This window comes from Xanthomonas sp. 60 (assembly GCF_011761925.1).
This window is the reverse complement of the sequence record NZ_JAASQW010000002.1, coordinates 571,551-627,003: the sequence shown is the minus strand read 5'-3', so window position 1 is coordinate 627,003 and position 55,453 is coordinate 571,551. Positions and strand designations below refer to the sequence as shown.

56 protein-coding genes and 1 other RNA gene (2 of these 57 only partly in view) are annotated in these 55,453 nt (G+C 68.6%); 30 read left to right on the top strand and 27 right to left on the bottom strand.

The window, feature by feature from the left end; genetic code table 11:
- Positions 1 to 13, top strand: the 3' end of a protein-coding gene (locus FHY09_RS06730) for a TonB-dependent receptor (RefSeq protein WP_166925412.1). The gene continues 2,828 nt to the left of window position 1, outside the view; the window shows 13 of its 2,841 coding nt (coding positions 2,829-2,841); its start codon lies off the left edge, out of view; its stop codon occupies positions 11 to 13.
- A 113-nt stretch (positions 14 to 126) separates the two neighbouring features.
- Here the strand turns inward: FHY09_RS06730 and FHY09_RS06725 are convergent, their stop codons facing one another.
- Entirely contained in the window at positions 127 to 1,248 is a 1,122-nt protein-coding gene (locus FHY09_RS06725) for an HDOD domain-containing protein (RefSeq protein ID WP_166925410.1), read from the bottom strand.
- Positions 1,249 to 1,432: 184 nt separating this feature from the next.
- Positions 1,433 to 1,969, bottom strand: coding sequence for an inorganic diphosphatase (gene ppa, locus FHY09_RS06720; RefSeq protein WP_166925408.1), 537 nt, complete (start codon positions 1,967 to 1,969; stop codon positions 1,433 to 1,435).
- Positions 1,970 to 2,120: 151 nt separating this feature from the next.
- Here ppa and FHY09_RS06715 point away from each other — a divergent pair, with 151 nt between their 5' ends.
- Entirely contained in the window at positions 2,121 to 2,702 is a 582-nt protein-coding gene (locus FHY09_RS06715) for a hypothetical protein (protein WP_208407585.1), read from the top strand.
- Positions 2,699 to 3,154 (top strand): hypothetical protein, encoded by a 456-nt coding sequence (locus tag FHY09_RS06710; RefSeq protein WP_166925406.1) that lies wholly within the window; start codon positions 2,699 to 2,701, stop codon positions 3,152 to 3,154. Before FHY09_RS06715 ends, FHY09_RS06710 begins: the two co-directional genes overlap by 4 nt.
- A gap of 10 nt (positions 3,155 to 3,164) precedes the next feature.
- On the opposite strand, the gene FHY09_RS06705 is transcribed toward FHY09_RS06710, so the two are convergent.
- Positions 3,165 to 3,422, bottom strand: a complete 258-nt coding sequence (locus FHY09_RS06705) for a DUF2789 domain-containing protein (RefSeq protein ID WP_166925404.1) — start codon at positions 3,420 to 3,422, stop codon at positions 3,165 to 3,167.
- Positions 3,423 to 3,517: 95 nt separating this feature from the next.
- Positions 3,518 to 5,545: a sodium-translocating pyrophosphatase gene (locus FHY09_RS06700; RefSeq protein WP_166925402.1), complete on the bottom strand. Its 2,028-nt coding sequence runs from the start codon at positions 5,543 to 5,545 to the stop codon at positions 3,518 to 3,520.
- Between the two features lie 292 nt (positions 5,546 to 5,837).
- On the opposite strand from FHY09_RS06700, the gene FHY09_RS06695 reads away from it, so the two are divergent.
- Entirely contained in the window at positions 5,838 to 6,350 is a 513-nt protein-coding gene (locus tag FHY09_RS06695; protein ID WP_166925400.1) for a hypothetical protein, read from the top strand.
- 66 nt (positions 6,351 to 6,416) lie between these two features.
- Here FHY09_RS06695 and FHY09_RS06690 read toward each other — a convergent pair whose 3' ends face one another.
- Complete coding sequence (locus FHY09_RS06690) at positions 6,417 to 7,673, bottom strand: 6-phosphofructokinase (protein ID WP_166925398.1); 1,257 nt, start codon at positions 7,671 to 7,673, stop codon at positions 6,417 to 6,419.
- 133 nt (positions 7,674 to 7,806) lie between these two features.
- Between FHY09_RS06690 and FHY09_RS06685 the strand changes: the two genes are divergently transcribed.
- The 3 genes from FHY09_RS06685 (at position 7,807) to FHY09_RS06675 (ending at position 10,653) form a co-directional block, all read left to right on the top strand.
- Complete coding sequence (locus FHY09_RS06685; RefSeq protein ID WP_166925396.1) at positions 7,807 to 8,376, top strand: adenylate kinase; 570 nt, start codon at positions 7,807 to 7,809, stop codon at positions 8,374 to 8,376.
- Positions 8,377 to 8,707: 331 nt separating this feature from the next.
- Positions 8,708 to 10,072, top strand: coding sequence for a UDP-N-acetylmuramate:L-alanyl-gamma-D-glutamyl-meso-diaminopimelate ligase (gene mpl / locus FHY09_RS06680; protein ID WP_166925393.1), 1,365 nt, complete (start codon positions 8,708 to 8,710; stop codon positions 10,070 to 10,072).
- Positions 10,069 to 10,653, top strand: coding sequence for an LON peptidase substrate-binding domain-containing protein (locus FHY09_RS06675; RefSeq protein WP_166925391.1), 585 nt, complete (start codon positions 10,069 to 10,071; stop codon positions 10,651 to 10,653). The genes mpl and FHY09_RS06675 overlap by 4 nt, the downstream gene beginning before the upstream one ends.
- Before the next feature lie 37 nt (positions 10,654 to 10,690).
- Here FHY09_RS06675 and FHY09_RS06670 read toward each other — a convergent pair whose 3' ends face one another.
- A complete protein-coding gene (locus FHY09_RS06670) occupies positions 10,691 to 12,682 on the bottom strand; it encodes a bifunctional DedA family/phosphatase PAP2 family protein (RefSeq protein ID WP_166925389.1) in 1,992 nt (663 codons plus the stop codon).
- A 73-nt stretch (positions 12,683 to 12,755) separates the two neighbouring features.
- On the opposite strand from FHY09_RS06670, the gene FHY09_RS06665 reads away from it, so the two are divergent.
- The 3 genes from FHY09_RS06665 (at position 12,756) to FHY09_RS06655 (ending at position 15,363) form a co-directional block, all read left to right on the top strand.
- On the top strand, positions 12,756 to 13,418 hold the full coding sequence (locus FHY09_RS06665) for a protein kinase family protein (RefSeq protein WP_166925387.1): 663 nt from the start codon (positions 12,756 to 12,758) through the stop codon (positions 13,416 to 13,418).
- A 74-nt stretch (positions 13,419 to 13,492) separates the two neighbouring features.
- Positions 13,493 to 14,311 (top strand): SDR family oxidoreductase, encoded by an 819-nt coding sequence (locus tag FHY09_RS06660; RefSeq protein WP_166925385.1) that lies wholly within the window; start codon positions 13,493 to 13,495, stop codon positions 14,309 to 14,311.
- A 95-nt stretch (positions 14,312 to 14,406) separates the two neighbouring features.
- The gene (locus FHY09_RS06655; RefSeq protein ID WP_166925383.1) at positions 14,407 to 15,363 is read left to right on the top strand and encodes a YiiG family protein; all 957 of its coding nucleotides are present in this window, start codon (positions 14,407 to 14,409) and stop codon (positions 15,361 to 15,363) included.
- Positions 15,364 to 15,414: 51 nt separating this feature from the next.
- On the opposite strand, the gene FHY09_RS06650 is transcribed toward FHY09_RS06655, so the two are convergent.
- Positions 15,415 to 16,284 (bottom strand): ion transporter, encoded by an 870-nt coding sequence (locus FHY09_RS06650; RefSeq protein ID WP_166925381.1) that lies wholly within the window; start codon positions 16,282 to 16,284, stop codon positions 15,415 to 15,417.
- A 76-nt stretch (positions 16,285 to 16,360) separates the two neighbouring features.
- Between FHY09_RS06650 and FHY09_RS06645 the strand changes: the two genes are divergently transcribed.
- A complete protein-coding gene (locus FHY09_RS06645; RefSeq protein ID WP_166925379.1) occupies positions 16,361 to 17,587 on the top strand; it encodes an acetylornithine transaminase in 1,227 nt (408 codons plus the stop codon).
- Between the two features lie 33 nt (positions 17,588 to 17,620).
- Here FHY09_RS06645 and FHY09_RS06640 read toward each other — a convergent pair whose 3' ends face one another.
- Positions 17,621 to 18,235 carry an HAD-IA family hydrolase gene (locus FHY09_RS06640; RefSeq protein ID WP_166925377.1) on the bottom strand — a complete coding sequence of 205 codons (615 nt, stop codon included), beginning with the start codon at positions 18,233 to 18,235 and terminating at the stop codon, positions 17,621 to 17,623.
- A gap of 115 nt (positions 18,236 to 18,350) precedes the next feature.
- Between FHY09_RS06640 and azu the strand changes: the two genes are divergently transcribed.
- Positions 18,351 to 18,806: an azurin gene (gene azu / locus FHY09_RS06635; protein WP_166925375.1), complete on the top strand. Its 456-nt coding sequence runs from the start codon at positions 18,351 to 18,353 to the stop codon at positions 18,804 to 18,806.
- Here azu and hemL read toward each other — a convergent pair.
- The 10 genes from hemL to FHY09_RS06585 all read right to left on the bottom strand — a co-directional run bounded on the left by hemL (position 18,796) and on the right by FHY09_RS06585 (position 24,972).
- Complete coding sequence (hemL, locus tag FHY09_RS06630; RefSeq protein WP_166925373.1) at positions 18,796 to 20,076, bottom strand: glutamate-1-semialdehyde 2,1-aminomutase; 1,281 nt, start codon at positions 20,074 to 20,076, stop codon at positions 18,796 to 18,798. The two genes, azu and hemL, sit on opposite strands and share 11 nt — an antisense overlap.
- Positions 20,073 to 20,735, bottom strand: a complete 663-nt coding sequence (gene thiE, locus FHY09_RS06625; protein WP_208407581.1) for a thiamine phosphate synthase — start codon at positions 20,733 to 20,735, stop codon at positions 20,073 to 20,075. The genes hemL and thiE overlap by 4 nt, the downstream gene beginning before the upstream one ends.
- Positions 20,736 to 20,845: 110 nt before the next feature.
- On the bottom strand, positions 20,846 to 21,691 hold the full coding sequence (locus FHY09_RS06620) for a SirB1 family protein (protein WP_166925370.1): 846 nt from the start codon (positions 21,689 to 21,691) through the stop codon (positions 20,846 to 20,848).
- 117 nt (positions 21,692 to 21,808) lie between these two features.
- Complete coding sequence (locus FHY09_RS06615; RefSeq protein ID WP_166925368.1) at positions 21,809 to 22,255, bottom strand: DUF192 domain-containing protein; 447 nt, start codon at positions 22,253 to 22,255, stop codon at positions 21,809 to 21,811.
- Positions 22,256 to 22,279: 24 nt separating this feature from the next.
- Positions 22,280 to 22,927: a ribose-5-phosphate isomerase RpiA gene (rpiA, locus tag FHY09_RS06610; protein WP_166925366.1), complete on the bottom strand. Its 648-nt coding sequence runs from the start codon at positions 22,925 to 22,927 to the stop codon at positions 22,280 to 22,282.
- Positions 22,928 to 22,947: 20 nt separating this feature from the next.
- Complete coding sequence (locus FHY09_RS06605; RefSeq protein ID WP_166925364.1) at positions 22,948 to 23,433, bottom strand: EVE domain-containing protein; 486 nt, start codon at positions 23,431 to 23,433, stop codon at positions 22,948 to 22,950.
- Entirely contained in the window at positions 23,430 to 24,029 is a 600-nt protein-coding gene (locus FHY09_RS06600; RefSeq protein ID WP_166925543.1) for a 5-formyltetrahydrofolate cyclo-ligase, read from the bottom strand. Before FHY09_RS06600 ends, FHY09_RS06605 begins: the two co-directional genes overlap by 4 nt.
- 100 nt (positions 24,030 to 24,129) lie before the next feature.
- A non-coding RNA gene (gene ssrS / locus FHY09_RS06595) (6S RNA) lies at positions 24,130 to 24,315 on the bottom strand.
- A 145-nt stretch (positions 24,316 to 24,460) separates the two neighbouring features.
- On the bottom strand, positions 24,461 to 24,754 hold the full coding sequence (locus FHY09_RS06590; RefSeq protein WP_166925362.1) for a cell division protein ZapA: 294 nt from the start codon (positions 24,752 to 24,754) through the stop codon (positions 24,461 to 24,463).
- Positions 24,751 to 24,972, bottom strand: a complete 222-nt coding sequence (locus tag FHY09_RS06585) for a TIGR02449 family protein (protein WP_166925360.1) — start codon at positions 24,970 to 24,972, stop codon at positions 24,751 to 24,753. The genes FHY09_RS06590 and FHY09_RS06585 overlap by 4 nt, the downstream gene beginning before the upstream one ends.
- Before the next feature lie 147 nt (positions 24,973 to 25,119).
- Here FHY09_RS06585 and FHY09_RS06580 point away from each other — a divergent pair, with 147 nt between their 5' ends.
- Together FHY09_RS06580 and FHY09_RS06575 are read left to right on the top strand one after the other, a co-directional pair.
- Positions 25,120 to 25,668, top strand: a complete 549-nt coding sequence (locus FHY09_RS06580; protein WP_166925358.1) for a UPF0149 family protein — start codon at positions 25,120 to 25,122, stop codon at positions 25,666 to 25,668.
- Positions 25,669 to 25,673: 5 nt separating this feature from the next.
- On the top strand, positions 25,674 to 26,999 hold the full coding sequence (locus FHY09_RS06575; protein WP_456362725.1) for an aminopeptidase P N-terminal domain-containing protein: 1,326 nt from the start codon (positions 25,674 to 25,676) through the stop codon (positions 26,997 to 26,999).
- 63 nt (positions 27,000 to 27,062) lie between these two features.
- Here the strand turns inward: FHY09_RS06575 and pepQ are convergent, their stop codons facing one another.
- The 7 genes from pepQ to rph all read right to left on the bottom strand — a co-directional run bounded on the left by pepQ (position 27,063) and on the right by rph (position 34,436).
- On the bottom strand, positions 27,063 to 28,388 hold the full coding sequence (gene pepQ, locus FHY09_RS06570) for a Xaa-Pro dipeptidase (RefSeq protein WP_166925354.1): 1,326 nt from the start codon (positions 28,386 to 28,388) through the stop codon (positions 27,063 to 27,065).
- Positions 28,389 to 28,486: 98 nt separating this feature from the next.
- Positions 28,487 to 28,873, bottom strand: coding sequence for a PilZ domain-containing protein (locus FHY09_RS06565; protein ID WP_456362719.1), 387 nt, complete (start codon positions 28,871 to 28,873; stop codon positions 28,487 to 28,489).
- On the bottom strand, positions 28,870 to 31,392 hold the full coding sequence (locus FHY09_RS06560) for a DUF1631 family protein (RefSeq protein WP_166925350.1): 2,523 nt from the start codon (positions 31,390 to 31,392) through the stop codon (positions 28,870 to 28,872). The genes FHY09_RS06565 and FHY09_RS06560 overlap by 4 nt, the downstream gene beginning before the upstream one ends.
- Positions 31,393 to 31,454: 62 nt before the next feature.
- A complete protein-coding gene (hemW, locus tag FHY09_RS06555; protein ID WP_166925348.1) occupies positions 31,455 to 32,705 on the bottom strand; it encodes a radical SAM family heme chaperone HemW in 1,251 nt (416 codons plus the stop codon).
- 20 nt (positions 32,706 to 32,725) lie between these two features.
- Positions 32,726 to 33,325 (bottom strand): RdgB/HAM1 family non-canonical purine NTP pyrophosphatase, encoded by a 600-nt coding sequence (rdgB, locus tag FHY09_RS06550; protein WP_166925346.1) that lies wholly within the window; start codon positions 33,323 to 33,325, stop codon positions 32,726 to 32,728.
- Positions 33,322 to 33,714, bottom strand: a complete 393-nt coding sequence (locus FHY09_RS06545; RefSeq protein ID WP_166925344.1) for a VOC family protein — start codon at positions 33,712 to 33,714, stop codon at positions 33,322 to 33,324. The genes rdgB and FHY09_RS06545 overlap by 4 nt, the downstream gene beginning before the upstream one ends.
- Positions 33,711 to 34,436, bottom strand: a complete 726-nt coding sequence (gene rph, locus FHY09_RS06540; protein ID WP_166925342.1) for a ribonuclease PH — start codon at positions 34,434 to 34,436, stop codon at positions 33,711 to 33,713. Before rph ends, FHY09_RS06545 begins: the two co-directional genes overlap by 4 nt.
- A gap of 122 nt (positions 34,437 to 34,558) precedes the next feature.
- Between rph and FHY09_RS06535 the strand changes: the two genes are divergently transcribed.
- The 13 genes from FHY09_RS06535 (at position 34,559) to FHY09_RS06475 (ending at position 49,975) form a co-directional block, all read left to right on the top strand.
- A complete protein-coding gene (locus FHY09_RS06535) occupies positions 34,559 to 35,419 on the top strand; it encodes a YicC/YloC family endoribonuclease (RefSeq protein ID WP_166925340.1) in 861 nt (286 codons plus the stop codon).
- Positions 35,416 to 36,081, top strand: coding sequence for a guanylate kinase (gmk, locus tag FHY09_RS06530; protein WP_166925338.1), 666 nt, complete (start codon positions 35,416 to 35,418; stop codon positions 36,079 to 36,081). The genes FHY09_RS06535 and gmk overlap by 4 nt, the downstream gene beginning before the upstream one ends.
- A 110-nt stretch (positions 36,082 to 36,191) precedes the next feature.
- Positions 36,192 to 36,491 (top strand): DNA-directed RNA polymerase subunit omega, encoded by a 300-nt coding sequence (gene rpoZ, locus FHY09_RS06525; RefSeq protein WP_166925336.1) that lies wholly within the window; start codon positions 36,192 to 36,194, stop codon positions 36,489 to 36,491.
- A gap of 105 nt (positions 36,492 to 36,596) precedes the next feature.
- Positions 36,597 to 38,756 (top strand): RelA/SpoT family protein, encoded by a 2,160-nt coding sequence (locus FHY09_RS06520; protein ID WP_166925334.1) that lies wholly within the window; start codon positions 36,597 to 36,599, stop codon positions 38,754 to 38,756.
- A 262-nt stretch (positions 38,757 to 39,018) separates the two neighbouring features.
- Positions 39,019 to 39,405, top strand: a complete 387-nt coding sequence (locus FHY09_RS06515; protein ID WP_166925332.1) for a RidA family protein — start codon at positions 39,019 to 39,021, stop codon at positions 39,403 to 39,405.
- Between the two features lie 7 nt (positions 39,406 to 39,412).
- Positions 39,413 to 41,524 carry an ATP-dependent DNA helicase RecG gene (gene recG, locus FHY09_RS06510; protein WP_166925330.1) on the top strand — a complete coding sequence of 704 codons (2,112 nt, stop codon included), beginning with the start codon at positions 39,413 to 39,415 and terminating at the stop codon, positions 41,522 to 41,524.
- Between the two features lie 102 nt (positions 41,525 to 41,626).
- On the top strand, positions 41,627 to 42,565 hold the full coding sequence (locus tag FHY09_RS06505) for a nucleoside hydrolase (RefSeq protein ID WP_166925328.1): 939 nt from the start codon (positions 41,627 to 41,629) through the stop codon (positions 42,563 to 42,565).
- A gap of 145 nt (positions 42,566 to 42,710) precedes the next feature.
- Complete coding sequence (locus tag FHY09_RS06500) at positions 42,711 to 42,953, top strand: type B 50S ribosomal protein L31 (protein WP_166925326.1); 243 nt, start codon at positions 42,711 to 42,713, stop codon at positions 42,951 to 42,953.
- Between the two features lie 243 nt (positions 42,954 to 43,196).
- Positions 43,197 to 44,474: a citrate synthase gene (locus tag FHY09_RS06495; RefSeq protein WP_166925324.1), complete on the top strand. Its 1,278-nt coding sequence runs from the start codon at positions 43,197 to 43,199 to the stop codon at positions 44,472 to 44,474.
- Between the two features lie 300 nt (positions 44,475 to 44,774).
- Complete coding sequence (locus FHY09_RS06490) at positions 44,775 to 45,287, top strand: CS1 type fimbrial major subunit (RefSeq protein ID WP_166925322.1); 513 nt, start codon at positions 44,775 to 44,777, stop codon at positions 45,285 to 45,287.
- Positions 45,288 to 45,338: 51 nt separating this feature from the next.
- Complete coding sequence (locus tag FHY09_RS06485; RefSeq protein WP_166925320.1) at positions 45,339 to 48,065, top strand: TcfC E-set like domain-containing protein; 2,727 nt, start codon at positions 45,339 to 45,341, stop codon at positions 48,063 to 48,065.
- Positions 48,066 to 48,076: 11 nt separating this feature from the next.
- Positions 48,077 to 49,198 (top strand): CfaE/CblD family pilus tip adhesin, encoded by a 1,122-nt coding sequence (locus tag FHY09_RS06480; protein ID WP_166925318.1) that lies wholly within the window; start codon positions 48,077 to 48,079, stop codon positions 49,196 to 49,198.
- 18 nt (positions 49,199 to 49,216) lie between these two features.
- Positions 49,217 to 49,975: a fimbria/pilus periplasmic chaperone gene (locus FHY09_RS06475; RefSeq protein WP_166925316.1), complete on the top strand. Its 759-nt coding sequence runs from the start codon at positions 49,217 to 49,219 to the stop codon at positions 49,973 to 49,975.
- Between the two features lie 17 nt (positions 49,976 to 49,992).
- On the opposite strand, the gene FHY09_RS06470 is transcribed toward FHY09_RS06475, so the two are convergent.
- Entirely contained in the window at positions 49,993 to 50,628 is a 636-nt protein-coding gene (locus FHY09_RS06470) for a hypothetical protein (protein WP_166925314.1), read from the bottom strand.
- 76 nt (positions 50,629 to 50,704) lie between these two features.
- Positions 50,705 to 53,128 carry a penicillin-binding protein 1A gene (locus FHY09_RS06465; protein ID WP_166925312.1) on the bottom strand — a complete coding sequence of 808 codons (2,424 nt, stop codon included), beginning with the start codon at positions 53,126 to 53,128 and terminating at the stop codon, positions 50,705 to 50,707.
- Positions 53,129 to 53,343: 215 nt separating this feature from the next.
- Between FHY09_RS06465 and FHY09_RS06460 the strand changes: the two genes are divergently transcribed.
- The 3 genes in view from FHY09_RS06460 to FHY09_RS06450 are tightly spaced (each overlapping or abutting the next) and all read left to right on the top strand, a layout consistent with a single transcriptional unit that may run on beyond the window.
- The gene (locus FHY09_RS06460) at positions 53,344 to 54,402 is read left to right on the top strand and encodes a pilus assembly protein PilM (protein WP_166925310.1); all 1,059 of its coding nucleotides are present in this window, start codon (positions 53,344 to 53,346) and stop codon (positions 54,400 to 54,402) included.
- Positions 54,402 to 55,259: a PilN domain-containing protein gene (locus tag FHY09_RS06455; protein ID WP_166925308.1), complete on the top strand. Its 858-nt coding sequence runs from the start codon at positions 54,402 to 54,404 to the stop codon at positions 55,257 to 55,259. The genes FHY09_RS06460 and FHY09_RS06455 overlap by 1 nt, the downstream gene beginning before the upstream one ends.
- Positions 55,256 to 55,453, top strand: partial view of a type IV pilus inner membrane component PilO gene (locus FHY09_RS06450; RefSeq protein ID WP_166925306.1) — the beginning only. 495 nt of this gene lie beyond the right edge of the window; the window shows 198 of its 693 coding nt (coding positions 1-198); its start codon is at positions 55,256 to 55,258; its stop codon lies beyond the right edge, outside the window. The genes FHY09_RS06455 and FHY09_RS06450 overlap by 4 nt, the downstream gene beginning before the upstream one ends.

The window sequence follows — 55,453 nt, the reverse complement described above, 5'->3', positions numbered from 1 at the left end:
CCAGCGCTTCTGATCCATCCAGGCGTTGGTTTGAAATGAAAGAAGGGCGGGCCGCGAGGCCCGCCCTTCTTCTTTGTGCTTCCGACGAGGCGGGACCGTGCCCCGCCGGGGTTCCGCGGGCCGGCGTCAGGCTTCGACGGCGCTCAGGCCCATCAATTCGTTGGCCTGCTCGCGCCACTGCGGCAACCGCGCCAGCACACCGGCGCGCTGCAGGTAGTCCTCGTCCACCGGGTCGCCGTTGACCAGCGCCAGCGCCACATGCACCGCACCGGTCACCCAGAAGCTGCGCGTGGTGCTGCGCTGCGGCTGCAGATGGAAGGCCACCGCCTCGATGATCGGCATCGGCAGGCCCCAGACACCCAGCAGGTAGGCGCCGGCCTCGGCATGGCCGGGACGTTCGTCGCCGTCCTGCGCCGGTTCCGTACGCTCGTTGCGCACGTTCGGCAGCAGCAGGCCGATGTCAGCCAGCAGCGCGGCGGTCGCGCCCAGTTCCGCACTGGACGCCGGCAACAGGCGGGACGCCAGCCGCGAGGCGAGCAGGGCACGCTGCTGCAGCGAGTTGCGCTCCGCAGCCGACAGCGTGGAAGCCGAGAAGACCTCGCTGGCCAGCACCAGGTCGCGCAGCGTCGCCAGCCCCAGGCGGTTCACGGCCGAGCGCAGATCGGAGATGGTGCGGCCATTGCTGAAGAAGGCCGAGTTGGCCAGTTGCAGCACCTTGGCCGCGATGGCCGGATCGGCGGCGACGAGTTTGACGATGTCGGCCATGTCGGTCTCGTCATCGTTTTCCAGCGCCTGGGTCAGCGCCAGGTACAGGTGCGGCGGCGAAGGCAGCTTCTCGATCCGTCCGATGGCATCACGCAGGCGCGGGCTGTCCAGGATGTCACGCAGCTCCTCCAGGCTGGTCAGCGCTTCGAGCAGTACTTCCGGCGCCAGGGGCAGCGGCAGGAAGCGGTGGGCCACGCCGATCAGGCGGGCCTGCGGCGGGCGCGCGCCCTGCTGGGCGGCGATCAGCGCGATGCGGATCGTCTCCGGACGCAGTGTGCGGATCTGGCCGAACAGCGTGGTCGGATCCAGATCCGGCAGTTCCGGACCCACGATCACCACATCGATTTCCGAGCCCGCGACCGCCGACATGGCGGCCTGACCGCCTGCGGCGGTCATCGGCTCCCAATCTTCCCCAAGATCGGCAATGAATTCACCCAGCTCAGCCGGAAGGCTGGCTTCGTCCCCAACGAGCAGAATGCGCACGACACGTTCCCCTGTTGATCGCGGCCTGGGCCGCAACCGGTTTTGAAGTGTCGCAATTTAACCGATCCGGCCGAGGCGCGGACGTGCCAAAGGATCGAAACGTGATCCGGATCGCTCCGAAGATAGGTATCGGAGCGGTCCCCGGCGGCCGCGACACGAGGTGCCGCCGCCGCCGCAGCAGGCATCAGGCCTTGCTGTCCAGGTGACGCTGGTGGGCTTCCACCAGGATCTTCTTGGCTTCAGCGGCGCCGCCCCAGCCATCGAGCTTGACCCACTTGCCCTTCTCCAGGTCCTTGTAATGCTCGAAGAAGTGGCCGATGCGCTCCAGCCAGTGGCTGGAGACCTGCTCGATGTCTTCCACGTGCGCATAGCCGCTGAACACCTTGGACACCGGCACGGCGAGGATCTTCTCGTCGCTGCCCGCTTCGTCGCTCATCTTCAGCACGCCGACCGGACGGCAGCGCACCACCGAGCCGGGCACAAGCGGCAGCGGCAGCACGACCAGCACATCGGCCGGATCGCCATCGCCGCACAGGGTGCTCGGTACATAGCCGTAGTTGCACGGGTAACGCATGGGAGTGGAGAGGATGCGGTCCACGAAGATCGCGCCGGTTTCCTTGTCCACTTCGTACTTCACCGGCTCCGAGTCCTTCGGGATCTCGATGATGACGTTGATTTCTTCCGGCGGGTTCCTGCCGGGGGAGACGAGTTCCAGACCCATTGATGTACTCCGACGTGTGAGGGCTAAACAGCGGTGCATTTTAAGCGTTTGCGACGCTCTGCGGTTCTTCTTCCCGACAAGGGGTATCGCCGCCCGCGCAGCGACGGCGTGGGAGACGCCGATCGCAGGCGGCGCCGTCGCCGGCCATGCTGTGCGCACCTTACCTCTGCTGCGGGTGACTCTGGTGTACGACCTTGACCGTTCGTGGACCGTTCCGGGCCTGCGATCCCGCCCATGGGCGTCGGCCTGCCTGCTGCTGGGGGCGGCGTTGCTTCCGGCCACACCCGCCGCGTTCGCCGCAAAGGCGCCGTTCGTCGATCTGATCGACCATCCCACGGCGGAGGCCAACTGGGACCGGTTCTTCGCCCTCGAGGACCGCCTCGCCGACGCTTTCCGCGCCGAGTGCGCGGCAGGGGACTGCGCGGCCCGCTACGGCGTCCTGCTGCCGCTGCAGCTGCGCTGCTCGGTGCGGACCGCCGACCGGACCGTGGCGGTCTGCATCTGGGTCATCGCCGGCAGCGGTCTGCAGGTGCAGGCCACCGGCCGCATCGACCCCGATCTGGTGGTCTGGCGCTGCGCGCTGCCCCTGCCGCGCTCCCGGGGCATCGGCGTGGAAGCCTTCCATGCGGCCCTGGAGCGTGCCGATCCACTCTCGGCACGCCTGCCGGGTGCGCGCTCGACGCTGCGGCACGCCCTGCGCAAATGCCTGGCTGGAACGAGGCATGCCTCATGAGCGCGCTGGGGCTGCTGCTGACCCTCACCGCCTCATGGACACCGCCAGGCCATGTCGATGCCCGCGACCATCCCAGCCCGGAGGAGGGCGCGGCAGCGTTCGCCCTGATGGAGCGCGCGCTGGTGCGCGGTTTCGATGACATCTGCGGGGACACGTTCTGCGAAGGTGACTTCGGCAATCTGCGGGCGATGCAGCTGCGCTGCTCGGTGGACCGGGCCGCCGGGACCGTGACGGCCTGTACGTGGAGTTTCGCGGGCAGCTACGCGTTCGTCCTGGAAGGTGGCGGTCCGGCGCCGGTGGTGGAATCTCGGACATGGGCCTGCCCGCTGCCGGTGGTGCCAGGGACGCCGCTGCGCCTGCTGCTGGCCGCCCTGAGTGGCCGCCAAGCGCTGGACACGCCGCTGCCGGGCAGCCGCCAGAGCCCCTACGAGGCGCTGGCGGACTGTCTCTGACGAGGCGCCTTCAGTGACCGCTCGATGCCTTGTCGGCGTCGGCGTGCAAGGCTTCGTTGAGCTCGTCGACCACGATGGCCCACGCCGCGTCGGACTTCAGGGACTCGGACAGGAACTGCCGCTGGCTGTCGGTCCAGATCGACGCCTGGGTGACCTTGACCTCCGATGGCAGCTGGTTCTGCAGGATGAACGCGGCGATGTCTTCCTCGCCCGCGTCCAGGCCGAGCTGCAGGAACAGGTTGGTCATGTTCGGTTCGGTCGTGATCATCGTATCCGTCATTGGCAGGAAAGGAGACCGCATGATGCCGGGGAGGGCGGCGCCGCGGCGTGATGGGCGCCGCCTGCCTGTGCCGGGCGCTACGATCACAGATGCGGCACCAGCAACAGCGCAACGATGTTGATGATCTTGATCAGCGGGTTGATGGCCGGACCGGCGGTGTCCTTGTACGGGTCACCGACGGTGTCACCGGTGACGGCGGCCTTGTGAGCTTCGCTGCCCTTGCCGCCGAAGTTGCCATCCTCGATGTATTTCTTGGCGTTGTCCCAGGCGCCCCCGCCGGTGGTCATCGAGATGGCCACGAACAGGCCGGTCACGATGGTGCCGATCAGCAGCCCGCCCAGCGCCCGCGGTCCCAGGATCAGGCCCACCGCGACCGGTACCGCGATCGGGAGCAGCGACGGCAGGATCATCTCGCGGATGGCGGAGCGGGTCAGCATGTCCACGGCGCGGTCGTACTGCGGTTTGGCCGTGCCGGCCATGATGCCGGGGATCTCGCGGAACTGCCGCCTGACTTCTTCCACGACCGCGCCGGCCGCCCGCCCGACAGCCTCCATCGCCATCGCACCGAACAGATAGGGAATCAGGCCGCCGATCAGCAGCCCGATGATCACGGCGTGGTCGCTCAGGTCGAAGCGGAATTCCTGCCCGGGATTGGCAGCCTGCAGGTTGTGCGTGTAATCGGCGAACAGCACCAGGGCGGCCAGCGCCGCCGATCCGATCGCATAGCCCTTGGTGACCGCCTTGGTGGTGTTGCCCACCGCATCGAGCGGGTCGGTGATGGCGCGGATCTCCGGCGGAAGCTCGGCCATCTCGGCGATGCCACCTGCGTTGTCGGTGATGGGACCGTAGGCATCCAGCGCGACAATCATGCCGGCCATGGAGAGCATCGCCGTGGCGGCGATGGCGATGCCATACAGCCCACCCAGCGCATGCGCGCCCCAGATGGCCGCACACACCGCCACCACCGGCAGCGCGGTGGACTTCATCGATACCCCCAGTCCGGCGATGATGTTGGTGCCATGCCCGGTGGTCGAAGCCTGCGCGACATGCTGCACCGGCCGATACTGGGTGCCGGTGTAGTACTCGGTGATCCACACGATCAGGCCGGTCAGCAGCAGCCCGATCAGTGCGCAGGCGTACAGGGCGTAGGGTCCATGGACGTTGTCGTCCATCAGGGCGGTGGTGATCGGGAAGAAGGCGAGGGCAGCGAGCACGGCCGAGACGACCACGCCCTTGTACAGCGCGCCCATGATGGAGCCGCCTGGCTTCACTTTCACGAACATCGCGCCGATGATCGAGGCGATGATGGACGCCCCGCCCAGCACCAGCGGATACAGCACCGCATTGGCACCCGCTTCGCCGATCATCAGGCTGCCGAGCAGCATCGTGGCGATGACGGTGACGGCGTAAGTTTCAAAGAGGTCGGCCGCCATGCCAGCGCAGTCGCCGACGTTGTCACCGACGTTGTCGGCGATGACCGCCGGGTTGCGCGGATCGTCCTCGGGAATGCCAGCCTCGACCTTGCCGACCAGGTCGGCGCCGACGTCCGCGCCCTTGGTGAAGATGCCGCCGCCGAGCCGGGCGAAGATCGAGATCAGCGACGAGCCGAAGGCCAGGCCCACCAGCGCGTGCAACGCCTGCGCCGTCCCCAGGCCGAGCCGCAGCAGCACGGCGTAGTAGCCGGCCACGCCGAGCAGGCCGAGGCCGACCACGAGCATCCCGGTGATGGCCCCACCGCGGAAGGCGACATCCATCGCAGCGCTTAGCCCGTGGCGTGCGGCCTCGGCGGTCCTGACATTGGCCCGTACCGAGATGTTCATGCCGATGTAGCCGGCGGCGCCGGAGAGCACGGCGCCGAGGGCGAAGCCGATGGCGGTGTACGCGTCGAGGAAGATCCCGATCAGCAGAAGCAGCAGCAGCCCTGCGACACCGATGGTGAGGTACTGGCGGTTGAGATAGGCGCGTGCGCCTTCCTGGATGGCGGCGGCGATGGCGACCATGCGTGCGTTGCCGGTGGGCTGGCGCAGGATCCAGCGCGTGGAGACCATGCCGTAGGCGATGGCGAGGATGGCGCACAGCAGCGCCAGTGACAGTCCGTGACGTTCCAGCATGAACCCCTCCGCAAGATGGATGTGCAGGCATCCAGTGACGGTGAACGTCACCACGAGGGGAGAAACGGGCTGCAGCCTGGAACCTGCCCGTACCGACCTTGGCGGTCGTCCGACGTATGGCGGTGTTCAGCATTCCCTGGTGCGGGCAGTATGCGGCCAGCGGCGTGAGCAGGATAGTGCCGGGCGGTGGTGGCCGTCCGGCCCGCGGTGGCACCGCTGCGGCGACGATCTTTTCATCGGGTTAAGCCTGGATCTGCAAGCCTGCGGCCACCCCTCCGGAGTCTTTCCCGCCATGCGTACCTGCCTGCCCGTCCTGCTGTTGTTGCTGCCCCTCGCTACCGCCAGTGCCGCCGGCCAGGCCCCGGCGCCTGAACTGAAGCGCGAGGTCGGCGCGGCGCAGGCGGTGGGCGCGCAGCACACGCTGCGCCAGATTCCCGAAGCGTGCGCGCGGCTGGAAGGGGTGTTCACCGGTGATGCGGCGCAGCCGTACCGGTTCGCCGTGGTGCGCACCAGTGAACAGTGCCAGCCGCGGGCGCGCTTCGTTGACTTCAACAAGGCCCAGCCCTCCGCTGAGAAGGGCTGGAAACTCAATGACGTGATCCGGGTGCCCAATGCCGCCTGTCCGTCGCAGCAGGCCGTGGTGCGGGTCTGGCGGATGCCGGTGGCGGTGTCGAATGAACGCGATGGTCAGGGCCAGTCGCGCATCTATCTGGACGATGCGAAGAAGCAGGCCGCGGCCGGCGAGATCCCGAAGGTAACGATGTTCGCCGCCGAGCAGAGCCTCGAAGGCCAGGCCTGCCGCTGAGGCACGTGCCGGCATGGAGCCGGCACGCAGGCCTGACGTGAGGGCGCAGACCGCCCGTGCCCTGCGTCAGGCCTCGAACGGCTCCAGCTTCTTCTTCACCGCCACCTTCTTGAGCGTGACGTACTTCGGCAGGCCATCGGAGCCCCACGGCAGGGGTGCTTCACCCTTGATCAGCGGCGCCAGGTAGGCACGGGCCTTCTCGGTGATCCCGAAGCCATCGCGCCCGATGAAACCGGCCGGCATCTTCTTCTCGTGGTTGGCCACCTTGTCCAGTGGCGCCGCCTCGATCTTCCAGCGGTACGGGCGATCGCTGCTGCGCACGATCACCGGCATCACCCCGTTGTGGCCGGCCAGGGCCAGCCGCACCGCCGCCTTGCCCACCGCCTGCGCCTGTTCCCAATCGGTCCGGGACGCAACATGACGCGCCGAGCGCTGCAGGTAGTCGGGCACTGTCCAGTGCACCTTGAGCCCGAGCGCATCTTTCACCCGCCCTGCAAGGTGCGAAGCGACGCCGCCCAGCTGGGTGTGGCCGAAGGAGTCCTTGCCACCGCCGGCTTCGGCGACGAAGCGGCCATCGGCGGTCGCGATGCCCTCCGAGGCCACCACCACGCAGTAGCCGACCCGCTCGACCACCTGTTTCACTTTCGCAAGGAAGACGGCTTCGTCGAAGGCGCGTTCCGGCAGCAGGATCAGGTGCGGGGCCTGGTCCGGCCCATCGCCGGCCAGGCCAGCGGAGGCGGCGAGCCAGCCGGCATGGCGACCCATCGCTTCATAGATGAACACGCGGGTGGAGGTTTCCGCCATCGCCGCCACGTCCAGCGCGGCCTCGCGCACCGAAACCGCCGTGTACTTCGCCGCCGAGCCAAAGCCGGGGCAGGTGTCGGTCACGGCCAGATCGTTGTCGATGGTCTTGGGCACGCCGATGCATTGCAGGTCGTAATTGAAGGCTTTCGCCAGCTGCGAGACCTTGAGCGCGGTGTCGGCCGAATCGTTGCCACCGTTGTAGAGGAACCAGCGGACGTCGTGGGCCTGCAGCACCTGCAGCAGCCGCTCATAGCGCGGTCGGTCGGCCTCGAGCGACTTGAGCTTGTAGCGGCAGGAGCCGAAAGCGCCCCCGGGGGTATGCGCCAGGGCGCGGATGGCCGCGGCCGACTCGCGCGAGGTGTCGATCAGGTCTTCGCGCAGGATCCCCAGGATGCCGTCGCGGCCGGCCAGCACCTTGATGCCGCGTGCGCGGGCGGTTTCGATGACGGCCGCCGCGGTGGCGTTGATGACGGCCGTAACGCCGCCGGACTGGGCGTAGAGCAGAGTGCCTTGTCGCATGAAGACTCCATCTGGGGGAAGGACATTGCAGGGACATTACCCGTATGCGGTAAAGTGGGGGTATTGCGGTGCAGCGTGATCGGCCCCGCCGGTCCCTGCATGCCCTCATTTTCAACACGGTGGAGTTATCTTGATGCGATTGGTTCTGTTGGGGCCCCCGGGTTCGGGCAAAGGTACGCAGGCAACGCGCCTGAAGGACAAGCTCAAGATCGCCCACATCTCCACCGGCGATCTGCTGCGCGCCGAAGTGGCCGCCGGCACCGCGCTGGGCCAGCAGGCCAAGGCCGTGATGGACGCGGGCAACCTGGTCTCTGATGACATCCTGCTGGGCATGTTGCGTTCACGCCTGAAGCAGGACGACGTCGCCAACGGCTTCATCCTGGACGGCTATCCGCGCAATGTCGCCCAGGCCAGGGCGCTGGACGACGTGCTTGCTGACATCGGCCAGCCGCTGGACGCGGTGGTGCAGCTGGATGTGGACGCCGAGCAGCTGATCGAGCGCCTGGCGGGCCGTGCCAGGGAACAGGGCCGCGCCGATGACAATCCCGAAGCCGTGCGCCAGCGCCTGCAGGTGTATACCGAGCAGACCGCGCCGGTGGTGGACTTCTATGCCGAGCGCGGCACCCTGGCGCGCCTGGACGGTATCGGTGGCCTGGACGAAGTGGAAGCGCGCATCCACGCGGTGCTGCCGCAGAAGGGCTGAGTGGGGCGGCGCGTGGTTGGACGAGACCGCCGCGCCGTGACCCGAAAAAACACAGGCCTGGTCCGCGAGGACCAGGCCTGTGTCGTCTGAGGTGCCAGCGGTAGGGCTTGCTCAGGGCCCCGCAGCGTGAGCTCCCATGGGGATGGCCACTTGGGGAGTAGGACCGGTGGGAACTGCGGCTGGCAGGATGAATTGTCGCCGCGTTCATAAACCGTCGCTATCGGGATATCCCCGACACTTAGCTGGGCTTTTCGCACGGCAGGGGTAGGACTTCCCTTACGCGCACGCGCGCGCTGTGCCCGGCGAGTGGGGATGGGTGACAATGCATGCCATGACCAGCGTACACATTCTTGGAATAGCCGGCACCTTCATGGGCGGCGTCGCCGCGCTCGCGCGCGAACTTGGACAGGCCGCCAGTGGCAGTGACCAGGCCATCTATCCGCCGATGTCCACCCAGCTCGAACGGCTTGGGATCACCCTCGACCAAGGGTATCGCGCCGACAGTGTGCCGACAGGCACCGACGAGGTCGTCATCGGCAACGCACTTTCGCGCGGTAATCCTGCGGTTGAAGCGGTGCTGGATGCGGGGCAGCGCTACATTTCCGGCGCGCAGTGGCTGAGCGAGCGGGTGCTGCCCGGCCGCGACACGCTCGCCGTGGCCGGTACCCACGGCAAGACGACTACGACCACCATCCTGACCTGGCTGCTGGAAGCGGCAGGGCGTGCGCCCGGCTTTTTGATCGGCGGCGTGGCGGAGGATTTCGGCGTCTCCGCGCGCCTCGGCCGTGGGCGCGAGTTCGTCGTGGAAGCCGACGAGTACGACACCGCCTTCTTCGACAAGCGCAGCAAGTTCGTGCATTACCGCCCGCTGGTGGCGATCCTCAACAACCTCGAATACGACCACGCCGACATCTTCCCGGACGTGGCGGCCATCCAGCGGCAGTTCCACCACCTGGTGCGTACCGTGCCCGCGCGCGGCCGGCTGGTCGTCAATGGCGAGGACCCGCGCCTGGCCGAGGTGCTGGCCATGGGCTGCTGGACGCCGGTGGAACGCTTCGGCTTCGGTGCCGGCCTGGAGTGGCACGCCGAGCTGCTGGCGGCCGATGGCAGTGCGTTCGTGGTGCACCACCGCGGCACCCGCGTGGGCGAGGTGCGCTGGCCGCTGCTCGGCCGCCACAACGTGCTCAACGGCCTGGCCGCACTGGCCGCCGCCCATGCGGTCGGCGTGGACCTGGCCGCCGTGATCCCGGCCCTGGCGGAGTTCCGCAGCGTGAAGCGTCGGCTGGAAGTCATCGGTACGGCCGACGGCATCACCGTCTACGACGATTTCGCCCATCACCCCACGGCGATCGCAACGACCCTGGAGGGCCTGCGTGCACGCGTCGGTGGCGCACGCATCGTGGTGGCGATGGAACCGCGAAGCAATTCCATGCGCCTGGGTGCGCATGCCGACGCGCTTGCGCCTTCGCTGGAACTGGCCGACGAGGTGGTGTTCCTGCATCGTCCCGAACTGTCATGGGACGCGGCCCGCGTGATCGCGGGCGTGCGTGGCCATGCCCATGCGGTGGCCGACAGCGAGGCCCTGCTTGCGCAGCTGCAGGCGCGCGTGCAGCCGGGTGACCACGTGGTGTTCATGTCCAACGGCGGTTTCGACGGCGCGCCGCGGCGCTTCCACGCGGCGCTGCAGGCCCGATGAGCGAGCTCGCCACGCTGCCGTTGTTTCCGCTGCACGCCGTCCTGCTGCCGGGCGCCACGCTGGGCCTGCGGGTGTTCGAACGCCGCTACCTGGACATGCTGCGCGAAAGCAGCCGCACGGGCAGCGGGTTCGGTGTGTGCCTGATCCTGGAAGGCCCGGAAGCCGGCGCGGCGGCCGTCCCTGCGGCGTACGGCGTGCAGGCCGTGGTCGAGGATTTCGACATGGGCGCCGACGGGGTGCTGCAGCTGCGCCTGCGCGGGGGGCGACGCTTCCATGTGACGCACACGCGGGTCCGTGACAACGGCCTGGTGATGGCCGAAGTGAGCTGGTGCAGCCCGGAACTGGACGATGAACTGCGGCCCGAGCATGCGCTGCTCGCCACCGTACTGGAAGCCATCGTGGAGCAGGCCGGCAGCCTGTACGCGGCACCCACGCCGATCCAGATGGACCAGGCGGCCTGGGTCGGCTGGCAGCTGGCCCAGTTGCTGCCGCTGCAGGACGCACAGCGCCTGCAGCTGCTGCAGCTGGACGACCCGCACGAGCGCCTGCAGCGCCTGCTCGGCTGGATGGCCGCTCTCTGACGGCAGCGGCCTGGACTGGGTGGGCGGGGGCGGGGCCTTACCGGGTATCCAGGCGCAGCACCGGCAACCCGGTTTCCGGATGCCGGTCCTCGGCCTGCGGCAACGCCTGTACCGCCTCGCGCACCGCACGCAGCGCCGGGTCCACGCCGCTCATCGGATGCCACATGCCGATCCAGTGCATGTGCCGCCGGTAGCGCAGCGTCTGCGCGCTGCCGATCCACAGCGGCGTGGCGTCAGGGCCGAGCACGGCCGGCGCACGCCACAGGCGCAGGACGTGGCGCTCATCGTCCACGCCGGTCTCGCGCACCATCAGCAGGGTTTCCACGCGGGTGTCCAGGGTGGCCGGCAGGACCGGCAGTTCCTGAGGACCGGTGTTCTTGTCCAGCACCAGCAGCGCTTCTTCCCAGCCGGCCTGCGCCTGGCGGTGCCAGCCGTGGGCCTCCAGCTGCGCCTGCAGCGGGGCCAGCGGGCCGGCTACCTGCACGTCCAGCGGCCAGCGCAGGTCATCGTCGAACTCGTTGCGGCGTCCGGGCAGGGTCTGCCAGTCGTGCTGCCACCAGCGCGTGGCATCGATCACCCGGGGGGCGGCCTGCACGGGTTCAAAGCGCTCCAGCTTCACCGCGATGTTGCGCGGCGCGTACCACAGCGCGGCAGCGGCAAAGGTGCCGTAGAACAGCCAGGCCACCGGTTTGACCCAGAACGAGCGGTTGAAGCGGCGGCGGTAGGCGATGCCCAGCACCAGCAACCAGAACGTGCCGAACAGCATTCCGCCGATGACATCGCTCAGCCAGTGCGCGCCGAGGTAGAGGCGCGAAAAACCGATCAGGCTGACCACCCCACCGGACAGCAGGTACGGCCATACCCGCGTACGCCCTGGCAGCTCGCGCGCGATCAGCACGGCGAAGAAGCCGAAGGTGATGGTGGCCATCGTGACCGAGACCGAAGGGAAGCCGAAGCCGCTGCTGGCATCCGGCGGACGCACCACGTCCACGGTGGCCCCCAGCAGGAGCGTCAGCGCCAGACCGAAGGCGAGGGCGGCCAGCCAGTGCGCGGCCGCCATCCAGCGCCGGCGCCACAGCAGGTACCCCATGCCGGCGGCCGTGGCCGGCAGCAGCACCTGCCAGGCACCCAGCGAGGCCAGCGCGGCCATGGGATGGTCGGCCAGCGGATTGCGCAGCGCCAGCATGGCCTGGTGCACCCACAGGTCCACGCTCAGGGGCTTGCCGTGGGCAACCACCACCATCAGCAGCGCAAAGCCGGCCCAGCCCAGCAGCAGGAGCATCACAGCGAGCATCGCCAGGGGCACCGATTCGCGCCGCTGCGGATCGAACACGGAAACCGAATAACGCCCCAGCGTGGGATGCCGCTGTGACCACGCGAGCAGGCGCGCCAGCCAGCTGTCCATGCGCGCGGCGGACCAGCGGTAGCCGTACAGCACGATGGCCCAGACCAGCCCGAGGATCACCCCGAGCAGGCCGAGCACGACCACCAGCCGACCCGCCACCGCGGCCACGGCGTCATAGGCTTCGCCGAGCACCCAGCCCGGTGCCAGGAACAGCACCGCCCAGGACAGGCAGGCGATGCCGCTGGCCTGCACATAACGGCTCACGCGCATGTGCATCATGCCGGCGATGGCCGGCACGAACGGACGGATGGCGCCGACGTAGCGCGCGATCAGGATGCTTTTGAAGGCGTTGCGGCGGAACAGGTTCTCGCCGCGGTCCAGCAGCTGCGGAAAGCGGCTGAACGGCCACACGCCCCGCAGACGGTCGCCCCAGCGCCGGCCGATCCAGTAACTGATGCCATCGCCGGCGAACGCGCCCAGTGCCGCGCAGGCCACGGCATAGGGGCCGGAGATCTGCCCGAGGCCGATGAAGACACCCACCGCGAACAACAGCGGCAGGGCGGGCACGATGGCGCCGAGAATGATGACCGCATCGCAGAAAGCGATGAGGAAGATGACGGCCCCCGCCAGCACGGGGTGAGCCGAAATCCACGCAAGCGTGGCGTCGATCCAAGAAGAGTCCATCGAGCGAGTATAACGGCGCGCTGCTGACGGGCAGCCGGCCGCAGGACGCGCCGCCGATCGCCTAGAATGCGCCATGGGCAGTTCATCGAACACGGCATCGCGCGCACTCAAGGCCGACAGCTTCGGTCGCATCCTTCTCGTGGAGCAGGGGGATCATCGCTTCGTGCGCCGTGACCTGGGCGCCACGCCATGGTGGCTGCGCGTACCGGCGTGGTGGCTGGCGCGTCGCGAGGCGCGCGCGTTGGCGCACCTGCAGGGCATGGCCGACGTGCCCCGGTTGCTGTCGTGGAACGGGCGCTGGCTGGACCGCAGCTTCATGGCCGGCGATGCGATGCACCTGCGTCCGCCGCGCGACGATGTGCGCTGGTTCCGGGCCGCACGCAGGCTGCTGCAGCAGCTGCACCGCAACGGCGTAGCGCACAACGATCTGGCCAAGGAAGCCAACTGGGTGGTGACCGAGGACGGTCGCCCGGCGCTGATCGATTTCCAGCTGGCGGTGATCGGTCGGCCGCGCTCGCGATGGATGCGCCTGCTTGCGCGCGAAGACCTGCGCCACCTGCTCAAGCACAAGCGCATGTACTGCCGCGCCGCGTTGACGCCGGTGGAAAAACGCCTGCTCAAGCGCACCTCGTGGGTACGCGAGCTCTGGTTCGCGACGGGCAAGCCGGTCTACCGCTTCGTCACCCGGCGCATCCTGCACTGGGAAGACAACGAGGGCCAGGGGCCGAAGGCCTGAGCACGCGCACCGGCGGGGCGGGCAGGCCACGTCGGCCATAATGGTTTCCCTCCCGTTTCGAACCGAGGACGTGCATGGCCAGTCTGCAGGGCAAGACCCTTTTCATCACCGGTGCCTCGCGTGGGATCGGCCTGGCCATCGCGCTGCGCGCGGCGCGTGACGGCGCCAACGTCGCCATCGCCGCGCGCTCGGCGGTGGCCAATCCGAAGTTGCCCGGGACCATCCACAGCGCCGCCGAACAGGTCACCGCCGCGGGCGGCCAGGCGCTGGCGCTGAAATGCGATGTCCGCGACGAACTGCAGGTGCAGGCCGCCGTGGCGGCGGCGGTGGACACCTTCGGTGGCATCGACATCCTGGTCAACAATGCCAGCGCGATCTGGCTGCGCGGCGCACTGGATACGCCGATGAAGCGTTTCGACCTGATGCAGCAGGTCAACGCGCGCGCCACCTTCCTGTGCACGCAGGCGTGCCTGCCGCATCTGCTGCGCGCGCCCAACCCCCACGTGCTCACCCTGGCGCCACCGCCCACGCTGGACCCGAAATGGTGGGGGCCGCACACCGGCTACACCCTGGCCAAGATGGGCATGAGCCTGGTCAGCCTGGGCCTGGCAGCGGAGTTCGGGCCACAGGGCGTTGCGATCAACGCACTATGGCCGCGCACGGTCATCGCCACCGATGCCATCAACATGATTCCCGGCGTGCAGGCCGCCGCCTGCCGCACGCCCCGGATCATGGCCGACGCGGCCCATGCCGTCCTCGTGCGGGACGCCGCCGGCTTCCATGGGCACTTCCTGATCGATGACCAGGTGCTGGCGGAAGCGGGCATCGAGGACCTGTCCGGCTATGCGGTGGACCCCTCGCAGGCGCTGCTGCCGGACCTGTTCCTGGACTGAGCGGCGACCGCGGCCACCGCCCTGGGGCACCGGGACTTCACGCACGTGTCTGGTATGGTGCGCGCCCGTAAACGTTTTCAACAAGGAAGTGGGCCATGTCCCTACGCCGCGATTTCCGTCTCCGCCGGGCGCCCCTGGTGGCGGCCCTTGGCCTGCTTGTCACGCTGTCCGGCTGCCAGCGCGATGGGGGCAGCGCCCTGGCGGTGGAGGGCGCGGACAAGATCAACGCCTACATCGCCTGCTTCAACGGCGTGGAACAGCCGGTGCAGGAGAGCTTCCAGCAGTACGTTTCCTGGATCAGGGATCCGGAAGCCGGCCCCACCGGCAAGGAAACCACCGTGCGCGGCCCCGGCACGGTGCTGTCGCACCGCGTGGAAGCCTGCGGTGAGCCGATGACCGCTGCGCTGGCACAGACGCCGGTCAACGCCGCGATCGATCCTGCCGCGCGCGCTTATCAGGCCCGGTTCAAGGCGCTGTACGAGCGGATCGAGGATGCGGCGCGCTATTACGACCGCGAGGATTACCGGCGCGATGGCGGCGAAGGCATGAAACAGCGCCATGCGCCGCTGATGTCCGCCTATGCCGAATTCTTCCAGGCCAGCGAAGCGATGGACGTGGCGCTGGAAAAGAACGAGGAGCAGCGCCGCGCCGCGCAGCTGGCGGAGATCGAAAAGGACGAAGGCCGCAGCGCGGCGTATTTCCACCTGCGCATCCTGGGCGACGGCAAGGACCTGGTCAGCGCACTGAACCACGATGCGCCGGACCTGGCGGTGGCGCGCGAACGCCTGGCCCGTTTCCAGGCGGTGCTGGAAGAGGCGCAGAAGGCCAAGGCGGGCGATGGCGATGCGATGTGGGGGCACATGCAGCGCTCGGCGGATGGACTGGCGCGCGAAGCCGGTCGACGGATCGAACGCGTGCAGGCCAACGCACCGCTCAGCCGCAGTGACCAGATCCTGCTCGAGGGCGGTGGCATGGCGCCCTCCGGGACGCGTCCGGCGCTGCTGGACAAGTACAACGACCTGGTCGACATGAGCAACCGCATGACGCGCTGACGTCCATCGCGGCGGGCGGCACGGCGGTCCTCCACGGACCGCCGTCGCCGCTCAGCAGCTGAAGGGCGTCGGCATCAGTTCACCGCACTGCCGGCAGTACCGGGCGTCGGTCTCGTGGCCTTCCAGGCCGCAGCGCGGGCAGCCACGCCCATCGCGCTGGGCGGCCTCGGTCTGGCGCAGCGTGCTGGCCAGTTCGGCCGAGTACACACCGGTGGGCACGGCGATGATGCTGTAGCCGATCAGGATCAGCACCGAGGTGACCAGGCGGCCGGCAGCGGTCTGCGGCACGATGTCGCCGAAGCCGACGGTGGCCATCGTCACCACCGCCCAGTACATCGCGCTGGGAATGCTGGTGAAGCCGTGGTTCGGTCCTTCCACCAGGTACATCAGCGCACCGGCGATGATGGTGATGGTGATGACGGTGAACAGGAACAGCAGGATCTTGCGGCGGCTGCGCCACAGCGCGGTCATCAGCACGCCGCTCTCTTCCACGTAGCGGGTGAGCTTGAGGATGCGGAACACCCGCAGGATGCGCAGGGCGCGCACCACCAGCAGGCTCTGCGCGCCGGGGATGAACAGCGAGAGGTAGGCCGGCAGGATGGACAGCAGGTCGATGATGCCCCAGACGCTCACCGCATAGCGCAGCGGGCGCCGCACTACCACCAGGCGCATCACGTATTCCAGCGTGAACACCACGGTGAACAGCCACTCCACTGGATACAGCACGTGCGCCCACCGCGCATGCAGGTGCTGGACACTGTCCAGCATCACCACGGCCACGCTGGCGAGGATCGCCACCACCAGCAGCAGGTCGAAGTTCCGCGACGGCCCCGTGTCGTGCCGGTAGATGATGTCGAACCAACGACGGCGCCATCCGGTTTCGGTGGCGGGATTGAGCTGGGGGGTGGTGAGGACGCGCATGGTGCGCATTGTGCCGCAGGCAGCAGGGGGCGAGAATGGCGACTCCCGACGCCCGTCCCGACGACCCGCCCCTGCCATGACCGCCGCTACCGATCCGCTGATTTCGCTCTCCAACTATTACCTGCCGGTGTACAAGCCGCGCCAGGTCGTGCTGGAGCGCGGCCAGGGGGCCCGCGTGTGGGACACCCAGGGTCGTGAATTCATTGACCTGGCCGCAGGCATCGCGGTGTGCGGCCTGGGCCACAACGATCCGGACCTGGTGGCTGCGCTGGTCGACCAGGCCGGCCGGCTCTGGCACACCAGCAACGTGTTCTACAGCGAGCCGCCGCTGCGTCTGGCCGAGGAGCTGGTGACCGCCAGCCGCTTCGCCGAGCGCGTGTTCCTGTGCAACTCGGGCGCCGAAGCCAATGAAGTGGCGATCAAGCTGGTGCGCAAGTGGGCCGCCGGCCAGGGCCGTGCGCCGGACAAGCGCGTGATCGTGACCTTCCGCGGCAGCTTCCATGGGCGCACGCTGGCCACGGTGACGGCCACCGCGCAGCCGAAGTACCAGGAAGGCTATGAGCCCCTGCCGGGCGGTTTCCGCTACGTGGATTTCAACGACGCGGTGCAGCTGGAAACCGCGATGGCCGCCGGTGACGTTGCTGCGGTGATGCTCGAGCCGGTGCAGGGCGAGGGTGGCGTCATGCCGGCCAACCCCGGTTTCCTGCAGCACGTGCGCGCGCTGTGCGACCAGCACGACGCGCTGCTGGTACTGGACGAGATCCAGGTCGGCATGGGCCGCACCGGCACCCTGTTCGCGCATTGGCAGGACAGCGTGGTGCCGGACATCGTGACCTTGGCCAAAGCACTCGGCGGCGGTTTCCCGATCGGGGCGATGCTGGCCGGCCCGAAGGTCGCCCAGGCCATGCAGTTCGGCGCCCACGGCTCCACGTTCGGCGGCAATCCGCTGGCTGCGGCGGTGGCGCGCGTGGCGCTGCGCAAGCTGTCCTCGGACGGCATCGCGCGCAATGTCAGCCGCCAGTCGCATGCGCTGCGCGAGGGCTTCGCGCGCATCAACGCGGCCTTCAACGTGTTCAGCCAGGTGCGCGGGCGTGGCCTGATGCTCGGTGCGGTGCTCACTCCTGAGCACGCCGGTCAGGCCGGGGCGCTGCTGGACCATGCCGCCGCGCAGGGCCTGCTGACCCTGCAGGCAGGGCCTGACGTGCTGCGCTTCGTGCCGGCGCTGAACATCACCGATGAAGAAGTCGCCGAAGGCCTCAAGCGCCTGCACGCGGCGGTCGCCGCCTACATCGCCACGCGCTGAGCGGGCACTGGCAACGCGTGCCTGCACGGTCGTTCAGCCGGGCAGGTAACGCCGCAGCACGCGGCCCAGGCTGCGCGCGTCGTGCACGGTGTCGGCATGCAGGCCCGCCTGGCGCGCGCCGCGCACGTTGACGAACAGATCATCGACGAACAGCGTGCGCTGGGCGGTGGCGTGCAGCCGCTGCAGCGCCCGGGTGAACACCGCCGGGTCCGGTTTGCGCGCGCCCAGGCTGCCACTGCACAGCAGATTGCCGCGCAGCCGCGGTGCCAACGCCGGCAGTTGCCGCATGATCACCGCCGCCATCAGCGGGCCGTTGTTGGTGAGCACGGCGATGCGCAGCGCGGTGGGCAGCTCCAGCAGGCGCTGGATCACCGCGGGCCGCGGGCCTGAGGCAGCCACGCGTGCCTCCACCCAGGTGGCCTCGTCCACGGTCACCTGCAGCTGGCAAGACAGCGCATGCAGATAGCCCGCCGTGTCGATCGCCCCGCTGGCGTAGGCGCGGTCCAGGCCGGTCCCGGACAAGGCCTGTTCGATCTGTGCGACGGGACGCCGCAGGGCGTCAGCCAGGTATCGCAGGCGCACGGCACGCTGGTACTCCAGCAGCACGCCATCCACATCCAGCAACAGCAGCTCGATCATCGGACTCATCCACGCAGCATGCCGCAGGTGACAGGGCGCTGACCATCGGCGTGCGACAGCGCGTCGCAGGGTCCACCACGTCGCGTTGCCTACAATAGGGAATCAACTCGTGGTGGAGCACGCAATGCGCAGGAAATGGGCAGGATTCGCGGGTGTGGCGGCGCTGCTGCTGGCATCCCCGGCGATGGCCAGGGTATGTGCGGTCAGCATCGACAGCACCGATCAGATGACTTTCTCCAGCAAGGAAATCCTGGTTGCGGCTGACTGCACGCAGGTTGACCTGACCCTGCGCCATACCGGCCGGCTGGCCGCCACGGCGATGGGGCACAACTGGGTGCTGACGAAGACGGCCGACTACCAGCCCGTGGCCATGGCCGGCATGCGCGGCACGCTGGCCGACAGTTACCTGCCCAGGAACGACCCCCGCGTGCTGGCACACACGAAGGTCATCGGTGGTGGGGAAACCACCCGCGTCCGTTTCTCCACCCAGGGCCTGCAGAAGGGCGGCGACTACACCTTCTTCTGCTCGTTCCCCGGCCACTTCGCCATGATGAAGGGCAAGCTCATCGTCAGGCCCTGAAGGCGATGCGGGCGGCGGCGAGCGTGGCCTCGATCACGGCATCATCGTGGGCACTGGAGAGGAAACCGGCTTCATAGGCGGACGGTGCCAGGAACACGCCCTGCTCGAGCATGGCGTGGAAGAAGCGGTTGAACGCGGGGATGTCACAGGCGATCGCCTGTGCGTAGGTCTCCACCTTCTGGTCGGTGAAGAACAGGCCGAACATGGCACCGACCTGGGTGGTGGTGACGCTCACCCCCGCCTCGGCGGCGGCTTCTTCCAGCCCCCTGCACAGGCGCGCGGCGCGGGCGGACAGCTCGGCGTGGAAGCCCGGTGCCTGCACCAGTTCCAGCATGGCCAGCCCGGCCGCCATCGCCACCGGATTGCCGCTCAGCGTGCCGGCCTGGTAGATCGGCCCGGACGGCGAGATCTGCTCCATGAGATCGCGACGGCCGCCGTAGGCGCCCACCGGCATGCCGCCGCCGATGATCTTGCCGAAGGTGGTCAGGTCCGGGGTGATGCCGTAGTGGGCCTGCGCACCGCCGAGGGCCACGCGGAAACCGGTCATCACTTCATCGAAGATCAGCACGGTGCCAAAGCGCGTGCACAGCTCGCGCAGGTGCTGCAGGTAGCCCTCCCGTGGCGGGATGCAGTTGGCGTTGCCCACCACCGGCTCGATGATCAGCCCGGCGATGTGTTCCCCCTGCGTTTCGAACAGCGCCGTGGCCGCGTCGAAGTCGTTGTAGGGCAGGGTCAGGGTCAGCTCGCTCAGACCGGCCGGCACGCCCGGCGAGGTCGGCACGCCCAGCGTCAACATGCCACTGCCGGCCTTCACCAGGAACGAGTCGCCGTGGCCGTGGTAGCAGCCCTCGAACTTCACGATGCAGCTGCGTCCGGTCGCGCCACGCGCCAGGCGGATCGCCGACAGCGTGGCCTCGGTACCGGAGTTCACCATGCGCACCATCTCGCACGAAGGCACCAGGCGGGTCAGTGTTTCGGCCATGGTGACCTCGGCCGCGCACGGTGCGCCGAAGGACAGGCCACTGTCGGCGGCGTGCTTGACCGCCTGGCGCACGGCCGGATGGTTGTGGCCGACGATCATCGGACCCCAGGAGCCGACGTAGTCGATGTAGCGGTTGCCGTCCACGTCGTACAGGTAGGCGCCGTCGGCGCGCTCGACGAAGAACGGCTCGCCGCCCACCGAGCGGAACGCGCGCACGGGGGAATTGACGCCACCGGGCAGCAGGCGCTGGGCGCGGGCGAACAGGGCGTGGGAGGTATCGTGGTTCATTCGGCAAGGTCCTTGAAACAGGCAAGATAGGCGCGCAGTGCCGCCTGGGGATCAGTGGCCTGGTAGATGCCACTGATCACTGCGATGAGATCGGCGCCCGCTTCAACCAGCGGGCGGGCGTTGTCCGGCGTGAGGCCACCGATGGCCACCCGCGGCACACCCAGCGCCGCGCTGTGCCGGAGCAGGTCCGGGTGCGCGCGGCGCGTGGTGTGCTTGGAGCGGCTGGCGAAGAAGGCGCCGAAGGCCACGTAGCTGGCGCCCGCAGCGACCGCACGTTCGGCCCGGGCGAGCTCGTCGTAGCAGGAGGCACCGATGAGGGCGTCAGGCCCCAGCCGCGCGCGTGCCGCCGCGATCCCGCCGTCGTCCTCGCCGAGGTGCACGCCGGCCGCGCCGAGTGCATCGGCCAGCTCGACATCATCGTTGATGATCAAGGCCACGCCCGCGCTGGCGCAGAGGCTGCGCAGGGCATCGGCCTGCTGCCGCCGGAGCGCGGGCGTGGCGGCCTTGTTGCGGTACTGCAGCCACTGCACCCCGCCAGCCAGCAGGGGCGCCGTCTGGCGCAGCAGGCGGGCCGTGTCGGGCTCGTCCGGGGTGATGAGGTACACGCCGCGCGGACGTGCCGGTGGGCAGGCCACCGATTCTGGAGCAACAGGACGCATGGCGGGCTACCGGAGGCGGAGGAGGCGGTGCAGCGCGGCCCTCGGGACGCGCGGAGGCCTCATTATCCAACGCCCGGCGCATTGGCGACCACCTCGGTCGCAGCGGCCGTTCAGTGCAGCCGGGCGGGCGGCGCGCCGATGTCCACCAGTTGTTCGCGTACCCACTGCGCGTCGGGCGCAGCAGGATGGCGTTGTACATAGCGCGCCAGATCCTCGCGGGCACCGCGCAGGTGGTCCAGCCGCAGATACGCCAGGCCGCGGTCGCGCAGAGCATCCTGGTCGTCCGGTGCGAGCTTGAGCACGCGGTCGGCACTGCGTGCGGCACGATCCCACTGTTCGGCTTCGGCGTACACCCCGTGCAGGTTGCGCAGCACGCGCATCAGGATGGCGCGGGCCGGGGCGGGGTCCAGGATCTGCGCCAGCACGCTGTCATCCGGGGCCTGGCCACCGAGGTGCGCGCGTGCCCGCTCGCGCAGTTCGTCCACGCCCAGGGGCCGTCCACCGTTGAACGGGTCCATCACCAGCAGGCCATCGTCGAGGGGCAGGCGTACCAGGAAGTGGCCGGGGAAAGACACGCCATCCAGCGCAACGCCCAGCCGCCGGGCGACCTCCATCTGTACCAGCGCGAGCGAGACCGGGTTGCCGCGGCGGCGCTCCAGCACGTCGTTGAGGTAACTGTTGCGGGGGTCGTAATACGCGTCGTGGTCGCCGCTGTAGCCGATTTCGTCGAACAGGTGACGGTTGATGGCCGCCATTTTCTGCGCGTCACCGGGCAGGGTCGCGATCTCGGTGCGCAGGTGCTCGACGTGGGTCTGCACGGTGTCGTCGCAGCGTGCCGGATCCAGTCCGGGGTATTCATCGCGCGCGATCAGCAGCGCGGTGGCCAGCAGCGGCAGCGCCTCGTCATCGGTGTCGGCGAGCGTGTCCCAGTCCGGCAATGTCATGCGCGCTTGCATGACCACAGACTGGCGACAAACCTGCGGGGTTTCAAGCGACGTGGTGTGACGACGGCGGCGTGCGCACAGCCGGGCGGGTACCGCTGCGCGACGACACCCGGCGCCTGCGCAGGGGGATCAGGGCGTGGGAATGCCCGGGCCGAACGTCAATTCCGCGCCGTCCTTCAGGTCCAGCTTCTCGGCCTGGCCCGCATTGAGTTCGAGCACGTAGCGCGCCGGGCCGGTGCTCGGGTAGGGCGGGCACCGGTAACCGGCCGAGCACGGCGGAACATCGCGCTGCTGGCTCACCAGCCGGCGGGCGTTGTCGAAATACAGGATGTCCAGCCCGATCCGGGTGTTCCTCATCCAGTACGCCTGCATCGCCTCCTCGTCATGGATGAAGAGCATGCCGTGGTCTTCGGGCAGGCTGTCGCGGAACATCAGTCCGCGCTCGCGTGCATCGAAGTCGAGCGCCAGTTCCACCTTGTAACGCGTTCCCTGGAGTTCCACCCAGTGATTGGCGGCACCGGTGGCACAGCCGGCGAGAAGGAGCAGGGGCAGCAGGATCAGGGCGCGCAGGCGCATGGTCGTTTCCTTGGCGGGCAGGGGTCAGAGGACGATCGGGGGTTGCCCGCCGACGATCACCACGTCGGCGCGACGGCGTGCGAACAGGCCCACGCACACCACGCCGGGCAGCTGGTTGAGCTCGCGCTCCAGCGCAGCCGGGTCGGTGATCTGCAGGTTGTGGATGTCGAGGATCTGGTTGCCGTTGTCGGTCACCACGCCCTCGCGCCACGCCGGCTGGCCGCCGGTCATGTCACGGATGCGGCGCGCGACCAGGCTGCGGGCCATCGGGATCACTTCCACCGGCAGCGGGAAGCGGCCCAGCACCGGCACCTGCTTGCTCGGATCAACGATGCAGATGAAGCGCTCGCTGGCCTCGGCGATGATCTTCTCGCGGGTCAGCGCCGCGCCACCGCCCTTGATCAGGCACTTGCCCGGATCGCATTCGTCGGCGCCGTCCACGTACAGCGACAGCGCGCCGGTATGGTTGAGTTCCATGACCTCGATGCCATGACCGCGCAGCTGGGCGGTGCTCTGCTCGGAACTGGAGACCGTGCCCTTGATGCGGTGCTGGATGCGGGCAAGGGCATCGATGAAGTAGGCGACGGTGGAACCGGTGCCGACTCCGACGATCATGCCGTCTTCGACGTATTCGATGGCTTTTTCGGCGGCCAGGCGCTTGGCTTCGGACATGGGGGTCTCGCGGGGTTGGGTTACTTGGAGGACGTCCGTTCCAGCGCGAGCAGCAGCTTCCACTGCGCGGCGGTCACCGGAAACACCGAGAGCCGGTTGCCCTTGGCCACCAGCGGGAATCCTTCGCCAAGCGCCTCGGCATGCTGCTTGATCGCTTCCAGAGGGATCACGTGCGGCAGCCTGCGCTCGAAGGCCACGTCCACCAGCATCCAGCGCGGTTGCTCGCGCGTGCTTTTCGGGTCGTAGTAATCGGACTCCGGATCGAACTGGGTGTCGTCGGGGTAGGCGCTGCTGGCCACCGTGGCGAGGCCGACGATGCCGGGGACCTTGGTGTTGGAGTGATAGAACAGGATGCCGTCGCCGACCTGCATGCCATCGCGCATGAAGTTGCGCGCCTGGTAGTTGCGGACGCCGTTCCAGGGCTCGGTGCCGACCCGTTCGAGATCATCGATGGAGAACGCGTCCGGTTCGGACTTCATCAGCCAGTAGCGCTTGCGGGCGGTCATGCGGTCACGGAGGTGGGAAGGAAGGTGCTCGCTTCGGTGCAGATCGCGTCGACCCCCACGTCCCAGGACGCCAGCGGCACTGCCTCGACCTGCTGCACGGCGAACGCGGCGCCGACCAGCCAGGGCGGGGCGGGGCGATCCTGCCGGAAAGCGAAGCTGCGATCATACCAGCCGCCTCCCATGCCGAGCCGCGCGCAGCGCGCGTCGAAGCCGACCAGTGGTGTCACCACCAGGTCCATGGCGTGGGCGGGCAGCATCGCGTCCGGGTCCAGGTCCGGCTCCGGAATGCCGAAACGGTTCTGCCGCAGCGGCTGCCCCGGGCGCCACGGCGCGAAGCGCAGGACGTCCCCCTGCAGCACCGGAAGGCAGTAAGTAACGGCCTCGGGCAGGGTGAGCTGCCAGCGGTGCAGGGCGATCTCGCCATCCATGGCCCAGTAGCCGGCCACATGGCCGCGTGCCGGCGCGAAGGGCAGCGACAGCAGGTTGTGGGCAAGGCGATCGGCGGCATCGATGCGGGCAGCGGCCGGAAGTGCGCGACGGGCCTGGCGCAGGGTGGCGCGCAGGTCACCCCGGGCGGCGCGGCTGGGATCGGTCATCGGCGGTTCGGGCTCGACAGGCAGCGGGGTTGCCATTGTGCCGCGACCTGCCGCGGAAAAGACAAAGGCGGCATCCGAAGACGCCGCCTTTGTACGAACTGCATTCTCCGCAATGACGATGCATGCGAAACGACCTTGAACCCAGGGGCTCAAGTGGGAACGCTGGGGAACCATCGGGCTTCCCGCTGCAAGGCGGACCTGCACTCCCGGCGCCGTCGCGCTCCCGGTGTCGTTCTTAAGGGACAAGGCGAATGTTTGCACATGCCGTCGTGTACCGCAGAGAACGCAGGGACAGTATAGCGGTGCACACGCCGCGCGATAGTCCGTCCGTCGGCTGCATTGCAGGGAAATTCAGCATGCGCGGCCATTCATGGAAGCGGCCATGAACACCGCATCAGCAGCGCGTGAGATGCACGCCCGCCTTCCGTCCATCAGGCGTCGATGGCGCGATCCAGGCGGCGATTGAGATCGGCCAACGTCTGCTGCAGGGCCACGGCCTGGCGTGCATTCTCATCGCGCAGCTGCTGCAGTTCATGCGCCAGGTTCAAGGCCGCGAGCACGGCCACGCGGTCAACGGCCGCCATGCGGTTGCTGCCGCGGATCTCGCGCATCTTCGCATCCAGCAGCCGTGCGGCGGCCATGAGGCTTTCGCGTTCCTCAGACCCCACGCCGACGGTGTAATCGCGATCGAGGATCTTGACGTTGACCGGTTCGGCGCCACTCATGTGTGCTGCTCCAGCGATTTGAGGCGGGTGATCATCGCTTCCACCCGCGAGCGTGCCTGTTCGTTCTTGGACAGCAGCATCGAACGTTCGGTCACCAGCTGGTCCTGCGCCTGGCGCAGACTGCGGTTTTCCTCGGCCAGCCGCTGGTTGCGCTCAAGCAGCGCGTCCACCCGGGCGGCAAAGGCCTGCAACTGGTCGAAAGGGCTGGCGGGATCCATGGCGGCAAGAGTCTCAGGGGTGATGGTGACGGTCAAGCGCCACGCGGCGGCTGCCGAGGAGCGCACGGCGTTCTAAACTAGTCCATCGGCGTCACCGTACGGGCGGCGCCTACCTTGTTTCCTGACGAGTCCCAGACGAGCCGCATGATGACCGAACTTCCTTCCGTTGACGACGTGAACCGTGCCAGCCAGGCCCTCGGCCTGGGCGCCAGCGCCGCTGAACTGCATGGCGGCCTGTGTGGCTGGCTGGCGGCGGGCGGCGCCCCAGGCAACGACTGGCCGGCGCGCGTGCTGGCCGACGACGCGCTGGCGCCGGTAGCCCAGGGCAGCGCTCTGGCGCAGCTGGTGGAAGCCACGGTGACCCAGCTGGAAGACCGTGATTTCGGCTTCGAACTGCTGCTCTCCGACAGCGATCAGGTCGAGCAGCGCGCCGATGCCCTGTTCACCTGGGCGCGCGCGTTCCTCGGCGGCTTCGGCCTGGGCTCGGGTGCGCGCCGCCCGGCGCTGTCCGAAGAAGGCGATGAGGCCCTGCGCGACCTGGCCAGCCTGGCCAGTGCTTCCAGTGACGACTTCGACAGCGATGGCGAAGGCGATGATGAAGCGCTGGCCGAGATCGAGGAGTTCATCCGCGTGGCGGTGCTGCTGCTGCATGGCGACTGCGTGATGGCCGCGCGCCATCGCCAGAAACTGAACTGATGGACATCGGCCAGCGCACCGGCATCAGCGCCGCCGAATACAGCGACCGCCGCCGTCAGCTGATGGAGATGGTCGGCGACGATGCGATCCTGGTGCTGCCTGCCGCCTCGGAGAAAGTACGCAGCCTGGATACGCACTATCCGTACCGGCAGGATTCCGATTTTTGGTACCTGACCGGCTTTGCCGAGCCCGAGGCGGTGCTGGTGCTGATCCCCGGGCGTCGCCACGGCGAGGTGATCCTGTTCTGCCGCGAGCGCGACCCCGAGCGTGAAGCCTGGGATGGTGCGCGCGCCGGGCAGGAGGGCGCGGTCCGGGATTTCGGTGCCGATGACGCCTATCCGATCGATGACCTGGACGACATCCTGCCCGGGCTGCTGGAAGGACGTTCGCGGGTGTACTACCACTTCGGCCGCGATGCCGAGTTCGATCTGAAGCTGATCGGATGGGTGAACCGCGTGCGTTCGCAGGTCCGCCACGGCGCGCAGCCACCGCACGAGTTCCTTGAGCTGGGGCACCTGCTGCACGAGCAGCGGTTGTTCAAATCACCGGCGGAAATCGCGCTGATGCAGCAGGCGGCGGACATCAGCGTGCGGGCCCACGAAGCCGGCATGCGGGCGGTGCGCGCAGGGCTGCACGAGTATGCGTTGCAGGCCGAGATCGAGCGGGTGTTCCGGGCCAGCGATGCCTGTCCGGCCTACGCGAGCATCGTGGGGGCGGGGCGCAACGGCTGCATCCTGCACTACCGCGACAACAACGCGGTGGTGGGCGAGGGCGACCTGGTCCTTGTCGACGCCGGGGCCGAGTACCGCGGCTATGCGAGCGACATCACCCGGACCTTCCCGGCCAGCGGCCGGTTCAGTCCCGAGCAGCGGATCCTGCACGATCTGGTCGGCGCCGCGCAGGCCGCGGCGTTGGCGCAGGCGCGGCCGGGCGTGCCCTACGAGGCCGGCCACCTGGCGGCCGTGCGGGTGCTGACCGAAGGGCTGGTGCGGCTGGGCCTGCTGCAGGGCACGGTGGACGACAACATCGCCCGGGGCGAGTACCAGCGCTTCTACCGGCACAAGACCGGGCATTGGCTGGGGCTGGACGTGCATGATGTCGGCGACTACCGGGTGGCCGGGGAGTCGCGCCTGCTGGAGCCGGGCATGGTGTTCACGATCGAACCGGGTCTGTACATCGGGGCAGACGACACCCGGGTGGCGCCGCGCTGGCGCGGGATCGGCATCCGTACCGAGGACGATGTCCTGATCACCGAAGACGGGCATCAGGTACTGACCGACGCCTTGCCACGCAGCGCGGATGAAATCGAGGCGTTCATGCGCGGCGCCTAGCGCCGGGCGCTGCCCGGCCCGGACGTCAACGGAAAAGGCGCCGGGCATCCCCCGGCGCCGTCGTCATGCCGCAGCGAACACCGGGCGGGTCAGGTTGTCCGGTTCACCGTCTGTGCACACCACCTCGTCCTCGATGCGGATACCGCCGTAGGGACGGAAGACGTCCACACGGTTCCAGTCGATGCTCTCGGCGTGGCCGGCCCGCTTCACCTCATCCAGCAGCATGTCGATGAAGTACACGCCGGGCTCGATGGTCACCACCATGCGCGGCTGCAGCACGCGGGTCAGGCGCAGGTAGGGGTGGCCCTGCGGACGCTCGATGCGTGTACCGGCGTCGTCGGCGGCGAAACCGGCCACGTCGTGCACCTGCAGTCCGATCGAATGGCCGATGCCATGGGGGAAGAACGCTGCGCTGACGCCCGTCTCCAGCGCCGTCTGCGGCGACACGCGCAGTACGCCGAAGTCCTTCAGCACGGTCATCAATGACAGGTGCGCGTCGATATGCAGCTGGCGGTAATCGAACCCCGGACGAACCGCCGCGCACATGCGCTGCTGGGCCGCGTCCACGGCCTGCACCATCGCGGCGAACTCGTCGTGGCCATCGGCTGCGTAGGTACGCGTGATGTCACTGGCGTAGCCGTGCGCGCTGGCGCCGGCATCGATCAGGAAGCTGCGCAGCGGCTGCGGCGCCTGCCGGCCCAGCTCGGTGTAATGCAGCACGGCGGCATGTTCGTTCAGCGCCACGATGTTGCCGTAGGGCAGCTCGTTGGCGTCCTGTCCGACCGCCGCGCAGTACGCCATGTGGATGGAGAACTCATCGGCGCCGTTGCGGAAGGCCGCCTCCGCGGCACGGTGGCCACGCACGGCCGAGACCTGCGCCTGGCGCATCAGCGCGATCTCGTAGGGCGTCTTGAAGGCGCGGTGGTACTCGAGGTAGTTCACCACCGCCGCCGGGTTGTTTGGTGCCCAGTCGCCGAGGGTGCTCTGTGCCTCGCCCAGTACCGCGCAGCGCGCGCGGTCCTTGGGCAGCAGCGCCAGTGCTTCTTCCGGGGTGCGGATGATGTGGATGTCCACGTGGTCCACCCACCAGCCCGAGGGCGCATCCGGCACCACGTGCCAGTAATCGAAGGGCTGGTGGAAGATCACCTGCACGCGCTTGCCCGGCGTGAACACCAGCCAGCTGTTGGGCACGCGGGTCAGGGGCAGCCACGCCTTGAACTGCGGGTTGACCGCGTACGGATAATCGCGGTCGTCGAACACGTGGTAATGCAGGGTGCCGCTGGGCACCACCAGATGCTCGAAGCCGCCGCGTGCCAGCGCTGTTTCGGCACGCTGTGTGAGTACGGCCAAGTGGTCGGCGTACAGGACGCCGGGATCGTGCTGGATCATCGGGTGGGCTCACGGAAAAGACAGACCCCGAATTGTGCCGCAAGCCATCGCGCCCTGCTGTGCCGGAACCGGCGCGCAGGGCGACGTGCGAGGCAGGCTCAGGTCGAGGTACTGTCCTCGCTGACCCACTCGCGCAGCAGCTGGCGGTGCTCGCGTCCCAGGGTCAGGAACCGGAAGCCGGCCCAGGATTGTCCGGGGACATGCGCCGGCTCGGTCCACAGCAGGTGCACGCCCACGTCCACCTCGGCGTGCCGGCCATCGCCGAGCAGCAGCGGGAAGCGCAGCTGGTACAGGGCGTCTTCGCACAGCGGCACGGAGGCGAGCATCAGCAGGCCGGTCTCGGACACATTGCCCAGGCGGCCGATGATCTGCCCGACCATCTGGTCGGTCACCGGGACGCGGTCGGCGACCTGGCGACGCGGCGCGCGCCGGGTATCGGGCGCCGCCTCGGCAGGCGCCGGGGCGGAATCGCGCGGAGCGGTCACGCGGCCACCTCCTGTGCAGAGGTTCCGGCGAGCGCGCGCAGCGTGCGCAGCGTCGCCTGCCATGCCCGGTCGACCAGGCGTCCCTTGTCCTCGGTGACGATGCGGGCCTGGTCATGCGCCATCAGCCGCGCCAGCCCGTCCAGCGTATGCTCGGCGACCTTCTGCCCCCGCGCATTGACGAACAGGGCATGGTCGGTGAGCAGGCTGTACCAGGACAGCCGCTGCCGGCGCAGGTCGCCCTGCTGGTTGGTGACGAACTCGAACCATGTACCGAAGGGCAGCGCGCACAGCTGGCGATAGCAGTCCTCCTCGACCGTGCTGCGCACCAGCGGCGCCTGGCGGCGCGGTTCGCTGCCCTCGCTGGGGCCACCCAGCCGGGCGCGTGATTTGAGGCGCGCGGTGAGCTCGGTCCGCGAGCTGGTGTCATCCTCGCCGCCCGGGCTGGACAATCGCCGGGAGATCGCCTGCGCTTCCTCGCCGTGATAACCGACCTGCAACAGCGCTTCTTCGATGGACGCGCCCAGCAGCGCCGTGCCCGGCGTGTCGGTCCCCGGCGTGCACGCCGTGAGCTGGGCGATCTGTGCGGTCTCTGCCAGGCGCTGCTCCCATTGCGGCGAGGTTTCGCCATGCCGCAGCTGGGTGAGGGTGAGCACATCGGCCCAGGCCTGTCTGAGCAGGACCTGGACGAACCGCGGCGGCCCGGCTTCCTGGCAGGCCGTTTCGATCAGCGCACCGGCCTGCTGGCGTGCGAAATCCAGCCGCTCGCGGCCACGTGCGGCTTCCACGTGGCGGCGTTCGGCCAGCTCCGCCTTGTGCACGGCGGCGCGGAAATGCTCCTGGACCTGCTCGTTGGCCGCAGCGAATACAGCGGGATCGTCGTGGAACTGTTCGACCACGGTATCCACCGCGGCACCGAGCCGCTGGGTCAGCTGCGGATCCACATCGTCCTCGCCGAGCCAGATCGCGCCCGCCTCGGCGATGGTGTTGAGGAACTCGCGTGCCGGATGCTCGTCGCGGACGAAGAAGCCCGGGTCGGCCAGCGCCGCGCGCACCAGCGGTACCTGCAGGCGGCCGACCAGGTCCTGCGCCGGCGGCGTGGGCCGGGTGTGCTGCTGGATCTGCTGGAACAACAGGCCGAGCAGCTCCAGCGTGTCGTTGTCCTTGACCGTCAGCGCGGCCCGTTCGCCATGTTCGGCCCGTAGTTGCGCGAGCAGTGCAGCCTGCAGATCGGCCATGCTGTGCGGCCGCGCGCCCTGCGCGATGCGCGCCTGCAGCTGCGAGAGGATGGCATCCACCGTGGCCCGGGGCATGGCCTGCAGGGGCTCGGCCGGGGCGGCTTCCCGGTGTTCCGTGGCACGCGGCTCGGGCAGGGACGAAGGGGGGCCTGCAGCCGGTAGGCGGGTCGCCGCTGACAGGAGCGCGGGGGCCGCGGCAGTGGAGGCGTCGGCCTGCGCTGCGGCCGCAGGGGACAGCGCCTCGATGCCACCGTCGCGCGCGCCCGCCAGCAGCTGGTGCAGGGCCGTCATCGCCGGCGCGGCAAGATCCATCGGCAGCGGCGGTGGCAGGTCGTCCGGCGCCGGGCCTGGATGCGCAGGCCCCTCATGATCGAGTGTGGCGGGCACGGCCTGCTCGCTTGCATGGCTGCCGCCGACCACCTCCTGCACCATCGCCGACCACGATCCGTTGGTGGTGCCGCCGTTCCAGGCGGTGAGCGGTGCGGCGATCGTGCGGCGTGCAGGTGCTGCGTCCCCGGTGCGCGCCGGCCCGGTGACGATGCGCCGGGTCGCGGCCGAGCGGGCCAGGTAAGGCGTGTGCACCAGGCCGGGCAGCACGCCCTCATGGTCCAGCAGCAGGTTGGCGCGTTCCAGCAGCTCGCCGAGCCGCTCCAGCACCTGCCGTTCGAAACTGCGGTACAGCGCCAGCTGCGCGTCCAGTTCCAGGCCCGCCTGTTCGCCCAGGCGACGCAGCAGAACGCACAGCCCGGCCGGGCCGAATGGCACGTGCTCGGGCTCGATCGCAGGGCGCGCCGCCAGCACGGCCAGGCGTTGCCCCAGCAGCTGCAGCGCGTTGGCCGAGCGCTGCATCTCGCGGCGGACGATGTCCTTGAGCACGATGTCGCGGTCGATGTCGATGTCATCGACCAGTGTCAGCGTGGCCAGCGCCTCGCGCGGTGGTTCGGCCGGCGCGGTGAAGGCCGGCGCAGGCAGTCCGCCGGCACCGAACAGGGCGTGCAGGGCGTGCACCAGCTCATCCAGGAAGCGGTGGCTGAAACCCTCCGCGAACGGGTGGACCTGGCGGGCCTGCGCAAGCAGGTCGGCCTGGATCTGGCTGTTGCGCGCACGCTCGGCCTCGCGCATGAGCTCGCGTTCCAGCTCCACGACGGTCAGGGTCAGCGGCGCGGTCAGCGACTTCCGGGCCAGGCCCAGCAGCATTCCCAGCAGTTCCTTGACGCGCTGGGGTGCGGTGACATCGGCGAAGCGTTCGGCGTCTTCGGGCAGCGATGGCGGCACGGGTGACATGGTGGAGGGCGTCCGTTTTCCCTGGCTTGGCCACGGAATCTACTCTGTCGCCTCCGGCCGCGCTAGCCGGGCAGGAACAGCTCCACCACGTCATTGGTGAAGCGCCGGCCCAGCTCGGTCGGCCGCAGGATCGGCTCCGGCTGCACGTGGCAGCCGGTGGCTGTGCAGTCGTGGCCTTCGCCGCCGTGGGCGGGCACCGGTCCGGCGGGGTCTGCCGGACCGCCGCCGACCTGTTCCAGCCACCCCTTCGCAAGCGCCTGTCGCAGCGGCGCGGCGATCGCGCTGCGCGCCAGCCCGGTACGGGACTCGAAGTCGGACAGCGTGAAGCCCTCATGCAGGCGCAGCAGGTTGAGCATGTACTCGAAGGGCAGGCGGGTGCTGTCGATCAGTTCATCGCCACCGAGGTTGGCCGCTGTGCCCGCGCTGTCCATGTACGTCTGCGGGTGCTTGAGTTTCCAGCGGCGCTGCACGTGCTGGCCGGCCCCGGAACTGATCTTGCCGTGCGCGCCGGCTCCGATGCCCAGGTAATCCCCGAAGCGCCAGTAATTGAGGTTGTGCGCGCTCTGCCGGCCCGGGCGGGCATAGGCGCTGACTTCGTAGTGCTGGAAACCGGCCTCGGCGATCAGCGCCTGGCAGTGCTCCTGGATGTCCCACGCGCTGTCTTCGTCCGGCATGCCCTGCGGTGGGCGGGCGTAGAACACGGTATTGGGTTCGAGGGTGAGCTGGTAATGCGACAGGTGGGCCGGCTGCAAGGCGAACGCGCGCTGCAGATCGGCCTCCGCGCCGGCCAGGGTCTGGCCCGGCAGGGCGTACATCAGGTCGATGTTGAAATTGTCGAAACCGGCGTCCTGCGCCATCTTCACCGCACGCTCGGCCTCGGCGCTGTCGTGGATCCGGCCCAGCCGGGTGAGTGCCTGGTCATCGAAACTCTGGATGCCAAAGCTCAGCCGGTTCACGCCGGCCGCGCGGTACGCGTCGAAACGGCCATGTTCGGCCGTGCCCGGATTGGTCTCCAGGGTGATTTCGGCGTTGGGCGCGAAGCGCAGCCGCGCGGCGGCCTGGTCCAGGAAGCGGGCGATCGCATCGGCCGGGAACAGGCTGGGCGTGCCGCCCCCGAAGAACACGCTGTGCACCACCCGGCCCCATACCAGCGGCAGGTCCTGGTCCAGGTCGCGCAGCAGGGCATCGATGTAGGCCTCGAACGGCAGCGCGCCCTTGGCCTGGTGCGAGTTGAAATCGCAGTAGGGGCACTTGCGCACGCACCAGGGCAGGTGCACGTACAGCGACAGCGGAGGCGGGATCAGGGTGGACATCGAGCGAGCGCGGGCCGGTGTTACAGCGCGAGTGCGGCGAGCTGCTGCTTGAGCTGCTGCAGCGCGAGCGCACGGTGGCTGAGGGTGTTCTTGAGTGCCGGTTCCATCTCCGCGGCGGTCAGGCCGTGCGTGGGGTCCAGGAACACCGGGTTGTAGCCGAAGCCGTTGCTGCCGCGTGGCGCGTCGACGATCACGCCCTCCCAGCGGCCTTCGCAGATCAACGGTTGCGGATCGGTGGCATGGCGCAGCAGCACGATAACCGCGAAGAAACGCGCGGTGCGCCGCGCGGCCGGCACATCGCGCAGGTCGTGCAGCAGCTTGGCATTGTTGGCGGCGTCGTCGGTCGGGCTGCCGGCATAGCGCGCGCTGTACAGGCCCGGGGCACCGCCAAGGGCATCGACGATCAGGCCGGAATCATCGGCGATGGCAGGCAGGCCGCTGGCCTGGCACGCGGCGCGCGCCTTGATCAGGGCGTTCTCCACGAACGTCAGTCCGGTTTCCGGCACATCGCCCACGCCCGCCTCGGCGGCCGAGACGATCTGCAGCGGCAGGTCGGCGAGCATGGCCCGCAGTTCCTTGAGCTTGCCAGCGTTGTGGCTGGCCAGAACGAGTTGATTCATGCGCGCGGCTCCAGCAGGTCCCAGGTGTTGCCATACAGATCGCGGAACACCGCCACGGTGGCGTAAGGCTCCACCCGCGGCGCTTCCAGGAACGTCACGCCGGCAGCCAGCATCGCGGCGTGGTCACGGGCGAAATCATCGGTTTCCAGGAAGAAGGCCACGCGGCCGCCGGTCTGGTCGCCTACGCGTGCCGCCTGCACATCGCTGCCAGCGCGTGCCAGCAGCAGCGCCGCACCGCCCTCGGCGGTGGGCGAGACGACCACCCAGCGCTTGCCACCGCCCTGGTCGATGTCCTGCTGCAGGTGGAAGCCGAGCACGCCGGTGAACCACTGTATGGCGCGGCCATAGTCGTCCACCAGGTAGGTGGTCAGGGCCAGGCGGCGGCTCATGCGGACAATGCTGCCTGCTGTGCGGCAAGCAGTTCGGTCACGCCCTTGTCGGCCAGCGCCAGCAGGGCATCCAGTTCGTCGCGACGGAACGCGTGGCCTTCGGCGGTACCCTGCAGCTCGATGAAGCCGCCGCCATCGTTCATCACCACGTTCATGTCGGTATCGCAATCGCTGTCTTCGGCGTAATCCAGATCCAGCACCGGGGTGCCGCGGTACACGCCCACCGAGACCGCCGCGACTGCGCCGATGATCGGGTTGCGCTTGATGTCGCCACGCTTCATCAGCAGGTTCACCGCATCGGCCAGGGCCACGTAGGCGCCGGTGATGGCCGCGGTACGGGTACCGCCGTCGGCCTGCAGTACATCGCAGTCCAGGGTGATGGTGCGCTCACCGAGGGCGTTGCGGTCCACGCAGGCGCGCAGGCTGCGGCCGATCAGGCGCTGGATTTCCAGCGTGCGGCCCCCCTGCTTGCCTCGTGCGGCTTCGCGATCGCTGCGGGTATGCGTGGCACGCGGCAGCATGCCGTACTCGGCGGTCACCCAGCCTTCGCCCTTGCCGCGCAGGAAGCCGGGCACGCGGTTTTCCACGCTGGCGGTGCACAGCACGCGCGTTTCGCCGAAGCACACCAGCACTGACCCTTCGGCATGGCGGGTGAAGCCGCGTTGGATGACGACCGGGCGCAACTGGTCGGGCTGACGGCCACTGGGACGGGAGAAGGACATGCGTGGGGTTCCATGAAAGCTTGGGGAACGCGCCCTCGCCGGGATCCGATGCGGGCCGGCGGGGAGGCTGGGACAGGGCCGCTAGGGTACCATTCCCCCTTTGGGAGCATCAGGAACCCCCCATGATTCGAAGCATGACTGCCTGGGCCGGCGGCGAGCGCGCCACCGCGTGGGGCACGCTGGGCTGCGAACTGCGCTCGGTCAACCACCGTTTCCTCGAAGTGGGCACCCGTCTGCCCGAGGAACTGCGCGCACTGGAGCCGCAGCTGCGCGAGCGCATCGCGGCGCGGCTGAGCCGTGGCAAGGTCGACCTGGTGCTGCGCCTGCGCGCGCCGGAGTCCGCTGCCAGCCTGCAGGTCAACGAGGCGTTGCTGGGCCAGCTCGGCCAGCTTGCGCACCGGCTGACGTCCGACTTTCCGAACCTGCAGGTGAGCTTCACCGATCTGCTGCAGCTGCCGGGCGTGCTGCGGGGGGAGGGCACCGATGCCGCCGCCCTCCAGCTTGAGGCGCTGGCTCTGCTGGACCAGGTGCTGGCCCAGTTCGTGGCCGCGCGCGAACGTGAGGGCGATGCGCTGGGCGCAGCCATCAGCGAGCGCGTGGACGGCGTGGAGCGCATTGCCGCCGAGGTGCGCACGCTGATCCCCGCGATCCGCGAAGGCCAGCGCGCCAAGCTGGCTGCACGCCTGGCGGACCTGCCGCATCCGGTGGATCCGGGCCGCGCCGAGCAGGAGCTGGTGATGTGGCTGCAGAAGCTCGACGTGGACGAGGAACTGGACCGCCTGGGCAGCCATGTGATCGAGATCCGCCGCGTGCTGAAGCAACGCGAGCCGGTGGGCCGGCGCCTCGATTTCCTGCTGCAGGAGTTCAACCGCGAAGCCAACACCCTCGGCTCCAAATCGGTGGATGCGCGCACCTCGAGCGCCGCCGTGGAGCTGAAAGTGCTGATCGACCAGATCCGCGAACAGGTGCAGAACATCGAATGAGCAACCCGCCGACCCCGTCCACCGCGCCCGCGCGTGGCACGCTGTACATCGTCGCTGCGCCCTCCGGGGCCGGCAAGAGCAGCATCGTCAACGCGACGCTGGCCCGCGATCCGCAGATCGCCCTGTCCATTTCCTTCACCTCGCGCGCGATGCGTCCGGGCGAGGTCAATGGCGAGCACTACCACTTCGTCAGCGCCGAGACCTTCGAACAGATGATCGCTGCCGGCGATTTCTTCGAGCACGCCTGGGTCCACGGGGATTGGAAAGGCACGGCGCGGCAGTCGGTGGAGCCGCAGCTGGCGGCCGGCCAGGACGTGCTGCTGGAGATCGACTGGCAGGGTGCGCAGCAGGTGCGCCAGCTGGTGCCCGGGACCGTGACGGTGTTCATCCTGCCGCCGAGCCGGCAGGCGCTGCAGGACCGCATGCGCAAACGCGGCCAGGACAGCGAGGCGGTGATCGCCCAGCGGCTCGGTGCGGCGCGCGAGGAAATGCTGCACTTCAACGATTTCGACTACGTCATCGTCAACGAAGTCTTCGAGACCGCCGTGGATGAACTGTGCGCCATCTTCACCGCCAGCCGTCTGCGGCGCGAGGCGCAGAAGGTGCGCCACGCCGGGTTGATCCAGGCCCTGTTGACCCCGGAAGCGGGCGCAACTGACTGATTGCAAAAGGGCAGGGCAGGGCTCAGCTTGAGTTCTACCTGCCCTTGCCCTTACACTCCGTCCCCTTTCCCTCATTCGACTGAGCGGCCGATCGGTCGCCGGGAGCCCGTATGGCCCGCATCACCGTAGAAGATTGCCTTGAAGTCGTGAACAACCGTTTCGACCTGGTCATGATGGCGTCCAAGCGCGCCCGCCAGCTCGCCAACGGCGTCCAGGCCACGCTGGACAACAGCGAGACCGAAGACAAGCCCACCGTGCTGGCGCTGCGCGAAATCGCCGCGCGCCGGATCGACAACGCGCTGATCGACGAAGTCGAGAAGGCCGAGCGCGAGCGTGCCGAACGCGAAGCGCTGGAATGGGCGGCAGCGGAAGTCGTCGCCGACGAAGACATGTCCAAGAACGACGATTGATCGACGCGAACGCGTTCATCGGACATGCCTGAAACAGCCCGCCCCGCGCGGGCTGTTTCGCATTCAGGGTTTGCTGTTATCGACGCGCTGGAATAGGCTTCGGCCATGAACCCAGGTCCTTCTGCCCAGGCAGCCACCGCCCCCGGTGTTGGCGTACCCGACTACGTCCTTCAGCTTGAACGCGCCGCGCGGTACCTGCCGCCGGAGCAGATTCCCCTGCTGCGCCGGGCGTGGGAGGTGGGTGCGGCCGCGCATGCCGGGCAGACCCGCAAATCCGGCGAACCGTACATCACCCATCCGGTGGCCGTGGCGCAGGTGCTGGCCGAGCTTGGCCTGGACGCGGAAGCGCTGATCGCCGCGATCCTGCATGACACCATCGAAGACACGCCGCTGACCCGGGAGGAGCTGGCCGGCGAGTTCGGCGAAGCGGTGGCCGAGCTGGTCGACGGCGTGACCAAACTGGACAAGCTCAAGTTCCGCGACCGCCAGGAAGCGGCCGCCGAGAGCTTCCGCAAGATGCTGCTGGCCATGTCGCGCGACCTGCGCGTGATCATGATCAAGCTCGCCGACCGGCTGCACAACATGCGCACGCTGGGCGCGCAGAGTCGCGAGGCGCGCAGCCGCATCGCGCGTGAAACGCTGGAAATCTATGCGCCGATCGCGCAACGGCTGGGCATGAGCCTGGTCAAGAGCGAGCTGCAGAACCTGGGCTTCAAGGCGCTGTATCCGTGGCGCCACGCGATCATCGAAAAGCACATCCGCAGCCAGCCGGTGGTGCGCCGGGAAGCGATGGCGCAGGTCGAAGTGCAGCTCAGCCAGCGCCTGGCCAAGGAAGGGCTGGAGCACCGCCTGGTCAGCCGCATCAAGACGCCGTGGAGCATCTACAACAAGATGCACGACGAGAACAAATCCTTCGACCAGGTCATGGATGTGTTCGGCTTCCGGCTGGTGGTGCGCAGCGTGCCCAGCGCGTACCACGCACTGGGCGCGGTGCATGCGGCGTTCAAGCCGCTGGACGGGCGCTTCCGCGATTTCATCGCGATCCCCAAGGCCAATGGCTACCAGTCACTGCACACGGTGCTGTTCGGGCCGTATGGCTCGCCGATCGAGGTGCAGATCCGCACCGAGGAAATGGACCTGATCGCCGAACGGGGCGTGGCCGCGCACTGGACCTACAAGTTCGGCGGCGATGCGCCCAACAGCGCCCAGAGCCGTGCACATGCGTGGATCGTCGAGCTGATCGATTCACAGCGTGCGGCGGGCTCTTCGCTTGAGTTCCTGGACAACGTCAAGGTGGATCTGTTCCCTGACGAGGTCTACCTGTTCACGCCGAAGGGCAAGATCACCTCGTTGCCGCGCAACTCCACCGCGCTGGACTTCGCCTATGCGGTGCATACCGATGTCGGCAACACGGCGGTGGCTTCGCGCGTGGACAAGAAACTGGTGCCGCTGCGCACCAAGCTGGTGAGCGGGCAGACGGTGGAGATCATCACCGCGCGCTCGGCCACGCCCAAGCCGCAGTGGCTGGAATTCGTGGTCACCAGCAAGGCGCGCACGGCCATCCGCCACCAGCTCAAGCAGCTGGAGCACGAGGATGCCGTGCAGCTCGGCCATCGCATGCTCGACCGTGCGCTGGAGGCCATGGATTCCTCGCTGGAGCGGCTGCCGAAGGGCCGCCTGGATGCCTTCCTGGCCGAGCATCGCTATCCGCGCCTGGAGGCGTTGCTGGCCGAGGTCGCGCTGGGCAACTGGATGCCGACCCAGGCAGCGCAGGCATTGATGGCCTATGCCGACCTGCGTGGTGGCGCACGCCAGTCGCAGGAGAAGATCCTGATCAACGGCAGCGAGCGCGGCGTGGTTACGTTCGCCAACTGCTGCCAGCCGATTCCGGGCGATGACATCATGGGCTATCACACGGCCGGCAAGGGCATCGTGGTGCACCGGATGGATTGCCCGAACCTGGCCGAGCTGCGCAAGTCGCCCGAACGCTGGGTGCCCATCGGGTGGGATTCCTCGGTGTCCGGGGACTACGACACCTCGCTGGTGGTCGAAGTGGAGAACGGTACGGGCGTGCTGGCACAGCTGGCCGCGGCGATCGCGCAGAGCCACTCCAACATCGAGCGGGTGGATTATCTGGATCGCGATTTCAATGCGGCGGTGCTGGCGTTCAATGTGCAGGTACGGGACCGGAATCACCTGGCGGAAGTGATGCGGCGGCTGCGGCGGTTGTCGGTGGTGCAGTCGGTACGGCGCCAGTTGTCCTGAGCCGGCCTGGCGAGAGGCTGGGCCCTGCGTGGCGGATTGAGCCGCGTGCGGGGGCTGCGACGGGTGGGCAGGGGCGGCGGGGCCCGCCGTGAACCTTTCCAGGCAGGCTGTCGTTCGGCTCCTGCCTCACAGTGTCCCGCCATTCCTTCCCACCCGTCGCGCTGACAGGTTCCGGCACCGCCATGGGACGAAAGAAAGTAAAAGTGCGCGGTCCCTGCCCGGTACAATGCGTGCTCTGTTTTTCCTGATACCGGAGCACCGCATGACCCGTCAGATCATCAACACCGAAAAGGCACCGGCCGCCATCGGTCCGTACTCGCAGGCCGTGCGTGCCGGCAGCACCGTGTACTTCTCCGGCCAGATCCCGCTCGATCCGGCCAGCGGCGAAATCGTCGGCGTGGGTGACGTGGAAGCACAGGCGCGTCGCGCCTTCGACAATCTCAAGGCGGTGGCCGAGCAGGCCGGTGGCTCGCTCGACCAGATCGTGCGGCTGGGCCTGTACCTGACCGACCTGGGCGAGTTCGCCAAGGTCAACGCCGTCATGCAGGACTATTTCACGGCGCCCTTCCCGGCCCGTTCCACCATCGAAGTCTCCGGCCTGCCGAAGGGTGCCAACTTCGAAGTCGATGCGGTCATGGTCATCGGCTGAGCCGGTCATGGCCCGCAGGGCAGTCGCGGCGCCGGCCCTGGCGCCGTCCGGTGAGACTCCGCTGGCGACGCTCGTCGGCGTGGGGCCGGCCGTGGCGGCCAGGCTGCAGGCGCGTGGCCTGGCCACCCTGCAGGACCTGTGGCTGCACCTGCCCCTGCGGTACGAGGACCGCACCCGCCTCACCCTGATCGAGGACCTGCGGGCCGGCGTACCGGCCCAGCTGGAGGTACGGGTGACGGCCGTGGAGCGGGGCATGCGGTATCGCCCCATGCTCAAGGTCGCCGTCGAAGACGAGGGGCGCGGCACGCTGGTGCTGCGCTTCTTCCATTTCCGCCAGCAACAGGTCGGCCAGTTCGCCGTGGGCAATCGCCTGCGCTGTTTCGGTACACCCAAGCCGGGACAGAACGGGCTGGAGATCGTACATCCCAGTTACCAGGTACTCGGGCGGCATGAAGAGACCGTGCTCGGCGAAAGCCTGGACCCGGTCTATCCGGCCGTGGAAGGGGTGGGTCCGGCCACGATGCGCAAGCTGATCGGGCAGGCGCTGGACCGCCTGCCGGAGGAGGCCGCGCTGGAGCTGTTGCCGCCGGGGTGGCTGGACGACCTCGGGCTGCCGTCACTGCGCAGCGCGCTGCTCACCGTGCACCGCCCGCCGGCGCAGGCCGACCTGGCTGCCCTGGCGGCGGGAACGCACCCCGCGCAGCGTCGTCTTGCGCTGGAAGAACTGCTCGCCCACCACCTCAGTCTGCGCCGCCAGCGCATCGCCCTGCAGGCCCACCATGCGCCGCCGCTGGCCGGTCCCGGCCGGCTCGCCAGGGCGCTGCTGGAGACGCTGCCGTTCGCCCTCACCGGCGCACAGGCGCGCGTGTTCAAGCAGATCCGCGACGATCTCGCACGGCCCAGCCCCATGCTGCGCCTGGTGCAGGGCGATGTCGGCTCGGGCAAGACAGTGGTGGCCGCGCTGGCCGGCATGCTCGCGGTGGAGCAGGGCAAGCAGGTCGCCCTGGCCGCCCCTACCGAACTGTTGGCCGAGCAGCACCTCAACAACCTGCGTGGCTGGCTGGAACCGCTCGGCGTGCGCGTGGCGTGGCTGGCCGGCAAGGTCACCGGCAAGGCGCGTGCGAAGGTGCTCCAGCAGGTGGCCACCGGCGAAGCGCAGGTGGTGGTGGGCACCCATGCCCTCATGCAGGACGCCGTGGTGTTCCATGACCTCGCGCTGGCGATCGTCGATGAGCAGCACCGTTTCGGCGTGCACCAGCGCCTGGCGCTGCGTGACAAGGGCGCCGGCGCCCACAGCGTGCCGCACCAGCTGGTCATGACGGCCACGCCCATTCCGCGCACCCTGGCGATGTCCGAATACGCCGATCTGGATGTCTCGGCGATCGATGAACTGCCGCCAGGACGCACCCCGGTGCAGACCGTGGCGCTCAACGGTGACCGTCGCGGCGAGCTGATCGAACGCATCGCGCTGGCCTGCGCGGAAGGACGGCAGGCGTATTGGGTGTGCACGCTGATCGAAGAAAACGAAGAGCTTGATGCCACCCCGGCCCAGACCGCGTTCGAGACGCTGCAGTCCCTGCTGCCGGGCGTGCGCGTCGGGCTCGTGCACGGACGCATGAAGGCGGCGGAGAAGCTCGCCACGATGGTCGCGTTCAAGGCCGGGCAACTGGACCTGCTGGTGGCGACCACGGTGATCGAAGTCGGCGTGGACGTGCCCAACGCCTCGCTGATGGTGATCGAGAACGCCGAGCGCCTGGGGCTGGCCCAGCTGCACCAGCTGCGCGGCCGGGTCGGGCGTGGCTCGGCGGTATCGCGCTGCGTGCTGCTGTACCAGGCCCCGCTGTCGATGATGGCGCGTGAGCGGCTGCAGACCCTGCGCGAGACCAACGATGGCTTCCTGATCGCCGAGAAGGACCTCGAACTGCGCGGTCCTGGCGAACTGCTCGGTACGCGGCAGACCGGACTGGCCGGCTTCCGCATTGCCGATCTCGCGCGTGACGCGGGCCTGCTGCCGGGCGTGCATGCCCTGGCCGAGCGCCTGCTCGAGCAGGCGCCTTCGCTGGCCGACCGCGTGGTGGACCGCTGGATCGGCACGGCGGTGCGGTACGCCGGGGCGTAGGACCGCCGCGCGCGGGCCCGGCGCTGTTGCCGTCCCGCGGCCACCGGTTGTATTTGCAGCCGACCCGGTGCGACACTCCGTTGCCGCTCAGAGACGGCACTGATGACTTCCAAGATTCCGCTGTTGATCGACACCGACCCCGGCGTCGACGATGCACTGGCCCTGCTGATGGCCTTCGCCGACGATCGCCATGACGTGGTCGCCCTGACCATCGCGGCTGGCAATGTCGGACTGGCGTACACCGTCCGCAACGCGCTCAAGCTCTGTGAAGTGGTGGGCCGCGAGGACGTACCGGTGTTTGCCGGCAGCCCGGACCCGCTTATTCATCCCTCCCTGGATGCCGCCCACGTGCATGGCCGCGATGGCTATGGCGACGTGGCGCTGCCGCCGGCCGCCCGCCAGGCCGAGGCCGAGCACGCGGCCCTGGCGATCCTGCGCTTGTCCCACCAGTACGCCGGTGAGCTGATGCTGGTCATGCTCGGCCCGCTGACCAACCTCGCGCTTGCGCTGAAGCTCGATCCGACCCTGCCCGGGCGCATCGGCAACATCGTGGTGATGGGCGGTGCGCTGACCTGCCACGGCAACATCACGCCGGTGGCAGAGTTCAACATCGCCTTCGATCCCGAAGCCGCCCACGTGGTGTTCAGCGCCTTCCCGCAGTTGCGGGTCTCGGATTGGGAAGCCACCGTGGCCCACGGCCTGCCGCTGGCGCAGGCCGAACACTGGCTGGCCGCCGATACCCCGCGCGCGCGCTTCTATGAGCTGATCTCGCGCAAGACCCGGGGCCTGTCCGAAGATGCCAAGGGCGACCGCTGGTTCACCGCCGATGCGCTGGCGATGGCCTGGGCGCTGGAGCCGGAGGGCGCACAGCGGGTGGCATTCGCGCCGGTGGGCATCGAACTGGCTGGCGGGTTCCGCGGGGCCACCCTGGTCGACTGGAACCGCCAGACCGGCCGGCCGGACAACTGCGAACTGCTGCTGGCCTATGATCAGCAGCGCTTCGAGGCGCTGGTCCGGCGGGCGCTGGGCGCGGCGGGCTGAGCTTGCGGGCGCGCCGCGCTTCAGGCATAGTCCGCCGTCCTGTGTGGCGGTAACGGTGCCTGGCCTGACCGGGTTGCCGTAGCCTCGCGGCATGCCTTATACTGCCGCTCTTGACTTTTCCACTTTCCAATTACGGTGTACGCCCATGAAGGACGATATCCATCCCGAGTACCGTGACGTCGTCTTCCATGACGTTACCTCCGATCTGAAGATCCTGACCCGCTCGACCATGGGCAGCAAGGAAACGATCGCCTGGGAAGACGGCAACGAATACCCGCTGGTGAAGGTCGAAATCTCCTCCGCTTCGCACCCGTTCTACACGGGCAAGCACAAGGTGATCGACACCTCCGGCCGCATCGACAAGTTCCAGAAGCGTTACCAGCGCTGAGGTCTGCGTCGGATGTTGCTAGGACGGCCGCGCATTGCGCGGCCGTCTGCGTTTCAGGGCCCGGAGCGCGGGCTGCGGCACGGAGCGTTTCACCTGCCCACCACGGTTTCTACGACTTCCGTATAACGCTCGGAAATTGCTGCTGTGCGATAATGGCGGGATCCGCGGCACAGGTCGTGGACGTCATTCACGTGCCTGACCAACGCGCTTGGGCAGGCGCCTTCCCATGAAGGAGCGCACACAGTGTCCGATCTTGATCAGGTCACGCTCAACGCCGACGGCAAGTCGGTCGTTCTGCCGGTCATCAAACCCACTCTCGGCAACGACTGCGTCGACATTTCGAAGCTGACCAGGGAAACGGGGTATTTCACCTACGATTCCGGTTTCACCGCGACGGCAAGCTGCAAGTCCGCGATCACCTACATTGACGGCGACAACGGCGTGCTGCTGTATCGCGGCTATCCGATCGAGCAGCTCTCGGAGAAGTCGAGCTATGTCGAAGTGGCCTATCTGCTGATCAACGGCGAGCGTCCCGACGCGGCCCAGCTGAAGGCGTTCAACGAAGAGCTCGCCGCCGAGGCCGATGTCGATCCGTCGATCAACACGCTGATCGGCAGCTTCGCCCAGGATGCCCATCCGATGGCCATCCTGACTGCGGCCATCGCGCAGCTGTCGGGCATCTACCACGCGGACCTGGACCTGGCCGACGCCGGGCAGCGCCGCAAGGCCGCCGTGCGCCTGATCGCCAAGGTGCCCACGCTTTCGGCACTGATCTACCGCCACGGCAAGGGCCTGCCGGCCAATACGCCCGATACCTCGCTGGACTACGTCAGCCGCTTCCTGAAGCAGACCTTCGAAGCCGCCGATGGCAGCTACGAGCTCAACGAGGACGTGGTCAAGGCGCTGGACCTGCTGTTCATCCTGCACGCCGACCACGAGCAGAATGCCTCGACCTCGACCGTGCGTCTGGTCGGCTCGACCGGCGCCAATCCGTACGCGTCCGTCGCCGCTGGCGTGACCGCGCTGTGGGGCCCGGCGCACGGTGGTGCCAACGAAGCCGTGCTGAAGATGCTGGAAGAGATCGGCACCGCCGACAACGTCGAATCCGCCGTGCTGAAGGCCAAGGACAAGACCTCCGGTTTCCGCCTGATGGGCTTCGGTCACCGCGTCTACAAGAACTTCGATCCGCGCGCCAAGGTCATCGGCGTGATGACCAGCAAGGTGCTGGAACAGCTCGGCGTGCAGGATCCGCTGCTCGACGTGGCCGTGAAGCTGGAGCAGGCCGCGCTGCAGGACGAGTATTTCGTGGCCCGCAAGCTGTACCCGAACGTCGATTTCTACAGCGGCATCATCTACAAGGCGCTGCAGATCCCGACCGAGATGTTCACCGTCATGTTCGCCCTGGGCCGTACCTCCGGCTGGGTCGCGCATTGGCTGGAACAGCAGGTTGATCCGGAAATGAAGATCGGCCGCCCGCGCCAGGTCTATACCGGCAGCGACGTGCGTGATTACGAAGGCTGAGGCCGGGTAATCCGCGACAAAAACGCCCCGCACTGCGGGGCGTTTTTTTTTCGGGATATTCCAGCTGCACGAAGACGGTGCGCTGCGCTAGCAGAAAGCGGCAATGTGGCGGCGATCGCAGGATGGATGCTGCGTTTTGCAACAATCCGCACAGATAAGCGCGTTCTCGGCCAACTTTGCAGTAATTCTCAAGCCCAACGCGTCGCGACCCTGCCTACGCTCCGAATCGCCACCAGCTTTCGCTGATGGTGCTGCGTTTATCAATCAACGCAGCAAATCGATTACACGGAGAGTCAGCTTATGAGAACCCCCCTACGGACGGCCGTCCTCGCCGTTGCCCTGGCTGCGGCAAGCACATCCGCCCAGGCCATCCAGGCCGACATCAAGATCTGGGCCGACATCGACCCGACCCTGGCGCTGCTGCGTGCCGATGGCAGTGCCCTGCCCAGTGATGTGCCGTTGACCTACAACCCGGCCAACGGACTGGCCCCGTGGTCGGAGCAGGTGCGCATCTTCTCCAATGACCCGCTGAAGGACGTGTCGGTCCGCCTCGGCAACACGGTCGAACTGCGGCCGATGGTCGCCGCCAGCGGTGCCGTACCGGTGCCGATGACAGTCAGCCTCAACGGCCAGGCGCTGACCGTAGCCGGCGTGGACTTTGGCGCCAGGATGCTGTTCGACGGCTCGCCGCCAGGGGCGTCCATCGCCATGCCGCTGACCATCGCCCAGACCAACCGCGCGCCCATCCTGGCCGCGGGCCTGTACGAAGGACTGGCCAGCATCGTGCTCGCCCAGAAAACCACCAGCCCGTAACGTCCTGCACCGGCCCCGCGACCGGGGCCGGTCTTTCCGGGGGCCTTTTCCATGCGTGTTTCCGTTCCGGCCGCCACTCACCTCGCGTTTTCGCTTGCGCTGTCATGCGCCGCGCACGCCACGGAGGTGCGGCGCGTTCCGCCCGGCTTCGAAGATCTGGTCCATGGACAGATCGAGCAGCTGGACATCCGTATTTTCGAACAGTCCGCAGGCCTGTCACCGGTGCGTGTCACGCTCGATACAGTGCAGCTGCAGGACCCCGGTGCCGTGCTGCAGGCGCTGGAACTGCCGGTGGAGGCGAGGGCGGTCCTGCTGCCTGCGCTGTCTGCGCCGCTGCCGCGCAACAGCCATCTGGCCTGTCGCCAAGGCAGCGCCCAGCGCGGCTGCGGCTATCTGGATCCCCCCGAGGATCCCGGCGTGGTGGCGGTCATCCACGATGAAGGAGAAGGCATACTGCGCCTGTTCCCCGCCCGGCAATGGCTGCCGCTGCAGGACCGCGGCGAGCGGCTGCACGCCGTCAGCGCCGACGCGCGCAATGCGCTGCTGCACCAGCAGACGTTCAGCGTGAGCGGTGGCCCGGGTTACCAGGCGCTGACCGCACAGGGCAGTGGAGCCCTCGGGCTATCCTCGCAGGCGCACCTCGCCGCGCAATGGCATTTCAATCAGCAGCGCAGCGCTCACCAGCGCCGACGTCAGCGTTTTGAACTCGACAGCGCGTACTACCGCCACGACCTGGACCGGGCCCACTATCTGCAGGCCGGCCGCATGGACCGTCGACCATTGTCCAGTCCGCTGGGAGGCACTTTCGGTTTCAGCCTGCTGCCGTTGAACCGTTTCGATGGCGTGCGGATTGGCAGCAGCCTGGCCTACCTCAATGTCGAGGCGGCCATGGTGTCCACCCCGCTGACGGTGCTGCTTGCACGCGACAGCCGCGTCGACGCCTTCGAGGGAGAGCGCCTGCTGCAGACCTTCTACCTGCCCGCCGGCATCCAGCAGCTCGATACCCGCAGCTTTCCCCCGGGCAGCTACCCGGTCACGCTGCGGGTGCATGAGGATGGCATCGAGGTGCGCAACGAAGAGGTCCCGTTCGAAAAAGGCGGTGAGCCGACCGACGGGCACGCGCAATGGTTCGTGCAGGCGGGGCGGGAGACCCAGCGCGAGGCCTGGACCACGGGCCGCGCCACACAGCGCACGGTGGCGACGGCAGGGGGCCGCTTTCCCCTCGGTCGCCATCTGGCGATGAGCGCCGGCATCAGTGATGCGCCTGATGCCCGGTATGCCGAACTGCGCGTGGACCTGCGGCGGAGCTTCGCCTTCCAGGAGCTGCGTGCAGGTTTCAGCCTGCTGCACGGCAGTGATGGCAGCCGTGGCTGGCAGCAGCGTCTTTCGTACCGCCGCCGCGCATCATGGAACCTCCACGAACAGCGGGTGCGCACGGCAGGCTGCACGCTGCCGTACCCGGCGGGCGCCCGCCAGAACTGCGCCGATTCCCTCAGCGCCTCGATGGCGCTGCCGCTCGGGCATGGCAGTCTGTACATCGCACATACGCGGCGCCGGACCTGGCGTGCCGGGGCGGCAGGCGGCCCGCCGGAGATCGGCGAGGAGCAGCCGCCGCTGCCGCCGCCGGCGACAGCCGCCTCGCCCAGTCCTTCCCTGCTGCGCGAACGTGCCTGGCAGGCCAGCTACAGCCACACGCGGCGATGGGGACGGTTCACGCTGGCCGCGCGTCTGGGCCTGTGGCAACAGCGCAGCGACGCCGCTGCAGACGCCCGGGATGACCGCGGAATCCATGTCAGCCTCGCGCTCACGCGCCTGCAGCGGGACGGTTCCAGCATCCTGCAGCGGCGACATCTGCTCGAAGCGCGGCAGCAACAGGGTGAGCACCCCCAGCTGGGCTACGGTGTGGGGCAAACGCTGCGCCGTGAGCGGGACGACCGCTTCACCGAGCTGGCAGCGGACGTTCGCGGCGACAACGCAGGCCGCCGCAGCGCCAGCCTGGGGGCCCAGCTGCGCAGCCGGGCGGGGCAGGGCAGTGCCGTGGTGGGGCACTACGCCCAGGGACGTCGCAAAGGCATCACCTGGAGTGCGACGCACAGCACGGCCTTCGCCCTGGGCACGCAGGGGGTCTATTGGGGGGGCGAGCTTGGCGCCGAAGCCGGACTGGCGGTCGCCGTGGACGCCGCCGAAGATCTTGACCTGAGCGGGGTCGCCGCCGAGCTGCAGGTGGGCGGTTATCGCCGTCAGCGCCTGCGTCTTGGACAGCGCCTGCTGGTGCCGCTGATGGCCTACCAACCCCACCAGGCCGAACTCCAGGACGCGAGCGCGCCGGACAGCGCGGCCGCCGTGCGCGTGGGCAGCGCGACCGGCTCACGCCCGTTGTTCCTGTCGCCCGGGCGGGTGCTCGCGCTGCCAGTACCGATCGAGGTGACCTACACCTATATCGGCCGGACACAGGACCTGGCGGGGCGGCCGTTGCGCGGGGCACGCATCCTCAATGCGCCGGTGCCGCCCGCCGATGACAGCGGCGGGTTTGTCGCCGATTTCCCGCAGCGTGAAACGGTGCTGTACCTGCTGCACGGCGATCGCCTGCTGCACTGCCCGCTGCGCGTGCGCGAACGTCGTCAGAGCCTGCACCTGGTCGGTGCGCTGCACTGCGACGACCTGCCGCTCGCCGAGCTTCCCACACAGGTACGGCAACAGATGCACGTGCGGCGCCTGCTGGAAGACCGTGCGCTGATTCCGCGCAGCAGCACCGCCGATGGACGGAGTGCGCCATGACGGAGCGCGCCATGACCCTGACCTGGCGTGCCATCGCCACGGCGGCCCTGTGTGGCCCGGCCGCCGCCCAGCCGCTGCCGCCCACTGAACCGGCCGGGATGCACGTGCATCCGATCAGCCTCACCCTGGATCGGGCGGCACCGCCAGGCACGCTCACCCTGCTGCCGCCGGACACCGTGCTGGGCTTTGATCCCGATCCCCAGCGCGGCCATGGCAGGATCCACCTGACCTGCCGCTCGGCAAGCGACGCCACGCACGGCCGCTGCGCGACCAGCGATACCGCGCAAGTGGGACCCGGTACGACCGATATCGTGCTGCGCCTGGTGGAGCAGCGCAGCGGGCAGGCAGCTGAAATCACGCTCAATGGCAGCTTGCGCCGTGTGTTCGCCGACCCGCGCTGCCCGCCCCGGGCTGGCGCGGGAATACAGCGGCCGCTGACGACCGCTTCCGGCGCGCCCTGCGCGGGCGCCCTGCCGATCGGCACCACCGCCACGCTCGCTGTGGCCGCCGCCGGGGTGGCCAGTCTGGTGCCGGGCCAGTGGCAGGGCGAGCTGGTCCTGGATCTGCGGAACGATCCGCAGGGCGCGCCGGTCGCCACGCACGCCTGGCCCATGGAACTGGTGGTCACCGACCGCGATGCGGCCGCCATCCATTTTCCTGGCCTGGACACCGCCACCCCGCAGGTGAGGCTCGGCGTGCGCCACGATCCCTTGACCGGCACCCTCCAAGGCACGACCGATCTGGACATGTGCCTGTACGACGGCCTGGGTGCGCTCGGGGGCGCGCTGGGGCTCACCGTCCGGGACACCAGTGCCCGGTCTGCGGGACGCAGCGGTTTTTCGCTGTGGCACGGTGAGGGCGGCACCGACGCGGCGCACCGGCTCGACTACACGATCACGCTGGACTACGACGGGGCCCGCCTGCCGATGGACAACGGTGCCGAGCACACCCTGCGCGGCATCGACGCGGCGCGGCTGCGCCCGGTGCTGCTGCCCGGAATGCGCCAGCCCGTCCACTGCGTGCCCGCACCGCTGCGCCTGAGTGCCGTTGCCGTCCCCTCGTCCGGCAAACGTGCAGGCGCCTACAGCGGCGATCTGCGCATCGAAATGCGGCTGCCCGCTGTCCGTCCGTGACCTTCAGGAGTGCTTCCCATGCGATACGTTGCCCGTCTTTCCCTGCTGTGCTTGCTGTGGGCCACACCCTCAGCCCAGGCCAACCTCACCGTCCACCCCATGCGCACCGCCGTGGACGCGGACAGGGGCGCGACGGTGCGGGTGTACTCGCAGTCCACCCGGCCACAGTTTGTGCAGGCCACCGTGCGGCGCATCGTCGACCCCGCCGGCAGCAGCGAGCACGAGATCGCGGCCGAGCCCGACCAGGCCGCCTTCGCCCTGACGCCCGCACGCTTCGTGCTGGCCGGGGGCGGCAACCGCCTGGTGCGTCTCATCCCCCTGCATCCGGTGGCCCGTGAGACCGCCTATCGGGTCTATTTCGAAGGCGTACGGCCGCCGGAGGCGGACGAGGTCGTGCAGGCCGCGGACGCCTCAAGTGCCCGTGTCGGCGTGAGCCTGGTATGGGGCACGCTGGTCAATGTGCTGCCCGTGCGGGGGGAGGTCGCACTTGCCGTGCGCGGTGACCGCCTGCACAACACCGGCACGCTGCGCGTGGGAATCCTCAGCCTAGAGACCTGCACCGCGTCCGCCCGCTGCACGGCGCATACGCTGACGCGCAGCCTGTATCCGGGCGGATCACTGCAGCTGCCCGAGGCCCTGGCGGCCGATGCCACGCTGCGGCTGCGTTATCGGTTGACCCGGGACGGCTACCGCGAGCATGAGCAGACCCTGACCCCCGAGCCGGCCGCGCCGGCGCTGGGAAACGCGTCAACCGCCCCGCCCATCCGCCGCCCATGAGCCCGCCGGGCGAGGCCTCACCGCGGCTCGGCCGGGGCCTGCTCCAGCAGGGCACGCAGCTGGCTCAGCGAGGCCCGCCGCATCGGGCGGTCATCGACGGGCGACAAGGGGGCCTGGCGCAGGGCGTCATAGGGCAGCACGCGCAACTCGAACGGAAGGTCCTCGGCGGTGAACGTCCAGGTCGGCACCTCGGCCACGCGCTCGCGGTCCAGCCGCATGCGACGGCTGCGGGCCTCGGCAGGAATGCCGTGTTCGTCCAGGAAACGCTGCACCGCATCCGGATCGTCTTCGTGGAGCAGCAGCAGTACGGGGCTGTTGGCATCGGCCGTGCCTTCCAGCACCGGACCTGCCAGCCGCGGCGAGAAGGCGCGCAGGAATTCCAGTGCCTCCACCGCCGCCGTGCGCCGGTGCTGCAGGGCGGCATCGCGTTCGGGGCCCGCGAACAGGCGCTGGCGCTCGCGCAGGGCCGCCTCGATCTCCGTGTTGCGCGGCAGGCTGGCTTCATCACGGATGCCGAGCCGGCTGGCCGCTTTCGCCCTGGCCTGCTGGATATCCTGGAGCCCGCCCTCGGCCATCAGCCGGGCGGCTTCATGTGCGAGCCGTTGGCGGCGCTCGCGGGTGCGTGTGGCGGCGTGATCGCGGGCGCGATGCATGGGCCTGTCCCCCTTGCAGTACCTGCCCCCAGCCTACACCGGCGCCGGGACCGGTGCGTGCAGGGCGCGTGTGCGATCAGAAGATGTCGAAGGCGGCGGCGTCGGCCTGCGGAACGTTCAGATCCAGGTCGTAGTCCTGCAGGCGGTCCATGTCCTCGACCTTCACCCATTCGGTGGCGCCGTTGAGGCTGGCCTGCACCATGCCCGAGGGCGGATCGTTCTGGGCCAGCGGCTGGTCCTTCAGCGCCACGCGCATGTAGTCGATCCAGATCGGCAGGGCCGCCTTGCCGCCGTACTCGCGGTAACCGAGCGAACGGAAGTCGTCGCGCCCCACCCAGACAGTGGTGACGAACGGGCCGCCGAAGCCGGAGAACCAGGCATCGCGGTGATCGTTGGTGGAGCCGGTCTTGCCGCCGATGTCCTCGCGGCCCAGGACCTTGGCGGCCGTGCCGGTACCGCGCTGGACGACGTCGCGCATCATCGAGACCAGCTGGTAGGCGGTGCGCGCGTCGATCGCGCGCGGCGCCGTACGGGCATCCGGATTGACGGGCGCCGGTGCCTCCTCGGCCGCCGCAGGTGCGGCAGCGGCGCCTGCGGTGGCGGCCGGCGCGGCGGCGCCGAAGTTGAAGCCGTCCACCACCTGCGCGGCGGGTTCACCGTTGCTGGTGCCCGCGCATCCTCGGCAGGCCAGCGCCGGGTTTTCCTTGAAGATCTCCACGCCTTCGCGGGTGCTGACGCGGTCGATCAGCCAGGTGTCCACGCGCGAGCCGCCGTTGGCGAACACGGCGTAGCCGCGGGCCACTGACAGCGGGGTCAGCGAAGCGGTACCCAGCGACATCGACAGGTTGGGCGGCAGCTCGGCCTCGGCGAAGCCGAACTCGCTGATGTACTTGCGTGCGTAATCCACGCCCATGCCGTCCAGCAGACGGACCGAGACCAGGTTGCGCGACTGCACCAGCGCCTCGCGAAGACGCATCGGACCACGGAAGCCGCCGCCATCGTTCTGCGGCGACCAGGTCTTGCCGCGCCGGTCGCGGAACACCACCGGTGCATCCAGCACGATCGAGGCCGGGTTGTAGCCCTTGTCGAAAGCGGCCGCATAGATGAAGGGCTTGAAGCTGGAGCCCGGCTGCCGGCGCGCCTGCGTGGCGCGGTTGAACTTGTTGCCGGAATAGCTGAAACCACCGACCAGTGCCTTCAGCGCGCCGCTGTTGGCGTCCAGGGAGACCAGCGCCGATTGTCCGCGCGGAATCTGGTCGAGCAGCCACTGGCCTTCCTTCTCGCCGGCGCGCACGCGCACGATGTCGCCGCGCTTGACCAGCTTGGCGGCCGTGCGGTTGGTCCAGCGCGCCGCATTGGACGGCAGCACGACCTCCATGCGGTTGGCCAGCACCACCGTGGCGCTGCCATCGGCGGCCGTGGATGCAACGATCGCCGGGATCAGGCCGCTCTGCGCCGGGATGCCGGACAGATGGGCGGCGAGGGCCGCCACGTCATCGCCGGCCCCGAGCGCCACTTCCTTCTCCACACCGTGCCAGCCGTGGCGGTGGTCGTACAGCAGCAGGCCGTCGCGCACAGCGATGTTGGCGGCGGCCTGCATTGTCGGGTCGATGGTGGTGGTGACGTGGTACCCCTTGTTGACCACATCGCCGCCGAAGCGGGCGATCATTTCCTGTCGCACCAGTTCGGCGACATACGGCGCCTCGACCTGGACCGGCGGCTCGTGCGGGGTGGCGTGCATGGCCACCGCCTTGGCGGCGTCGGCCTCGGCCTGGGTGACGAAACCGAGTTCGGCCATGCGCTGCAGCACGTAGTTGTCACGGCGCTGGCGGGCCCGCTCGGGGTTGGAGATCGGATTGCCGGAGGAGGGGAACTTGGGGATGCCAGCCAGCGAGGCCATCTCGTCCAGGTCCAGTTCCTGCAGGGTCTTGCCGTAGTAGAACTGGGCGGCCGCGGCCACGCCATACGCGCGGTTGCCGAAGAAACTCTTGTTCAGGTACAGCTCGAAGATCTCGTCCTTGCTCAGTTCGGACTCGATCTTGCGTGCCAGCAGGATCTCGGCCAGCTTGCGCGTGTAGCTGTATTCGGAGCTCAGGAAGAACTGCCGCGCCACCTGCTGGGTGATGGTCGAACCCCCCGGCACGCGCCGGTCGTTGGTGGTGGCCAGCAGCCAGACCGCGCGCGCGATGCCCTTGTAATCAACCCCGCCATGCTCATAGAACCGCGCATCCTCGGTCGCCAGGAAGGCTTGCCTGAGCCGTTCAGGAACCTCGGCCATCGTGACCGGGATGCGCCGCGTCTCGCCGAAGACGGCCATCAGCTGGCCATCGGCGGCATAGACGTACATCGGCTCCTGCATCTCCACGTCGCGCAGGGTCTGCACGTCCGGCAGACGGGAGGAAATGACGTAGTACAGGCCTCCAGCGGCGGCTGCACCGATCAGCGCCAGGACCAGGAAGAGGATCAGGATCCAGCGCAGCCAGCGGCGAAAGCGTGTCATCGTGGACAGATTCCGATTGCAGATTTCATGGCCGCAGAGTATAGATTACACAAGGGACTGGCTGGGGTCGGTTCCGGGGAGTGCAAGGGGACATCGCGACGCTAGGTGACGTGACGTGAAGAAATCTTCACGGCGAAGCGGTGGCTTATTGCAGAAACGTCAGCAATGCGCGGGCACGGGCAGCCAGCCGTGTGCCTGTTCGCAGGGGAGAAACCGTGGGGCTCATCCCGAAAGGCCAGACGCCGTTGATCGGCGTCGACATCAGCTCGACTGCCGTCAAGCTGCTGCAGCTGTCGCGTAGTGGCAACCGTTTCCGGGTGGAGTACTACGCCGTGGAACCCTTGCCACCCAACGCCGTGGTTGAAAAGAACATCGTCGAAGTGGAAGCCGTGGGCGAAGCCATCCGCCGCGCGGTGAACCGTTCCGGCAGCAAGGCCCGGCATGCCGCCGCGGCCGTGGCAGGCTCGGCGGTGATCACCAAGGTGATCCCGATGCCGGCCGACCTGGACGAGAACGAGATGGAGGCCCAGGTCGAACTGGAAGCCGTCAACTACATCCCGTACCCGATCGAGGAAGTGAGCCTGGATTTCGAAGTGCTTGGGCCGATCCCGAACAATCCGGAGATGGTGCAGGTGCTGCTGGCCGCTTCGCGGTCGGAAAACGTCGAGCTGCGCCAGTCGGCGCTGGAGCTTGGCGGGCTCACCGCCAAGGTGATGGACGTGGAGGCCTTCGCGGTCGAGAACGCCTTCGCCCTGGTCGCCAGCGAACTGCCGGTGGCCAGCGACGGCGTGGTGGCCCTGGTGGACATCGGCGCGACCATGACCACGCTGAACGTGCTGCGTGGGGGACGCAGCCTGTACAGCCGTGAACAGGTGTTCGGCGGCAAGCAGCTGACCGACGAGATCATGCGCCGCTACGGGCTGGGTTATGACGAAGCCGGCCTGGCCAAGCGCCAGGGCGGACTGCCGGAGAGCTACGAGCACGAAGTGCTGGAGCCCTTCAAGGAAGCCACCGTGCAGCAGATCAGCCGGTTGCTGCAGTTCTTCTACGCCGGCAGCGAGTTCAACCGCGTGGACCACGTGGTGCTGGCCGGTGGCTGCGCTGCGCTGGCCGGCCTGCCGGCCCTGGTCGAGGAACAGCTGGGCGTGCCCACCATCGTCGCCAATCCGCTGGCGCAGATGACGCTGGGACCGAAGGTGCAGGCACACGCCCTGGCGCAGGATGCGCCGGCGCTGATGATCGCCACCGGCCTGGCCTTGAGGAGCTTCGACTGATGGCACGCATCAATCTTCTGCCGTGGCGCATCGAGCGGCGCAGGCAGCGCCAGCGCGAGTTCTACGGCATGCTGGGCCTGGCCGCTGTCAGCGGCCTGCTGCTCTCGCTGATGGTCTGGTTCTACTACGACCGCCAGGTGAGCGGGCAGGGCGAACGCAACGCGTTCCTGCAGACCGAGATCGACAAGGTCAAGAAACAGAACGAGGAGATCGGCCGGCTGGACACCCAGAAGGACCGCCTGCTCGCCCGCAAGCGCGTCATCGAGGAACTGCAGGCCAAGCGTTCTCAGATGGTCCACCTGTTCGACGCACTGGTGCGCACGATCCCGGACGGCGTGGTGCTGACCGGCATCAAGCAGGACGGTGAGACGCTGACCCTGGAAGGCCGCACGCAGTCCAATGCGCGGGTTTCGGCCTACATGCGCAGCCTCGCCACGTCCGGCTGGATGACCAATCCGGAGCTGTCGATCATCGAAGCGCGCGATCCGGAGAAGGAGGCCGCCGCCGGCCCTGTCGCGGACATCAAGGCGCTGCCGTACGTGTTCGTGGTGAAGGTGAAGCTGCCCGCGCAGAGCGAGGGCGTGCTCGGCCCGGATGGCAGTGTGATCGATCCGGCCCTGGACGCCACTGGCGGAGCAGAGGCAGAGGCAGAGGTCGATGCCGCCGCCGCACCGGCCGCGCTGGCACCGGCGCCGGAGGCCGCGCCGGGCACGCCGTCCGATGCCGCCGATCCGGCCGCGCCAGCCGCTCCCACCGATCCCGCACGCCCGCAGGGCAGCCGCCTGGCACCGCCGGGCGCGCCTGCCACGGGCACGCCGCCGCCCGCCGCGCCCAGCCCGCAGAAGGGGGCCGCATGAGCCAGAAGAAGTTCAACATCAACGAGCTGGATTTCAACGACATCGGCAACTGGCCGCAGAAGGCCAAGATGGTGTTCTGCGCGTTCGTCGCGCTGCTGATCATCGGCCTGTCGTGGTTCCTGCTGATCAGTGGCAAGCGCGATGAGCTGTCCACGCTGGAGCGTCGGGAGACCGAGCTGCGGGCCGAGTTCGAG

Coding starts and splice junctions, on each gene's coding strand:
- FHY09_RS06620 (WP_166925370.1), bottom strand. CDS start 21,691: ATGCAAGCGCGCATGACATTGCCGGACTGGGACACGCTCGCCGACACC.
- recG (WP_166925330.1), top strand. CDS start 39,413: ATGGCCCGCAGGGCAGTCGCGGCGCCGGCCCTGGCGCCGTCCGGTGAG.
- FHY09_RS06545 (WP_166925344.1), bottom strand. CDS start 33,714: ATGAGCCGCCGCCTGGCCCTGACCACCTACCTGGTGGACGACTATGGC.
- gmk (WP_166925338.1), top strand. CDS start 35,416: ATGAGCAACCCGCCGACCCCGTCCACCGCGCCCGCGCGTGGCACGCTG.
- FHY09_RS06660 (WP_166925385.1), top strand. CDS start 13,493: ATGGCCAGTCTGCAGGGCAAGACCCTTTTCATCACCGGTGCCTCGCGT.
- FHY09_RS06520 (WP_166925334.1), top strand. CDS start 36,597: ATGAACCCAGGTCCTTCTGCCCAGGCAGCCACCGCCCCCGGTGTTGGC.
- FHY09_RS06675 (WP_166925391.1), top strand. CDS start 10,069: ATGAGCGAGCTCGCCACGCTGCCGTTGTTTCCGCTGCACGCCGTCCTG.
- mpl (WP_166925393.1), top strand. CDS start 8,708: ATGACCAGCGTACACATTCTTGGAATAGCCGGCACCTTCATGGGCGGC.
- FHY09_RS06650 (WP_166925381.1), bottom strand. CDS start 16,284: ATGCGCGTCCTCACCACCCCCCAGCTCAATCCCGCCACCGAAACCGGA.
- hemL (WP_166925373.1), bottom strand. CDS start 20,076: ATGAACCACGATACCTCCCACGCCCTGTTCGCCCGCGCCCAGCGCCTG.
- FHY09_RS06590 (WP_166925362.1), bottom strand. CDS start 24,754: ATGAGTGGCGCCGAACCGGTCAACGTCAAGATCCTCGATCGCGATTAC.
- FHY09_RS06670 (WP_166925389.1), bottom strand. CDS start 12,682: ATGGACTCTTCTTGGATCGACGCCACGCTTGCGTGGATTTCGGCTCAC.
- rpoZ (WP_166925336.1), top strand. CDS start 36,192: ATGGCCCGCATCACCGTAGAAGATTGCCTTGAAGTCGTGAACAACCGT.
- FHY09_RS06710 (WP_166925406.1), top strand. CDS start 2,699: ATGAGCGCGCTGGGGCTGCTGCTGACCCTCACCGCCTCATGGACACCG.
- FHY09_RS06655 (WP_166925383.1), top strand. CDS start 14,407: ATGTCCCTACGCCGCGATTTCCGTCTCCGCCGGGCGCCCCTGGTGGCG.
- FHY09_RS06560 (WP_166925350.1), bottom strand. CDS start 31,392: ATGTCACCCGTGCCGCCATCGCTGCCCGAAGACGCCGAACGCTTCGCC.
- FHY09_RS06605 (WP_166925364.1), bottom strand. CDS start 23,433: ATGACCGCCCGCAAGCGCTACTGGCTGATGAAGTCCGAACCGGACGCG.
- FHY09_RS06455 (WP_166925308.1), top strand. CDS start 54,402: ATGGCACGCATCAATCTTCTGCCGTGGCGCATCGAGCGGCGCAGGCAG.
- FHY09_RS06600 (WP_166925543.1), bottom strand. CDS start 24,029: ATGACCGATCCCAGCCGCGCCGCCCGGGGTGACCTGCGCGCCACCCTG.
- FHY09_RS06690 (WP_166925398.1), bottom strand. CDS start 7,673: ATGCGACAAGGCACTCTGCTCTACGCCCAGTCCGGCGGCGTTACGGCC.
- FHY09_RS06505 (WP_166925328.1), top strand. CDS start 41,627: ATGACTTCCAAGATTCCGCTGTTGATCGACACCGACCCCGGCGTCGAC.
- FHY09_RS06665 (WP_166925387.1), top strand. CDS start 12,756: ATGGGCAGTTCATCGAACACGGCATCGCGCGCACTCAAGGCCGACAGC.
- FHY09_RS06465 (WP_166925312.1), bottom strand. CDS start 53,128: ATGACACGCTTTCGCCGCTGGCTGCGCTGGATCCTGATCCTCTTCCTG.
- FHY09_RS06700 (WP_166925402.1), bottom strand. CDS start 5,545: ATGCTGGAACGTCACGGACTGTCACTGGCGCTGCTGTGCGCCATCCTC.
- FHY09_RS06615 (WP_166925368.1), bottom strand. CDS start 22,255: ATGCGCCTGCGCGCCCTGATCCTGCTGCCCCTGCTCCTTCTCGCCGGC.
- FHY09_RS06585 (WP_166925360.1), bottom strand. CDS start 24,972: ATGGATCCCGCCAGCCCTTTCGACCAGTTGCAGGCCTTTGCCGCCCGG.
- azu (WP_166925375.1), top strand. CDS start 18,351: ATGCGCAGGAAATGGGCAGGATTCGCGGGTGTGGCGGCGCTGCTGCTG.
- rph (WP_166925342.1), bottom strand. CDS start 34,436: ATGTCCTTCTCCCGTCCCAGTGGCCGTCAGCCCGACCAGTTGCGCCCG.
- rdgB (WP_166925346.1), bottom strand. CDS start 33,325: ATGAATCAACTCGTTCTGGCCAGCCACAACGCTGGCAAGCTCAAGGAA.
- FHY09_RS06515 (WP_166925332.1), top strand. CDS start 39,019: ATGACCCGTCAGATCATCAACACCGAAAAGGCACCGGCCGCCATCGGT.
- FHY09_RS06480 (WP_166925318.1), top strand. CDS start 48,077: ATGACCCTGACCTGGCGTGCCATCGCCACGGCGGCCCTGTGTGGCCCG.
- rpiA (WP_166925366.1), bottom strand. CDS start 22,927: ATGTCCGAAGCCAAGCGCCTGGCCGCCGAAAAAGCCATCGAATACGTC.
- FHY09_RS06490 (WP_166925322.1), top strand. CDS start 44,775: ATGAGAACCCCCCTACGGACGGCCGTCCTCGCCGTTGCCCTGGCTGCG.
- FHY09_RS06485 (WP_166925320.1), top strand. CDS start 45,339: ATGCGTGTTTCCGTTCCGGCCGCCACTCACCTCGCGTTTTCGCTTGCG.
- FHY09_RS06535 (WP_166925340.1), top strand. CDS start 34,559: ATGATTCGAAGCATGACTGCCTGGGCCGGCGGCGAGCGCGCCACCGCG.
- ppa (WP_166925408.1), bottom strand. CDS start 1,969: ATGGGTCTGGAACTCGTCTCCCCCGGCAGGAACCCGCCGGAAGAAATC.
- FHY09_RS06470 (WP_166925314.1), bottom strand. CDS start 50,628: ATGCATCGCGCCCGCGATCACGCCGCCACACGCACCCGCGAGCGCCGC.
- FHY09_RS06645 (WP_166925379.1), top strand. CDS start 16,361: ATGACCGCCGCTACCGATCCGCTGATTTCGCTCTCCAACTATTACCTG.
- FHY09_RS06640 (WP_166925377.1), bottom strand. CDS start 18,235: ATGAGTCCGATGATCGAGCTGCTGTTGCTGGATGTGGATGGCGTGCTG.
- FHY09_RS06500 (WP_166925326.1), top strand. CDS start 42,711: ATGAAGGACGATATCCATCCCGAGTACCGTGACGTCGTCTTCCATGAC.
- FHY09_RS06475 (WP_166925316.1), top strand. CDS start 49,217: ATGCGATACGTTGCCCGTCTTTCCCTGCTGTGCTTGCTGTGGGCCACA.
- FHY09_RS06695 (WP_166925400.1), top strand. CDS start 5,838: ATGCGTACCTGCCTGCCCGTCCTGCTGTTGTTGCTGCCCCTCGCTACC.
- FHY09_RS06685 (WP_166925396.1), top strand. CDS start 7,807: ATGCGATTGGTTCTGTTGGGGCCCCCGGGTTCGGGCAAAGGTACGCAG.
- hemW (WP_166925348.1), bottom strand. CDS start 32,705: ATGTCCACCCTGATCCCGCCTCCGCTGTCGCTGTACGTGCACCTGCCC.
- FHY09_RS06705 (WP_166925404.1), bottom strand. CDS start 3,422: ATGATCACGACCGAACCGAACATGACCAACCTGTTCCTGCAGCTCGGC.
- thiE (WP_208407581.1), bottom strand. CDS start 20,735: ATGCGTCCTGTTGCTCCAGAATCGGTGGCCTGCCCACCGGCACGTCCG.
- FHY09_RS06580 (WP_166925358.1), top strand. CDS start 25,120: ATGACCGAACTTCCTTCCGTTGACGACGTGAACCGTGCCAGCCAGGCC.
- pepQ (WP_166925354.1), bottom strand. CDS start 28,388: ATGATCCAGCACGATCCCGGCGTCCTGTACGCCGACCACTTGGCCGTA.